Source organism: Trichococcus ilyis (genome assembly GCF_900109135.1).
Taxonomy (GTDB): domain Bacteria; phylum Bacillota; class Bacilli; order Lactobacillales; family Aerococcaceae; genus Trichococcus; species Trichococcus ilyis.
Map to the genome: position 1 here is coordinate 1 of NZ_FNYT01000003.1, position 57,483 is coordinate 57,483.

Below are 57,483 nucleotides of genomic sequence, written 5' to 3' on the forward strand. Positions count from 1 at the left end.
ATGCGGTATTAGCACCCGTTTCCGGATGTTATCCCCCTCTTATGGGCAGGTTACCCACGTGTTACTCACCCGTCCGCCACTATCTTCCCAGTGGAAGCAAGCTTCCATAGAAAAGACCGTTCGACTTGCATGTATTAGGCACGCCGCCAGCGTTCGTCCTGAGCCAGGATCAAACTCTCATGTAAAATGGGCTCTTGTACAGAAACCCGCATGAAAAGCTGAATAGCTCTTAATTTCTTGCTGACTTTATGTTTGCGATACTGCGTATCGCCTTCGTTTGCCTCGACCGAAATCGAAGCTCCCTGCACATTTGGTTCGTTCATTCTTTGTTCAGTTTTCAAAGGCCAATCGTTATCACTCGTTACGTGATAGCTTATTCATATTATCACGGCCGCCCACGCTTGTCAACAGTTTTTAGAAATAAATTTCAGACTGTCGCTTTGCTGAATCAGCAACTTTTATATGATAACACCGTTTCATCTTGCTGTCAACAACCAATCTTATCCTGATGTGGTCTTACAAAAGACAACCTCATAATACTAACATCATTCCCTTATCGTGTCAAACAAAATCCAAAACAAAACGCATCGGATTACCGAGGAACTCAACTTTACCACAAAAATGTAAGCCCTGTCAACAGCTGCACATCAATATCAATGGATAGTATGCCGTTTTTTGGGGGTCAGGTAATTTTCAATTTTTCTCATCAATAGGGTTGGGATTGCATCGGCAATACCCTCCACTTGGTTCGCTTCGCTCCGGTGAACAGGCTCTCGCCAAGGACTCAGTTGCGAATCGGGAGTTAGCCCACCTTGATGTTGATCATTTTATGAAGGAATCCGCTCAATCAGGTAAGCTCTTAGTTTTAGATTGCAAAAAAGCGGACAACGAATTGTCCGCTTTATCAGGTATTTGATGCTAGCTTATAGTCTTTCGTTCAATTCTTTAGCCAATTCTTCAAATCCAGGCTTGCCGAGAAGTGCAAACATATTTTTCTTGTACGCTTCTACACCTGGTTGGTCGAATGGGTTCACGCCATTCAAGTAACCAGAGATACCGACCGCGATTTCAAAGAAGTACACTAGGTAGCCTAAAGAATAAGCATCCATTTCAGGCATGGTGACCAGCAAGTTTGGCACGCCGCCATCCGTATGAGCCAATAATGTACCTTGGTAAGCTTTTGTGTTGACGAAATCAACATCTTTGCCTTCAAGGTAGCCTAAACCATCCAAGTCTTCAGGGCTTAATGGCAATTGGATTGTCTTACGAGGCTTCGCAACTTTGACGACTGTTTCGAAGATATTTCTTTGTCCGTCTTGGATCGATTGACCGATCGAGTGCAAATCTGTAGAGAAGTTCGCGCTGGTTGGGTAGATCCCCTTTTGGTCTTTCCCTTCCGATTCGCCGAACAATTGTTTCCACCACTCTGACAGATACTGCATTCCTGGCTCATAATTAGCCAAAATTTCAGTCACTTTGCCTTTACGGTAAAGAATGTTGCGGATTGCCGCATATTGGTAAGCTTCGTTTGTTGCCAAATCAGGATTCATGTATGCTTCACGGGCATCAGCAGCACCTTGCATCAACGCATCAATATCAGCTCCGCTGACAGCGATCGGAAGCAAGCCAACTGGTGTCAATACAGTGAAACGTCCGCCGACATCATCAGGAATTACGAAAGTTTCGTACCCTTCCATGTCTGCTTCATGCTTCGCTGCGCCTCTTGCTTTGTCCGTGGTAGAGTAAATGCGTTTCACCGCTTCTTCTTTACCGTATTTTTTGATCAACAATTCTTTGAAGACACGGAATGCGATCGCTGGCTCTGTTGTTGTGCCAGATTTCGAAATCATGTTCACTGAGAAGTCGCGATCCCCGATCACTTCAATCAGATCAGCTAAATAAGTTGAGCTGATGCTGTTGCCGGCAAAGAAAATTTGCGGTGTTTTGCGGTCTGCAGCAGTCTGAACATTGTAAAAGGTGTGGTTCAGGAAGTCGATCGCCGCACGGGCACCTAAATAAGATCCTCCGATACCGATAACAACCAAAACTTCCGAATCAGACTGGATTTTTTTCGCTGCCGCTTTGATGCGCGCAAATTCTTCTTTATCATAATCTTTCGGCAGATCGATCCAGCCAGTAAAATCGTTTCCTGGGCCAGTGCCTTCACGAAGCGCCGTGTCGGCTGCAGTTACTTGGGTTTGAAGATAGTCGAGCTCGTGTTGACCAAAAAATTTCAAAGCTTTAGAGTAATCAAATTGAATGTGTGACATTTAATATCCTCCTAATTTTTTATAAAATGATTACCGATGAGAAATAAGCCAGCTTAATGGTAAATGGGTACGCTGTCCAATTCCAGATCAGTAAGTATTTCCGAAATTTCCGAAGACTTTTTCCATGCAAGCTTCCCTGGTTCGTTCAATAAGCTGTCCAAATCGGAAGGTTTTTCTAATGCATCGAAAACAAATAAAGGCATATTTTTGCCATTTCCTCTTATGTTCGTCAAGTCAAGCAACCGCAATGACTCAGATTCAATGCCAACATGTGCCAGCAAGACTTCCATTATAGATCCTAAAGGGGATTTTCCGCTCTCGGATAGGTTTACACTAGGCAGGCTGTAGGTCCCATTTTCGGTTTTGACCAAAAAATAAGTCTCCTCGGCCTCATTAGTGACCATAATAGTCCCTGCTACTATGTTTTCTTTTGTCATCATGAATGTCCCCTTTCACTGGAAGTCGTATAGACAGGATTATTCCCCTATCGATTTCCTAACTTTCTCGTCTTCTTTGGCCTCTTCGATCCAGGTCGGCATCATTTCTTTCAAGGTCTCAAAACCAATCTGCGGTAAGTATCTTCTTTTTCTTTTCTTTCTTTTTGCCGGATAACAAGGTGTGGCCAATCGTTCCATAGCCCGGAGCGACAGGCTGATTTTCCCTGTGTACTCGTCGATATCTATGACTTTGGCTTCTACTTCATCATCGATTTGAATGAATTCATCCAGGTTGGTCACGTATCCATGCCTGCATTCGGATATATGGATCAAGCCTTGTGTATTCTTATCCAACGAAATAAACACGCCATAGGATTGGATACCTGTTACCTTGCCTTTAATTATGTCCCCGATTTTATATTCCATTTTCATCCATTGATCCCCTCACAGTACCAGATAATTATACCACGTGCCCAGATGAAAGGATAGAATTTCTGATGCAACTTTGACCAGATGCAAATCTCAGGCGGCATCATAATGAACACTACCTTGAAAACATCCCGGTAGTGTTAGGCGCGCTATAAACAAGATAGTTTAACTCGGGAAGAAAAAGGGGCATTTTTGATGCCCCTGCCATATTATTACAAGATGGTGATGCTTTCAATGACAACATCTTCAACCGGTTTGTCTTGAGCGCCTTTTTTCACGCCTTCGATTGCATAGACAGTGTCCATTCCCGCTTCCACTTGCCCGAAAACGGTATGTTTTTGGTCCAACCAAGGTGTACCGCCGTTTGCCGCATAGGCTTCGACGATTTCTTTAGGCCAGCCGCCAGCTTCCAATTGAGCAAGCATTGTCATAGGCACTTCTTTAGCCGTCACGATGAAAAATTGGCTTCCGTTTGTGTTCGGGCCGGCGTTTGCCATCGACAATGCGCCATTCAGATTGAATAGATTCATCGAGAATTCATCCTCAAATGATTCACCCCAGATACTTGAGCCGCCCATCCCCGTACCGGTCGGATCGCCGCCTTGGATCATGAAGTTATCGATGACACGATGGAAAATAATGCCGTCATAATAGCCGCTTTCAGCCAAACCCAGGAAATTTTCGACTGTCTTGGGCGCCAATTCCGGGAACAAACGGATTGTGATATCCCCTTTGTTCGTTTTCATAATGACTTTCTTCTCGTTGCCTGTTGCTTGTAATTGTGGAAATAAGCTCATTGTTCATCCTCCTTTTTTTAACATTTTACCACAAGATGCAAAAGATTAACCCCCCGTTTATCCAAAAATGAAAATTCAAACCGTTTTTTCTTTTTCATTAGGATGTATGCAGCGATTCATGTTATCATATTTGGAAAGTAGCTATATAAGTGAAGGATGAAAAAATAATGATGATCTTCGAGAATTTCCCTTTAATCTGCTCTCTGGCAGCTATCCTATTCACCCAAGCTTTAAAATATCCGATCGCAATTTTTTCGAAAGACAAGAAGACATCCTTGTCGATTGTTACGACTACAGGCGGGATGCCCAGTTCACACTCGGCTGCCGTCAGTTCCTTGATCACAGCGCTGATCCTGCAATACGGCATCGGGTCCGGTTATGTTGCCATCGCTACTACTTTCGGCGTCATCGTCATGTTCGACTCGATGGGCGTCCGTCGGCAAAGCGGCGAACAAGGCATCGTGCTTATCGATGCCATCAAAGAATTGAACCGTTTATCCCACAAATTCCCGAAGAACGAGACGGAACTGAAAGCAGAAGAGGACGATGAGAAAGTTTACCCGGAAGAAATGACCGTCAAAAAATATCTGGGGCATAAACCTCTAGAAGTATTCGTCGGACTGCTGACGGGCATCTTTGTGACATTCATCGTCAGACTGTTCTATGAGCAAATCTGATACCCCTCCGGGTGATGGATTCGCCCGGAACAGAAACAACGGAGGAAGAACATTGACAGATAAAGAAATATACGAAATCACTATCATCGGCGGCGGCCCTGTCGGCATGTTCACGGCGTTCTATGCCGGACTGCGCCAAGCAAAAGTCAAAATCATAGAAGCCTTACCACAACTCGGCGGCCAACCCGGCATGCTTTATGCAGAAAAAAACATATATGATATCGCGGGTTACCCCGCCATCTCCGGCGGCGATCTCGTTACAAAACTGAAGGAACAGATGGACCGCTTCGACACGAAGCTGGTGTTCGGCGAGGAAGCATTTGAACTCGAAAAAAATGCGGACGGCATCTTTGAAATTCAGACGACCAAGAATCGTCATTATTCAAAAGCGGTGATCATTTCTGCCGGAAACGGTGCCTTCAGGCCACGAAAACTCGAAATCGAGCACGCCGACAAGTATGAAAATACCAATCTCCACTACTTCGTGAACAATATCGAAAGTTTCCGCGACAAAACGGTCGCCATCTGCGGCGGCGGGGATTCGGCAGTAGACTGGGCTCTCACTTTGGAACCGATCGCCAAAAAGGTTTATCTGATCCATCGCCGCCCGCAGTTCCGCGCCCAAGAGCACAGCGTTCACCTGTTGCAGGAATCCACCGTCGAAATCATGACTCCGTTTGTTCCGGTCAGCGTCAACGGGAATGCCGAAATTTTGACCAGCGTCACGCTTCAGGAAGCCCGGAAAGAGAACACGCTTGAGTTGGAAGTCGATGACTTTTTGATCAATTACGGCTTTTCATCCTCCATCGGCGCCATGAAGAAATGGGGCTTCGAAGTCCAAGGAAATGCCATCTCCGTAAACTCGAAAATGGAGACTACCATCCCTGGCGTCTACGCGATCGGGGACATCGGAACATACGACGGAAAAGTCAAACTGATCGCCACCGGATTTGGCGAAGCACCGATTGCGGTCAACAATGCGATGGTCTACATCAATCCCGACACACGCGTGCAACCGATGCACAGCACAAGCTTGTTTTAATTATCCGAGAAAACAGTTGCCCTGCGCAGCTGTTTTCTTTTGTTTCCAAGAACCCTTCCTCTATAATGATAGTATCAAATACAAATCCAGGAGGCATCAATATGGTCAAACCAGACAGCGAGTTGCACGCACGAGCGGTGGCTCTGATGAAGGAACGCGGTGTGAGCGTCGAAGATATCGCCGACCTCGTTTTGCATCTGCAAAAATCTTACGTGGAAAATCTGACGATGCAGGAGTGCATCGAGAGCGTAACGGCCGTATTCCTGAAACGGGAAGTCCAGAATACGATCATCACCGGCATCGAATTGGACAAACTTGCCGAATCGGGGCACCTGTCCCAACCACTGGCGGACATCATCCTGAACGACGAAGGCCTCTACGGGATCGATGAAATCCTTGCCCTTTCCATCGTCAACGTCTACGGCTCCATCGGTTTCACGAACTATGGCTACATCGATAAAGTAAAACCTGGCATCCTGCAGAAACTGAATGACAAGACTGACTCGGAATGCCATACTTTCCTTGATGACATCGTCGGCGCCATCGCCGCTGCAGCCGCCAGCCGCATCGCCCATGACAACCCAAACAAAAGCGACATCATGAAATAGAGAGTGCGATGAATCCCGTTTAGGAATCGAGCATTAAGCGGAGATTTCTGGTATTCAGAACACGTTTAAAGAGAGTGAAAATCAAGCGCTGAGTCGGGAATCTGACTAAACGAATAGGGATGCCTCACGCAAAAGAGGCATCCCTTTATTTTATGCTTTTTTGACTTTCCTGCGGATCCAGAAATACAACGCCACCAGCAGCAGTTCGATCAGCACAAAGACCATTACGAAACAGTGCATGAAGAAATCCTGCGGCAACGCCAAAATGATCGGGTCTGTCCGGGCATCAAAGATCCAGGCGTCATTATTGAAGAACACGCTGTGGAATGTCACGAACAAACGATCGAAATTCATGAATATCACTGTCAAAGCCACTAACGGAGCGGTGATCATCAGTAGCACAGGAGTCAGCATGCGCCAATATCCCTGCTCGTTTTTGACCATCCGCAAAAATAATGCGGTCGCAACACCCGAGATTCCCAAAATGGCGTAATCCAGCAGAAACAGTCTTTTTACCTCATGAAAATGGAACAGTCCGCTCTCGGAGGCGGGAAAATCCGGCATCTTCAATTCTGCTATCCACGGCAAATTCAGATACTGCATCAGGATCCGATAATTGTCCAGGAGGATGTCTTTCGAAAATCCGGCCATTTGTTCGATGTTCAGGTAGCGGATATCAAAGCTGTAAAGCGGGGTGAAATTGATTGTGAGAGCGATACTTGCACTCAACACCAATAAGAAAATGGCAACATGCCCGAGAAAATATTTCAATTTCTGCGCCATTCTTACACTTCCCACTCGGACAGATCGTTGACGATGTATGTCGGTTGTTCAGGTTTCCCTTCGATGTCCGCAAGTTGGGAGAATCCGGTCAGGACCATCAGAGTGTCCACGCCGTAGTGGACGCCTGCCAATATATCCGTATTATAGTTATCCCCGACCATGACAACATCCTTTTTCTCGAGTTGCATCCGTTTGATCGCGCCGGCCATGATTGTGGGATATGGTTTTCCGATGATCAGCGGTTCTTTTTGCGTGCAGGCCTTCAGAAAAGCAGTCAATGCGCCTGCTCCCGGAATGAAGCCCCTTTCGGTAGGCAAGTTGGTATCCGGATTGGTCGCAACGAACTTGGCACCGTTCTGGATAGCCAAGCAAGCGGCTTCCAATTGCGGGTACGTCACATCGCGATCCAACGCCTGCAGGACAAAATCAGGATTTTCCTCAACCATTTCGAACCCTGCCGCTTGGACTTCCTGTTTCAAAGAAGCTTCTCCGACGACCATAACTTTTTGGCCGATGTTCAGTTCCTTCAGATAATCCAGCGCAGCCATCGCGCTTGTATAGATATGATCCTCAGTAACGTCAATCTGAAAGTTTCGCAACAGATTTTCCCTTACTTCCGCAGCAGTCTTGGTCGCATTGTTGGTAACGAACAGGAAGGGGATATTTTTATCCTGAAGTTCTTTGACGAAAACTTCAGCTGTCGGGATGCGCTCAGCACCTTTGTACACCGTTCCATCCAGATCGATTAAATAGCCTTTATACTTTTTGATGATGTTCTCCTCCTAGTCACTGCTCTATCTTTTTGATTTGGAAACTTTTCTTTTCCCCTTTGACAGGCTTTGTCGTCGTTGTTTTTGGTCTTTCTTTTTCCTGCGGATTTTTTGCATTTACGTCTTTGATCACAAACTCTTTTTTCCTGCCTGGATTCCTCGGCCGGTCAGCATTTCTGGCCTCTTTATTTTTGTTGGGCTGGGCCGGAATCGGCTGGGCAGCGGTTTGATTGACAGCGTCTGCCGCCCCTTCTCCCCTAGTGGCTTCACGGTTTTTGCGTTTGCGGTTGCGTTTGGTTTTGGTTATTTTTTCTTTTTCTGAACGCGTCTTTTCGATCACGAAATAGGCGCAGCCAAAGTTACAGTACTCATAGAGATAATCCTCCAGAAAACTGATTTTCTTGTCTTGGGCGACTTTGCTGTTGTTGTTTCGGTAAAAGCCCTTCAGGCGTAATTGGTCATAGCCCCAGTCCCCTACGATATAATCATACTTGCTCAGGATGGACGTATACCTTCCGGCCAATGCTTCAGCATCAAAGCCTTCCCGGTGGTCGATGCTCAATTCGTATTCTTGCGTCCCCACCAGAAGACGATTGTCGTCCAACAACTTGACGATTGCTTCGTCTTCGCTGCGTTCGCTTGTTTGCTGCTCACTTTCTTCCGAAAGATTTTCCAGCAAGGCGTCCACCTGCGTCTTCACTGTTTCATCCACCAATTCCTTTTTATCCATGGTAGCACCTCACTTTTCTCTTGTAATAGGAAATTTATCTTCCAGATGCAGCCCGAACACGTCCCTAAGGAAATACGGGAACAACAGACGGCTGCGGCCTTCGTTTTCGATTGTCGGGAAATAGGTGATGTAGCGGAAATGGTCCACCGTCACAAAGGTGATGTCCTCCTCATCGGAAAGCTCCTTGCCTTCCACCTTCACCTGCTTCGTTTCCGGATCGACTTCGAAACCGCGATAACACAGCTCGCCGAATATCCTTCCCCGGAAACCCATACCGGTTATTTCCTTCGTCATCAGTTCTTCGCGCTGCGATTCCATTTCCTCGATCATGACTTTGAAATCCCGTCCCGTCAAGGTACATTCCAGCAGGCGCATCGGATGCGGCAAAATCTGGTGCAGATGATTTTTGGTGATGGTCCCTTCCGGCAAATCTTTCAGAAACAGTCCGGAGTTCAGTATGCCGAATGGCGTACCGGCATATTCGGTCACAGCATCCAATCCCAGCAGCAACAAGTCGTTGGTGTGGCCTTCATCCGCTTTCAGCCGAACCGGGTTATCCGCGATGGGGATTGCAGACAGCAGTTCCTCTCCGCGTTGCTGCAGTTCCTCGACCTCTTCCCTATCACCAGGCTCTTCCGGAAGATTTTCTGCTTCGATCAATTCCGCTTTGCGATCCATAATCCGATCGGAATCATAGCTGACCGTGGCATGACCGATGTATTTTCCGAACTTGCCCGCCCCCAGCAATAAGGAGTCATCCACATGCTTGCCTTCCGGCAGTACATGATGGGTATGCGCTCCGATGATGACCGGGATCGAACGGTACATTTCGCCGATATGGATATCCTCGATGATGCCGACGTGCGACAGTAGGATGATCAAATCGACGGACGGCGCCACTTTCAACAAAATTTTCGGCAGGACTTCATCCGATTCTTTAGGGTTCCAACCGTTCGGGATATAGCTAAGGTAGAGCGGTGCCGTAAGCCCGATGATCCCGACCTTCAGACCGCTGGCCAGCTCTTTGACGAGATAAGGCTGCGCCCAAGTCGGCAGTTCATCCGTTTCCGGGTCATAGAGATTCGCCAATACAACCGGAAAATCAGCGTCATCATACAGCTCGTCCAGCTGCCGTTTGTCGTTGCCGATGCCTTCATTGTTGCCGATCGTCACCGCATCGAACGGAACCTGATTCAGAAGCTCGATGTTTGCCTTGCCGTTCGTCGCTTCCGTCAAAGGGTGCACCCGGTCACAGGCGTCGCCGATGTCGAAAAGCAACACTTCTTCCCCGTTTTTTTCATGGAAGGCTTTCTTCTCCAGCAAAAAGCGCCGGATTTTCGGCCAATTTTCGAAATGCGAATGCAGATCATTGATATGGTAAATGTGCAATTTTTTCATGATACGTGCTCCTTTTCCATCGACAAAGAGGAACGTGCATCATTCATCTTTCTCTTGTGTAATCTTTTCAACTTTGGCACGTGCTACTTTCATCAGGTCTTCCGGAGAGAGCTCGATTTGGGTTCCGCGCTTGCCGCCGGATACCAACACGCTCTTTTCATCAAGAATATGGTGGGACAAATAGGTAGGGAAAGCTTTTTTCATCCCGATCGGCGAGCAGCCACCTCGGATGTAACCGGTTGTCGCTTCCAGGTCCTTCAACGGAAGCATTTCGATCCGTTTATTGCCGCTGACTTTCGCGAAGGCCTTCAAATCGAGCTCATTTTGCGCCGGGATGACCCCGACGACGACGCCGGTCTTGTCGCCGACGGCCACGATGGTTTTATAGATGGCGCCGGCATCTTCGCTCATTTTCTCGAGGACGGACATCGCATCGAGATGATCCTCCGACCATTCGTATTCATGGACTTTATAGGCGCACTTTTGTTTGTCCAGCATGCGCATCGCATTTGTTTTGCTGATTTTCTTGTTTTTCACAGTCATCTTTCCTTTTTGTCTGATACTGCCTATTTTACCATATCTCTAAGGATTGCATCCTGGAAAAGTGACCGTTCCTGCAGAAAAAACGCAAAAAAGAGACTCCGAAGCGCGATGCTGCGGAAGTCCCTGTTTGGTTTGCGCTAGCTGATGGTCAATGCTCCATGTTTTCGGCATGGAGCCCTACCCGTTTGGCCAAATCGATGAACGTTTCTACTTCTTTATCTGAAAGGACGGAAAATATCTCCGCAATATACGCAGCATGCAATGGGAAAATCCGGTCCATCAATTTGCGCCCTTCTTCGGTAATGGCTGTAAAAATAACGCGGCGGTCGGTTGCACATGGGATGCGTTGCACCAGCCCTTTGCTCTCTAATTTATCGACAACGTACGTCAGACTGCTGCTGGCAAGCAAGACCTTCTTTCCGATGTTTTGGATGGGTTGCTCCCCTTTATGGTACAACAATTCCATCACGGCGAATTCGGAAAAATTCAAACCCTGCTTCATCATATCTTTCTTCAGTTTGTCCTGTACATGTTGGGATGATTTAAATAACACAGTAAGGGCCTTTAAAGTATCGCGATCTGTTGCAGACATCGTAACACCTCCCTTTAATATTTCGATTTCGAAAGAATAATATCACGAATAAAAAGGTTTGTCAAAATATACAAACGCTTTCTGTCAGCTGAATAAGCCCATCTGTACAAAACAAAAACCGTGCGGAGGGAATGCACTAATCCTCGCACACAGTTAAGCAAAAACATTATGAAAGCTGTTCATGCCAGTTAAAATACAAAACCATCACATAAACAATCAACGTCAACAACATGGCTACGGCAACATAATAGCCGTAGAGCACGACGTCGAGGAATACCAGTCCATTGGCCAGAAGCGGAGACAGGATGATACCCGCCAAAAAAATCAGTTCCGCCGCCAGCAAGAGCAGCACTTTGGCTTTCCTGAACCTGAATATCAGAAAATACGTTATGAAAATCAGAACGAAAAGAACTAAAACAAAGTAGTTATGCGAATAAAACCGGTAGCCGGATGTCGGATCCAGCGCGAACGTCTCATAGTTCGGAAGCAGTATCCAAGGCAGAATAAAACTGATCCCGAAAACAAGAAAGAGTAAACCTAAAATAACAAGAGACGTATTCTTCATAAACAGCTCCTCCTCAGCGATGAATCAGGATTCCCCTAATACACACAATCCGCCAAATGTACTATACTATCTGAATAGTATACCATGGACAATCTTCATGAAGAGCATGATAGTAACTATATGCAGCAAAAATAATCTGGATCTAATCAGATTTGAAGGAGACTACTTATTTGAAAAAATATCTATACATAGCACTGGGTTCATTGACGTTCGCCCTCGGGACCATCGGGATGTTCCTGCCTTTCCTGCCTACAACTGTCTTCTATCTGCTGACCGGTTTTTTCTGGCTCCACAGCTCGGAACGTCTGCACCGACAATTCACCGAGTCGGATAAATACAGGCAATACATCGTTGAGCCCTTGGTAAAGAAAAACATCACGAACGCGGGCATGATCCGGATGTTCGTGATGATGCTCTTTGTCTTTGCGATTCCTTTTGTGCTGACCGACAGCACAACGCTGCGCATCGTCCTGTTGATCATTTATTTGGCCCACCTGATCGGCTTGACTTGGCATCTGCGGTTCAAAAAATAACTGCGATCACGGCTTGCCTAAACTTCCGGATAATCGCTTATCCCTGCTGACCTCAAGATTTCTCTCCTCACGCGACAGATGCGCAATGACTTCCCTGATCAGCCGGGGCAGAACTTCGTAGGAGTATGGCTTATGGATCCTTTCCTTCCAAGTGTGCGCGCCTTTCCCATAGACCCCCAGATTGACCGCCGGGATCGAAAGCTCCTGGATGGCATCGGTAGGCAATGGATAAATACTTGCCATACCGGGAAAATTTTGGATCAATGTCAGGATTTCCGCCTTGCTTTCGCTCATCGACAGATAGCTGCTGTCGGAAAGGAAGGGGAAGAAGCGGCGTTTTTTGAACGTCTGGCCGTGCTCCGCCCTGATTTTTTCCATCGCGGCTGAAATCGCATGGTCAACCGGCGAATCCGGTTCGATGCCGTTATGCGGACAAAACGGCGGCGCCAGGAAGAGGATCACTTTGGCGGCATCATCCCCTGTCGCATGCTCCAATGCGTCGACCACCCTAAAGCCGAAAGCGCGCTTGTCCTCGCTGCCGTATGTCTCGAACGTGCTGGCGATGATTGCAGCCGTATCGACGCCCTTCTGCGAGCACTCCCGCAAATAATCTTCGAAAAGCAGGACGTTTACCTCATGCTCGATCGTACCGATCGGGACACCGACTCTGGCACGGTATTCAGCCAGCCGGGCATCCAGTTTTTCCGTCACTTGCCGGACGGCTTCCTCGGCTGCACCGCGCAATATCGACAGCACATCCGTAACGGAGCGTTCGTACAGGAAAGTGTTGAAGTAGAGATGCGCCACTTTAGCCGTTTGGACATTGTAGAAGTCTTTGCAGTCCCGCTGCTGCAGAGCGGATGACGGCAGCACCTCCTCATCATCGATCAGTTCGCACAAGTCGGGGTTTGTGTTGATCGCCAAATTGATGGCGCTGGACAGCAGCGTCGGGTCGATGCCCTGCAGCGTGCTGCCCACATGCGTTTCCCGACCTTTGATGTAAAAACAAGGGAGGATTTTCCCGGCAGCGCCCGTATACAGATAGCGTGTGTCGTCGCCTTCAAACAAAGGCGAAACAAAATCGGTGTTGACCGCAACGATGAATTCGTACCCTTTCCGCTTGAACGCCAACAGCTCCGGCAAAGCAGCGATGACGCCGGTGTGATCGTTCTCCTCAACCGGATTCCCCATCAACAACAGGTTGAATGGGAGTTCTTCCTGATGCAATGAATAGTGCAGCAGGTTTGCCAGATGCACGGCCATGCCGCTCTTCATGTCCAGCATACCGCGCCCGAATGCCCATTCGCCTGATAATGCGTCGCTTTGAACGTCAGCATCTGCTTCGTAATTCTCAAAAAAACGCAACAGGCGCTCCGGCGAAAAAGCATCTGCTTTCTGCTTTCCGAAATCCTCGACGCCGACCGTATCGATATGGGCATGCAGCAGGACGATTTCCTTCGAATCAGCTTTGGGAAGAAATGCAAACACATTGCTCCGATGCAAAGGATCATTCAGCAACGGCGTCTCCCAGACCAGATCGGGGTGCTCCTTGAAATAAGGGAAACTCGACAGGATCTCGGCGACGCGCCTGCTGATGTCCGCTTCGCCATGAGCGGAACTGTTGATGCTCGGGATCTGGACGAGTTCTTTTGCCAATGCTTCAATTTGCTGCGGTTGCGGCAGATTTTTGATTGTTTCGTACATATTGTTTCCCCCCTATGCATGCACTCTTTTCAGCGGGAAAGTCATGCAATGGATGCCTCCCCCTAATTTCAGCAACTCCGTCAACTCGATTTCATGGACGGTGAGTCCTTTCTTGCGCATCTTCTTATTGATGCCCCGGTTCCGGGCCAATGAAATCACTTCGCCACAGCCGATCGCCTGGACATTGTAGCCATGGCCGAAAATCGCATGTTCGTCATCGGTGATCAATTCGATTTCCATTTTCTTCAACAACGCTATGAAAGTTTCAGGCAAATCTGCATAGCCGATCGCAAGCTTGGGAGCTACCAAGTTGAAGCACATGTCCAAATGGAGGTAACGCGGATCCATTTCAACGGGATGCACATCATACCCTAATGGCTTCAAAATTCCTTTAATCTGTCCGAATCCCTCTGCGTTCGTCCGATCCAACATACCGATGGCAACCGTGCGTTCGTCCAAGAAGGCAAAATCCCCGCCCTCAAAGACGCCCGTTCCTGACACTTCCCCCAACAGCGGAACGCCCAGCTCGGCCATCTTCGCTTCGTAAGCTTCGGTTTCCGGCAAGCGGATATCATTTTTGAATTTCCCGAGGATATAGCCTTCGTTCACGCAGCCCCCAAAGTCCCGGGAAAACACAGCATGCGGAAGGATTTCATCCTTTTCCATCAGCTCGACGGAGATGCCCAAGCTTTCATATAATGAATGGAGTTCCTGGAATTCCTTTTGGATGCGGCTTTCATCTATCTGCTGCAGGTCCCATTGTTTTGAAATTTCGTTGATCTGTTTGGCCTGATGGATATGACTGGGTTTTGACAGCAAAACCATTTCAAGCCTGCCTGTTCCGTTCGCGACGTACATAAGCTCCCTCCGTTCAGTTGATGCATTTGCGGACCCGGATGAACGGCTATCGACCTTTGCCATCCAGCGTGGACCCTTGCTTTGCTCTTATCTGATTCAAAGTATAAGCAACATTTTCAGGGTCAGCCACTTGGTGTAAATTGCTGAAAACGATGCCTTCCCGTCCCTATAAGTGTTGCAGATGATTTTTGAATAGTTGCGGCTTTTCCCGGATATGTGACATTACCTGACAGGATTCGCGACTTCCTTACATACCTAACCTTTTTCCATAACATCAGGTTATACTGAATGGAAATTAACCTGACATGGAGGGATTGCGATGGGTTTGCCACAGCTACGGACGTTTTATTATTGCGCTACATATTTGAGTTTTTCAAAGACCGCCCAGCATTTCGGACTGAGCCAGCCGGCAATTACCAAACAGATCAAAAAATTGGAAGCGGATCTGGAGCAGGAGTTGTTCATCCGGGCCGGCAGGAAGCTGTTCCTGACAAGCGCCGGGGAAGCCTTGTTCGAGTATTCCTCCCAAATATTCAGCCTTTATGAGGAAGCGTTGGGAAAGATGCGGAACTTGTCCGAAGAAAAACTCCGGTTGCGGATTGTAGGGGATCTGAATTACATGAAGATGAACCTGTCGGATTTTTTTGCGAAAGCCTATGAGCGGTTCCCTGAGGTCGAAATCGAGATCGATACCGCTGAGAACGCCAAACTGATATTTTCAGGCGTGCGCGATAAGCAATACGACATCGGGATCCTGAGCGCCAACTACACAACGATCGGCATGCGTGACCGTCTGCTTCGGGAAGACACTGTTTGCCTCGTCGCCTCAACAGCATTGGCCAGCCGCATGATACAGGAACCCGATCTGCAGCCGCCTTTGCTTTTCTACAGATCAGAATCATCCTACAGCAGTTTCCTGCAGGAGTTCATGCACAGAAATGGCCTTTCCGACCAGAATCGGATGACCTTCAACAGCCTTGAGATGATCCGTCAAGCTTTGCTGAAGGACGCCGGTGTCGCCATCCTGTCGGAAGACGTCATCAAAGAAGACATTCTCTCCGGGCGGATCACCATCCTGGCGACGCCGGTCGAATCGTTGAAGATCAAGACGCGAGTGATCTATCGGTCGGACAATCCGATGCTGCGCAGTGTCGAGGCATGCATCAAGTTGATTATCGCTGAAACGGGCAAATCTTAGCATTTCAGCTCCTGATAACACAAAATGGACCAGCAAATCCTCCTTCCGGGGAATTGCTGGTCCATTTTTTATTTTTGTCACTCCGATAAATATTCAATCGCCTTGCGGTATTTTTCTGCCCGATCCCTGTCCTTTTTGGTGATCTTCTCCAAACGGCTCAAATCCGAATTGTGCTTCAGATCAGCCAGCTTCACGGTAGTGGCCAATCCGTTCTTTTTGACGTTTGCCAAATAATCACTATAGCTTTGGCCGGATTTTTTGGTCAATGCTTCCACAGCTTCGACAATGTTGTCAGGCAATCCCTTGGCCAGCAAATCGTTGGCTGTCACCTCCGTATCCTCGATGATATCATGCAGCAGCGCGACAACCTTCTGCTCATCCGTCGTCACCATCGCTGCCACTTGCTGCGGATGCAGGATATAATCAAGCCCGGCTTTGTCCTTCTGGCCGGCATGCGCCGCTTTCGCTATTTCAAACGCCAATTCCTCCAACATGGTTGCACCACCTCTCGTGTCCATTATAGCCGAATGCACCAAAAAACAAAAAAAGGATCAGCCTAAACTGATCCGAATACTTATTTGTATTTCAATTTCGCGATCAGAATGACCAAGGCCAAGCAAAAGGTGATGACGTTCGCGATGAACAGCGCCATATCCCCGATTGCATAACCATGGGCCATCCATAGGAAAATGCCTGTCACCGACATAAGGTACATCCCCAACGAAATGGCTTTCGTGTTCTTTGTCCTCAACACCTGAATCACTTGCGGCACGAATGCCAATGTAGTCAAAAATCCTGCGATTGTTCCGATCATTTTCTTTTCCCCCTGATATGTTTCATTTCATTCTGTAGAGCAGATAATCCAGACAGTCGATTGCCTTCTGATCCTCATGGATCTTATCCAATAAGCCGCTCCTGTGTTTCTTCAGCAGATCCATTTGTTTCGCCGATTCGTTCGTTTGACGGTATTGCAGAAAAGCAGCGATGGTTTCATCCGTGCAGCCTGCATCCTTCAGATTTGTGATCAACATCTCTTCCCTTATGTCCACTTGTCTCACTCCTCATGAATAGGATATCGCCTATCGGGAAGAATATCCAATACCTATATCAGATGCCTTGCTATACTTGAAAGGCATGGCACAAAACCTTAAAATGGAGTCAAAGGAGTTGGGATTATGGAATTTAGGGTACTGCAGTATTTTTTGACGATCGCAAGGGAAGAAAGCATATCGGGTGCCGCGGAATTTCTGCACATCACGCAACCGACACTTTCGCGGCAGCTGAAGGAACTGGAGGAGGAACTGGGCAAAGAGTTGATCATCCGCGGCAACCGCAAAATCACTTTGACCGAGGACGGCATGCTGCTCCGGAAACGGGCCGAAGAAATCATCCAGCTCGTGGAAAAGACTGAGGCGGAACTGAATGCGGACGACACCGAATTCAGCGGGGACATCTACGTGGGCGGTGCGGAATCCGAAGGGATGCGCCTCATCGCACGGGCGATCGCCAGAGCCCAGTCAGAGCATCCGCTGCTCAAATTCCATCTCTTCAGCGGCAATGCCGAGGATGTCAGCGACCGACTGGACAAGGGTTTGATCGATTTCGGGGTGCTGGTCGAGCCAACCAACATGAGCAAGTACGATTTCACCAAACTGCCGACAAAAAACGTCTGGGGCATCCTGATGAGGAAAGACAGCCCTCTGGCAACCCGGGAAAGCATCACTTCGAAAGATTTGCGGGGCAAAGCCTTGATCTGTTCGAACCAGTTGCTGGTAAAGAACGAACTCGCCGGTTGGTTGGGCGGCAATGAACGCAGCTTGAACATTGTCACGACCTACAACCTCCTCTACAACGCTTCCCTGCTCGTGGAAGAAGGCGAGCGGTACGCCCTCTGCCTGGACGGCATCATCGCTACCGGTGAAGACCGCGCCCTGTGCTTCCGTCCGTTGGAGCCGAAACTGGAAGCCGGCCTTCACTTTGTCTGGAAAAAGTATCAGGTGTTTTCGAAAGCCTCCGAATATTTCCTTGGATTGGTGCAGGAAGAGGCGCGAGCCCAAACTAGACAATGATGCATAGCGCAAACGAAGCATAACGCCGTCGCTCGGGTGTTATGCTTCGTTTGTTTGCCGCATTCATTTGAATTGCCGCTGCATGCGCTCATTTTTCCGTCTCTTTCGTGTGCGAGCGGATATTGGCGATGATCTGGAGAACGAACAAACCCAACAGAAATCCGCCCTGCACGTTCGAATGTCTCCACGCCAGCACGATGAAACCGTAATTCAGTGACCAATACAGCATCAGATAAGGCGTCAACAACTTCCAATTATCGCGGAAAGATACTTTCAGAACAAAATCATAGATGCCTTCCAGCGCAAGGAAAACCAGAAAGATACTCAGGAATATCGTGTATTGGACCGGTATCTGCTGCTGTTGCGCCAGGGCGATTAGTATGCCGGCAGGGACCGCCAGCGCCAAATAAACTTTCCCCGCTGCCGCTACTCGGGAGGCTTTGGCATATCTCACAAGCAAAAAAATGGTGGTCAAAAGCAGACTGTTCGCTGTTCCGAGTAAAAAATAACAAGTTTCGAACATGCATATCACGCCTCCCGGGCCGCCACCTCAAGGGGACTCTCCGCTTAACTGCGGAATTTCCCATGTTTCGGTTGCGCCTTTGCATTGTAAAAATAATATTTGGCGATTTCTGTGACGATTACGTACAGGGCCAAGATGAAGAACAGAGAAAACAGCAGCAACGGCTTGACGGGCTCGATACCCAAATATTGATGGAAAGGCAGATAGGGGATCAGCAAGGTGAAAATGCCAACCGCGATGGATGAATAAAGCAATAACGGGGCGGGTCTGCTCCTATAGAAGCGTTTCTGCGTCCGCATGACCAACAACACCAGCAATTCCGTCAGAACTGAAATAGTGAACCAGCTGCTCTGGAATATACCGTGTTTTGCATTGAATCCGAAGAACAGAACAGCAAAAGTCAGGTAATCAAAAATTGAACTGACCAAACCAAACACAATCATAAAATCACGGATGAAATGGATATCCCATCTGAGAGGTCTTGCCACAATTTCCTTGTCAACACTGTCGTTGGCGATGGTGATTGCAGGGAAATCGCTCAAAAAATTGATCAATAAAATTTGTTTAGGGAGCAACGGCAGGAACGGCAAAAACAAGGATGCCCCGGCCATGCTGAACATATTGCCAAAATTGGCACTGGTGGTGACCTGGATGTATTTCAGCGTATTCGCAAAGGTTGTCCGGCCTAGCTCAATACCGCGGCTCAACACCTTCAGACTTTTTTCGACCAGCACGAAATCGGCTGATTCCTTCGCCACATCAACAGCGTTTTCGACCGATAAGCTCACATCGGCGGCATGCAAGGCGGGTACGTCATTGATGCCGTCCCCCATATAGCCCACGACATGATTTTGCTTCTTCAGAGCCAAAATGATCCGTTCCTTCTGGTTGGGATCCACTTCGGCAAATACCGTAGTCGCTTCGATTTTGCTCCACAACGCTTCGTCGCTCAGACGCATGAGCTCGGATCCAGTCAGTACACCCGTGACTTCCAACCCCACAGCCTCAGCAGTGTGCAAGGCGATCAGCTTATTGTCGCCGGTGATGACCCGCAGGCTGACCCCCTGATTTTTGAGGTCCGTAATGGTGCGCGATACATCCTCTTTGGGATGGTCAAAAAGCAACAGGAAGCCCATCAAAATCATGTCCGCTTCATCCTCAACCGTATACTGTTGCTGCAAGGCCACCGTTTTTTTTGCGACGGCGATGATGCGGATCCCTTGACTGCTCCATTCTTCGTAATGCTGCTGGATGACTGATAAAGTCTGCTCATCCATTGCCTTTCCGCAGCCGGCGATTTCAACTTGCGTGCAGACGGCAAGGATGCTGTTCAGTCCCCCTTTCGCAATCATCAGGCACTGGTCGGTCTCCTGAACAATGATACTCAGTCGTTCTCGGTTGAAATCAAAAGGAATCTCCGCTTGCTTTTTGATGGCGCTGATATCCAGATCTTTGGCGGCGCTGATCGCATCATCCAGCGTATTCGCCATTCCGGTCTGGAGCTTGGCATTCAAATAAGCAAGCCAGAACACTTCATCGGATGGCTGTCCGTCAACACCAGCCGCTCCATCGAGACGGATGGTGCCTTCCGTCAAGGTGCCGGTCTTGTCGGTACAGAGAATGTCCATGCTGCCAAAGTTTTCGATCGCGGTCAAACGGCGGACGATGACTCCTTCCTTCGCCATGATGCGGGATCCTTTCGAGAGCGTGATGCTGATGATTGCAGGCAGCAGCTGCGGCGTAATCCCAACGGCTAGCGCAACCGAGAACAGCAGGGCTTCTATCGCCGGCCGGTTCATGATGACGTTGATGGCGAACACGATCAAGGTGAGAACAAGCATGATTTCAGTCAACAAATAACCGAAGCGCCGTACCCCGCGTTCGAAATCGGTTTCCGGCGGGCGCAAAGCCAGTTTGTCCGCTATTTGTCCGAATTCGGTACTTGCTCCCGTTTCCACAACCAACATCGTGGCGTTTCCGCTTTGTACGCTCGTTCCCGTGTAGACACAGTTGGTGCGCTCTTCCATGCTGGCATCTTCGTTGACCTTATCCGGCTTCTTTTCGGACGGCAAAGATTCCCCTGTCAGGATGGACTGATTGACGAATAAATTCTCACTTTCCAATATCAGCCCGTCCGCAACAATAAGGCTGCCGATGGATAACTTGATGATATCGCCCGGGACCACTTCTTTTGATGCAATCTCGATCGGCTTGCCCTCACGAAGGACGACGGATTTAGCCTGCACTTTTGCCCGGAGTTCCGCGATGACATTGCCCGCGGTGTATTCCTGGTAAAAGCTGAGTATCGCACTCACCAATATGATCCCCAAGATGATCATCGCATCGATCCATTCGCCTGTCGCTGCTGATATTCCCGTCGCGACGAGCAAAATAAGGATGATGGGACTTTTGAATTGGCTTAAGAATGCCAACAGCTGCGTGTCTTTTTTCTGTTTCCTGAGCGTGTTTTCGCCGTATTGTCGCAGCCGTGCTGCAGCTTCCGCTGCCGTCAGCCCATTTACATTGGAACGGACCGAACGCAACACCTCATCCTGCGGCAGACTCCAATATTCGATACTTCTTTTTTCTTGCATAAAACAGCCCTTCCTTCACACCACGATGGTTTCCTCAAGCGATCGCAAGTTGCGCATTCCATAAACAGTTTCCATTGACTTCATTATAACGCACTCACTGCTCCGGCACCCAACAGATACCCTCCAACACTTTTCCAGCAAATTAACGTCTTATTTTTGGGGAATCCTGCCAAGCAGTCACGGTGGGCATTAGGCTCCCAAAAGAATGAGTGCCCCGATCCGACACACACTGCGTATCGATCGGGGCACTCTTCCGTTGAATTTTTCAAATGATTGTGGTATCAAAGCTGATGCTGGCGGGATTGATCAGAGTATCGCCGACAGGGCAATGGGCCTCGACAAATTCCACAAAATGATTGATTTCCGCTTCGGTATTGTCGGCTTTGACACGGTAGATTGCATGGATGTCGGTGAACCCGATCTTTACATTCTCATCGCCCAAAAAACCGTCCGTGTTCAGGTTGCCGCTCACTTCGATCTCCAGTTCATGGAGTTTGATGCCGAGCTTCTCGGCAAACATCCGACCGGCGATGGCTTTGCAGCTGCCCAACCCGGCAAGCAGTGCCTCCACCGGACTCAGGCCGATGTCCGTGCCCCCGAATGCTTCCGGTTCATCCAGCACGATGGACTTGCCTCTGGCTTTGTTGATCACTTGGTAGTTTTCGTTCAGACTGGTGGATGTCACTTTGAATAGTTGATTTGGCATATCTGTTCCCTCTTTTCATTTTGTGTAGTAAAGAGAGAATACCACCATCCCGACTGTTTGGATAACACCGAAAAACGAACAGTTGTGATAGGCAAATACGATTACATATCAAATCTCTGGCAATTTTTGTTTCTTTTTGCCACTGAATCGGATATGATAGACACGGCAGGAACAGGCGTTCTTGCTTATTTTATTTTGGAAAGGATTTATCATGACCGGAAAAACACATGTAGTGATAGGGACTGCCGCCAGCTTGCTGGTTACGCAACCTTCCACGCTGAAAGAGCTCTTCATCTGTCTGGGCGCAGCGATCGTCGGCTCGGTCATCAGCGACATTGATGTCACCACTTCGGAATCCCATCAGACACTGGACTGGATACTTGGATTGATCCTGGCGGTATCGGTGCTGTTGGCCTTCGCTGAGTCGAGATGGTCGCTCGGGATCTTCTCCGCCATCCTGAATCACAGCTCCTACTCGCGGATCTTTTTCGGAGCCGTCATTTTTTTGGGAATCTGCATCTTCGGAAAGGAACAACCGCATCGGTCGTTTCTCCATTCCATACTCGGACTGGCCTCGCTGAGCATGGCTGTCTATATTCTTTCGCCGCTGTTGGTGGCCTCTTTCGCGGTTGCGATGGCGTCGCATATTGCGATCGACATACTGAACCACAAACGCGTGAAACTCTTTTATCCGCTGTCCGGCGGCATCCGCCTCGGATTGTGCAGCGCGAACGGCCTCGTGAACGGGTTGCTTTTCAAAATCGGCAGCCTGGTGGTCGTCATCGAAATCTTGTGGCTGCTCGGCAGAATGGGATCGGCCTTCTTTTCATAGCAAAAAGCGCAAGTATCTTGGCACATTATTGTTGCCGAGATACTTGTGCTTTTTTGGTTGTCCTGCCAGGAATGCCTTCCGTTTGGCTGTGCTCCGGTGAGCGTATGCTTGACCGGAGCGGCAGCCTTTTCTGATTCGCCCCACTCCGGGGAAGCGCGCTTAGCCGAAGTTTAGCGAGACTGGCCGCGCCGTTGTCCGGCGAGCGCAGCCTTCGCCGGATTTAAGGCACCGGCAGCTTCGCTTTCCTCCGGTGAACACTCCTCGCCAGCTGATCTCTCAACCCAGCGGATTCGAACCGTCCTTCATATAAAGCATCATCAGCTTATGGTTCAGCATCGGGTCTGTGTTGAAGCGCCCGCGCAGCGTGGTCGTGATGGTCTTCGCGCCCGGCTTTTGGATGCCGCGGGTGGTCATGCAGCCGTGTTCGCCTTGGATAAGGACAGCCACGTCCTCAGAATCGGTGATTTTCTGCAGGATTTCCGCTATGTCTGTGCCGATCCGCTCCTGCAGCTGCAGCCTGCGACTTGCCATGTCGGCTATCCTGGCTATTTTGCTCAAGCCGATGACTTTTTGTTTGGGCACATAAGCCACCGCCACCTTCATGTTGTACATCAAAGCCAGATGATGTTCGCAATGGCTGAAGATCTCAATATCCTTCATAAAAACCAGATCATTGCCGGCACTTCCCAACGCCAGGTCGTCCTCGAAAGTGGTGTTCAGCATTTCAGCGATTTCGTCATTCGTGTAGCACATCCCTTTGTAGACATCTTCATACATTCTGGCCACGCGTTTCGGAGTATCCTTGAGCCCCTCTCTTTCGGGATCATCACCCAGGGCAATCAAAATCCCCCTTATATGCTTTTCGATTGCTGCTATATCGATTGCCATGACCTAAACTCCTCTCTCGTTCGGATCCCAGATGACTTTATGGAGCTGCACCTGCATATTGACCCCATTCAGCTGATTGTCCTTCATGAAATCAACGATGGTTTCCAGCTCGATTTCCCCGAAGATCGGGCTGATGAAGACGGCGGTTTTTTCGGTCAGTTTGTACCGATCGATCATTTCCTTGGCCTTCTCCAAATCCGCCAGGCTCCCCGAAACAAATTTGACCGTGTCCTTCGCAGTCAGTTGCTCGAAATTATCCAATGCCATCATCCGCTCCATCCCGCTGTAAGGAAGCTTGTAGTCCATCGTGAAGCTCGGCGGATTTTCCAGATCGGAAAAGCGGCTCAACAAGACGCTGCCGTTCGTTTCGATTTCGACATAGAGCTGCGGATCCTGCGACAGCAGCTCCAGAAGTTCTCCGATATCCTGCTGCAGCAGCGGTTCTCCACCGGTCAGGGTGACGTTCGTGACTTGGGTATCCTTGATATAGGCATAGACTTCCTCGGGCGTCATCGGATCGAAAGCGACTTTTCGGTCGTTGGCCCAGGCGGTATCGCAATAACCGCAGTTCAGGTTGCACCCGGCGAACCGGATGAAGGTCGCCAATTGCCCGCACCTGCGGCCTTCGCCATTGATGCTGACAAATTTTTCGACTACTTGCAATGCCATCTATCTCACCCCGCTTTCTTCATAGGCGGCGCTGTTGGTAGGTGTTTCATAAACGGTCGCCCGCCTCACGTCATAGCCCAGATTCTTCATTGTCCGATAGAAATGGGCGGCGAAATTTTCGGCTGTCGGCCGGGCCGGGAATTCGATGACGTTGAATCCGTCTTCCTTGATGCACTGCAAGGTCAGTTCCCGCATGGTACCCTGCTCGATGATCAGCGCGTGGTCAAACCGGTCCACAACAGCCTTCAGATCCTTTTTCAGATCCCCGAAATCCACCACCATGCCGTCCAGTTGGCCGGAGTTGATCAATTCTTCCGCCTGCACCTCGATTTCGACCCTCCACCTGTGGCCGTGGATGTTTGCGCATTTGCCCTCGTATCCAGCAAGAAAATGCGCACTATCGAAACTGTGTTCTGTTTTTAAAATATACATTTGTGTATTTCTCCCCCTAAAGTTGTCCGCAGCGGGTGTCTCCTGTAAACCGGCATTGTTGCCGTTCTGCTGATCCGTCGTTCCAGAACTGGGCTTGTCTTTGATGGCTTCGAAATATGCAAATCATTAATATTTTTTGGCACAAAAAAAGGGCACAATATGCCCATCAACAATCGACCGCTTCAAAAACACAGCAGTCGGGTCCTAGTTTTGATTAGAGACAGGATGGTTACGAACTGTCTTATTCTGTTTTTTGATACCCATACAGACTACAACAGGAAAAATGGATAGTCAAGATGTCCCGGAATAAAAAAAAGAAGACACCGGCGCACATCCGTTCAGGGCAAAAAATGCCCCCTGGATGACGACCGACTATAGTTGGCCGTCATCCAGGGGGCATCGAATGCGGCGCTACTGCAACGCATATTCGGCAGCGAGTGTTTCCAAAATGTAATCCGTATATTCTTCAGTCGAGGCGTCCTCGCGGAAGCTGGTGATCTTGATCCGCCGCTCTGTCGATCCGCAGATATCGAGTGCCTTTTCCAAACGAGTCGCCTGTCCATTTTTGCCGATGTGGTTCAGCAGCATGCCGACCGCGCGCAGCAGGCTGCTCGGATCGGCATATTCGGCGCGGTTGTTCTCCACCAGGAATGGCGCTGATCCATGGATGGCTTCGAACACGGCGTAATCCGTGCCGATGTTGGCGGACCCGGCAGTCCCCAGGCCGCCCTGGTATTCGGCGGCGATATCCGTGATGATGTCGCCGTACAGGTTCGGCAAGACGAACACTTCCAGGCCTTTGTGGAATTCCGGATTTGTCAATCTGGCAGCGGTTACATCGACCAATCTTTCCTCCAGCCCGATGCCGGCATACTCCCGCGCGATCTCCTTGCAGGTGTTCAGGAAATTGCCGTCCGTGCGCTTGATGATGTTGGCCTTCGTGACGACCGTGACGTTGCGCTTGCCGTTGGTTTTGGCGTATTCAAAAGCGGCGCGGGCGATGCGTTCCGTGCAGGTGCGGCTCTCCACGACGAAGTCGATCGACAGATCCTCATCGATCTGCAGCCCGTCGCTCCCCAGCGCATATGGGCCTTCCGTGTTCTCGCGGAAGAAGGTCCAATCGATGCCCTTGTGCGCCATCTTGACCGGCCGGATGTTCGCGAACAAGTCCAGCTCCCTTCTCAAAATAGCATTCGCGCTCGTCAGGTTGATGCCGGCGTCGCTCGCTTTCGGCGTCGTCATCGGCCCTTTCAGGATGACCGGGCAGCACTTGATTTCGGCCATGACCGCTTCAGGCACGGATTCGCCCGTCGCAAGCCGGTTTTCCAGCGTCAACCCTTCAATGAACCGCAATTCGATTTCTTTTTTCACCAGCTCATCCTTCAGCAATTCGGAAAGGACCCGGATCGCCTGCGCCATGATGATCGGGCCGATGCCGTCGCCCGGCAGCACAGCGATGACCTTTGCCTCATCCGAATTTTTCGGCAGCGCTTTTGTTCCGTTCACCCTCGCCAAACGCTGCTGTTCCTTCCGGATCAGTTCGCCGAAGCGTTGCTTGTGCTGCTCATTCAAGTCCATCATCAGACCAACACTTCCTTTTTGTTGAAATTGATCAGGCAGCCCGCCAACAGGATCTGGATTTCATCGGCCGTCAAAGCTTCCATGCCGAGGTTGATCTTCTGCAGATCTTCATTGACCAAATAGGCTTCGAAGCGGTTGCTGCCCTCCTCCAAGGATTTGCGGACGCCGCGCAGCAGGATGTAATCGCCGTTCTTCAGTTCGATTTCGTCCGGGGTGATCAGCGGCAGGATCCCCCAGTTGATCAGGTTGGAACGGTAGCGTTTGGTCGCATATTCCTTGGCGATGTTGGCGTATCCGCCCAACACTTTCTGGCAGCTGGCGGCCTGTTCGCGGGCCGAACCGTCGCCCGGCTTGTTGGCATAGATGACGCTGCCGACGATCGCTTTGTCGTATTCGAAATCGGGGAAATGGTTCTGGATGGACCCGTAGACTGCCGCCAATCCTTCGTCCGTTTGTCTGACGTCATGCCCTGCCAAGCGTTCCAGCTCGACTTCCCGGATCGCCTTCGCCCGCGGAACATAGTGCGGGTCTTTCCGCGACAGGGTGAATTCGGAAAGCTTGATCGGGTTGGAACGGTAACTTGAAGTATCGCCGGAAGGGATCAGTTCATCCGTTGTCGTCACCGGGTCCTTCAGCACCGCGGTGACCTTCAGGAGCATGTCGTCCGTCAAGGCGTTGAATTCCGGCCATTCGGCGATGTTCGGGCCGATGCGCAACGGCAAGTCCTTCTGGATCTGGTCATGCGCCTGGAAGACGCGGTTTTCGTAGATTTCCTTGTTGAAGAAGTATTTCGGTATCGCTTTTTCTTCCTGGAGCAGTTCCGTTGCGGCGGTGATCAGCCCGTGGTTGACGGCACTGGCTGCAATCGAGCGCGCATCCATCAACGCGACGGAAGACAGTTGGCCGTCCTGCGGCTTCGAACCTTCGCGGTGGATGAAGTTCCGGGTCGTGTGGCGGATCGAAAGCGTATTGTTAGCCGGCGTGTCGCCGCCTCCGAAGCAAGGACCGCAGAATGCCGTCTTGAAGATGGCGCCCGCAGTCATCAAAGCTGAGGCGCTGCCGTTGTCCATCAGGCATTGGTAGACCGGCATGCTGGCTGGGTAAACGCTCAACGAGAATTCTTCGTTGCCGACCGACTTGCCGGACAGGATATTCGCTGCCGCGCAGATATTGTCGTAGGTGCCGCCCGCGCAGCCCGCGATGGAGCCCTGCTCGGCAAACAGGCGGCCGTTGCGGATTTTGTCCGTCAAGGTGAACGTCACATCCGATCCTTCCAGCAAAGCCTGTCCCCGCACTTCGGTTTCATGCAGGATGTCCTCCAGGTTTTCGTTCAGTTCCCGGATCGAGAAGACATTGCTCGGATGGAACGGCAACGCGATCATGCACTCCATCTGGTCCAGGTCGACCGTGATGAAGCGGTCGTAGTAGGCACCGTTCTCCGGCTTGAGCTCCTTGTAGTCATTGCCGCGGCAGTGCGTCGTCAGGTAGTCCTGGACTTGAGTGTCCGTCGCCCAGATCGAGGAAAGGCAGGTCGTCTCGGTCGTCATGACATCGATTCCGTTGCGGAACTCGACGCTCAGATTGGCGATCCCGGGTCCGATGAACTCCATCACACGGTTTTTGACGAAACCGTTCGCGAAAACCTTGCCGATGATGCTCAAAGCCACGTCCTGCGGCCCGACTCCCGGTTTCGGTTTTCCGGTCAAATGGACCCCGACGATTTCGGGGTAATGGGTGTCATAGGTCTTGTTCAGCAGCTGCTTGACCAGCTCGCCGCCGCCTTCGCCGATCGCCATCGTACCGAGCGCGCCGTAGCGGGTGTGGCTGTCGGAGCCCAAGATCATCTTGCCGCCGCCCGCCATCATTTCGCGCATGTACTGGTGGATGACCGCCACGTGCGGAGGCACGAACGTTCCGCCGTATTTCTTCGCAGCGGAAAGCCCGAAGAAATGGTCGTCCGCGTTGATCGTGCCGCCGACAGCGCAGAGGCTGTTGTGGCAGTTCGTCAGCACATACGGGATCGGGAATTTTTCGATCCCGGAAGCCTTCGCTGTCTGGATGATGCCCACGAAGGTGATATCGTGCGAAGCGATGCTGTCGAATTTCAGCTCCAGAATGCGGTCGTTGCCGGAATGATTATGCGCCTGCATAATTTTGTAGGCCATCGTTTTTTTCTTGCCGGCTTCCGGATCGAACCATGCATCGTTCTTCTTTTCGCTCTCCAGGTAAATCTGATCATCAAAATAATAGGCACCTTGCTCGTGTAACTGAATCATCCTTTTTCCTCCCATATCCTGTGTTTTTTTGCCATCATCAAACTCATTTCACCGTGTTGATCCTGCCGCCGACCTTGATTGCGTCAAGGTCCGCCTGCACCAATGGGGTATCGACGTAAAAGCTGCTGCCGCTGGTCCGGTTCCATACGCGGACCGGTTCGGCTTCCTTCAGGTCGCTTGTGTCGATTTCCAACAGGTCGCCTTGTTCGACCGCCGCGTAATCCTGTTCCGATCGAAACACGAGCGGCAGCAGGCCCCAGTTCACCATGTTCGCCAAATGCAGGCGTGCAAATCCGCGGGCAATGACCGCCTTCACGCCCAGATAGCGCGGCACGATCGCCGCCTGCTCGCGGCTGGAGCCTTGGCCGTAGTTCGTTCCGGCAACCAGGATGCCGCCATCCGACGCCTTTGCCCGTTCGCTGTAGCTCTCATCCACAACATTGAAGGAATGGCGCGAAATCTCGGGAATATTCGAACGGATCGGCAGATATATAGCCCCCGCCGGACAGATATGGTCGGTCGTGATGTTGTCCGGCAATTTCAGCAGCACCGGTTTGTTGAGTTGGTCCTCCAGCGGCGGCATTTTCGGGATCGGCTTGATGTTCGGCCCGTAATGGATTTCGTCCGTGCCTTCCAACTTCGGATAGTTGAACAAATTGCCTGGATCGATGAACTTGTCGGGCAGTTCGTAAGCAAAGTCGGGGATGTCCAATGCGCGCGGATCGGTGATCACGCCTGTCAGCGCCGAAGCGACCGCCGTTTCCGGAGCGCACAGATAAACGTGCGCGCTTTTCGTGCCGCTTCTGCCTTCGAAATTCCGGGGCGTCGTGCGCAAGGAGACGCCTTCCGTGCCCGGTGCAAAACCGCAGCCGTTGCATCCGCCGCAGATCGGCTCGAACATGCGGACACCCGCCGTCAAAATCTGATCGTACGCCCCTCTCCGGATGCTTTCGCGGATCACGGTCCTTGTTGAAGGATAGAAAGAAACGTCGACATCGGGCGACACAAAGCGGTCCTTCAGCGCATTGGCGATTGCCAGCACATCGCCCAAGGCTGTATTGGTGCAGCTTCCGAGCATGACCTGATCGATCTTTTTGCCGGCGACTTCCCGCACCGGCACGACCTTGTCCGGCTGCGAAGGCAATGCGATAAGCGGTTCCAATCGGGAAAGGTCGATCGTCATTTCCTCGTCGTAGACGGCGCCCGCATCCGCTTCGAGTGCAACCCATTGTTCCTCGCGTCCGTAGGCGGCCAACCATTTTCTGGTCTCGGCGTCGCTCGGAAAGACCGAAGTGGTCGCTCCCGTTTCGGCGCCCATGTTGGCGATGATGGAACGCTCCGCCACGTTCAGCGTGGCGACACCAGGGCCGCAGTATTCGAGCACCTTGCCGACGCCGCCCTTGACGGTCAGCCGCCGCAGCACTTCCAGAATGATGTTCTTGGCCGATACCAATTGCGGCAGTTTGCCGACCAGGTTCACTTTGACGATTCTCGGCATAGTGATGTAGAGCGGTTTGCCAGCCATGGCCATCGCGGCATCGAAGCCGCCGACTCCGATCGAAAACATCCCGATCCCGCCGGCCGCGACCGTATGCGAATCCCCGCCGATCAGCGTTTTTCCGGGCCGTCCGAAATGTTCCAGATGCAGCTGATGGCAGATGCCGCTGCCCGGTCTGGCGCAGATGACGCCCAGCCGCGAGGTGATTTCGCGCAGATAGCGATGGTCGTCGGCATTCTTGTAGTCGGCCTGGATCATGTTGTGATCGATGTACTGCACCGATACTTCGGTGTCGACTTTTTCGATCCCCATCGATTCCAACGCCAAAAAGGTCATGATGGCGTTCAGGTCATGGCCCAGCGTCTGATGGGCTTTGATGCCGATCCGGGAGCCGCGGACCAGATCGCCCTCCACGATCGAATTCAGCAGGATCTTTTCCGTTGCGGTCAAGTTTGGATATGGTTTGGCAAGCGACATTCTTGGTTCATCCTTTCCGGTTGGCTGTCTCTTCTGTTGTTCAGTGGTTTCATAATAAACTGTTTATGATATAATTAGAAATACAAATGTATCATGTCAGATATAACTATTGGTTATTACTGGAAGCAAAACAAAACACCTCCCGAGCGCAGGCAGTAGCAAGCGCGGAAGAGGCCCAAACCAAAAATGGAGGCGATAAGCCCATGGATCTGAAGGACATCGAGATGTTCCTCGTGCTTTATTCCGAAAAAAGCATCACCAAAGCTGCCGAAAAATTGTTCGTTTCCCAGCCGGCGCTGACGAAACGGATCAAAAAGCTCGAAGATTTTTTCCGGACGAACCTGATCGTCCGGAATTACAACGGCATCGCCTTCACTTACGAGGGCGAAAAGTTGGTTTCCTACTGCAAGGAAATCAGCACGACCTACCAGAACCTGCTGGAGGAAATGAAAGTCAGCAAAGAGGAATTCAGCGGTTCGCTTGCCATCGGCGCCGCCGCGATCTACGCCCACTACAAATTGCCGAAACTGGTCCACAGCTATCTCGATCAATTCCCGAAAGTCTCTTTGGACATCAAGACCGACCTCACCGCGCGCATCTTCCGCATGCTCGAGAACAACGAAATCGCCATCGGAATCCTCCGCGAAGGCTACGCTTGGGAGGACGAAAAGATCCTGCTGTCGAATGAGCCGCTCTGCATCGCTTACCACGAGAAAATCGAACTGTCTGAACTGCTGACCAAGAAATACATCCAGTACAAGACGGACCCGCATCTGCAATACCAGATCGACCATTGGTGGAACGAGCGCTTTTCCGACCGTCCCAAAATCGGCATCTCGACCAGCAGCGTCGACACCAGCATCGAGCTCGTGCGCGCCGGCCTGGGTTGGTCGATCCTGCCGTCCATCGCCTTGGACAACTTCGACGGCTACATCCAGGAACTTACCTGGCTGAGCGGCGTGCCCTTCACCCGCGCGACCTGGCTCTGCTACAAGAAGAACAGCCTGAATTCGCGGGCGGTAGCGAGTTTTGTGCAGTATGTTGAGGAGACGCTGCAGAATGAGGTTTGATTGCTTCCGCAACATATGCCTCAGTTGATGAAATTTTCGCTGACATTTCTGAGGAATAGAGTATATGCTCGATATGCAGCAAACAACCAAATTCAAAAAAGATATCAAGCGATTACAAAGAGCAATTATAAACTTGAAAAACTGAAATTGGTCATAAAGATGATTGTCGAAGAAGTTCCTTTACCTGAAGAAGAATATCGCGCGCATCTATTAGAACCAACAAAAGATTACCACAATTGTTGGGAATGCCAATTTTAATTCCAGCTTGTAAAAAATCCGTCATTCTGATCAGTCCGTTTCGAGTCGATTTTATCGAATATCAGACCAACATTCGGCAATTTTGTTTCTGTTTTTGGCGAAATTGTCGAATGCTGTCTTGCATTCGACAATTTGACTCCGGTGCAGGGTGAAATTGTCGCATGCATAAGTACTATTCAGCAATTCGCCCCACAAAATCAATCCTCGCTGCGAAAAAAACTCTCCCGCCAATCAAGGCGGAAGAGTTTTTTTGTCTTTTTTTGGTTACAGCTCGCTCCCGTTCGAAGCGATCACTGATTTGTACCAGTAGAACGAGTCTTTCTTGATCCGGTCGAAAGTGCCTTTGTCTGCACCATCCAGATCGACGTAGACGAAACCGTATCGTTTCTTCATTTCGTCCGTGCCCGCCGAAACGAGGTCGATGCAGCCCCATGGCATGTAGCCGATCAGACCAATGCCATCGGCCGTGACGGCATCGCGCATAGCCGAAATGTGGTCGCGCATATAAGCGATCCGGTAGTCGTCGTGGATTTCACCGTTCTCGATTGTGTCGACGTTGCCCATCCCGTTTTCGACGCACATCAATGGTTTTTGATAGCGATCATACAGTTCGTTCAGCACGAAACGGAGTCTCCTATCCGTCAAACTGCCCAACTTGGACAAACAAAGAGGCCGGGTTTAGTCCCAGCCTCATCCGTTTTGATGTACTTTAGTTGAATGACACCAGTTATATCCGGTTGTCTACCGCACTTGCGAAACAGCAAGGGACGCTCCAATTATTTTTCTGAAGAAATTAATAAGCGGGCCGGTCAAAAAAGCCGTAATGAATGTCCCTATCCCGACCTGAGCACCGAGGACAAATCCGACAGCGACACAGCAAATGTCCGTAACGATCCGAATCTCGCGGTAAGTCACTTTTGGTCCAATCTTGTCCACCAGAATCATCCCCAATGCATCATACGGAGCAATCCCCATCCCGGCGGTCATGTACACCGCTACACCGAAACAACACGCCAACAGTCCAATAGCGAGTGCCACAATCCGGACAGCGAGCGTATCCGGAAAAATTTGAAGCCAAACCAACACGTAATCGGAGAAATAACCGACAAAGAAAATGCCTAAAACCGTCCCCAAGTGAATCCAAAGCGGACTGTATATCAGCATAAGCAGCAAGATGACCAGATTCGCCAGCATCTGCACCGTTCCGAAATCCACCGACGTGATATGGCTGATGCCGATGTTCATCGTTACGAATGGATCCGTTCCCATTCCGCTGAAGCGCATCCAAGCAATCCCAAAGCTGATGATTGTTGTTCCCGTCAACGTAATTCCAGCCCGAAGTATGGTGTTAGAATTCAAACTCAACATAAGCAGTTCCCTCGTTCCCGTTTCCAAAAGCAGTTCCAGAACCTTTTTCATGTTTTTCGGCTACCCGTCTTGACAACTGCAGCAAGGCATCCCCTTTCAGGCGGTAGTACTTGCGGTAAACCATGAAACTCAAGACCACGAATACGATCGGAACCACACAAGTTAGCACTCGGATGCCCATTATGGCCGAGGCGGATTGGGAAACATTCGGGACATAGCCTACCAAAGACAAACCCACACCCGTCAACAAACCAGCTACCGCTTGGGCCGACTTCATCAAAAAAGTCTGAGCCGAGCAGATGATGCTTTCATTCCGTGTGCCCAACTTCATTTCTCCGTAATCGATGCAATCGGCTATCGAGACAGTCGTCACACCTAAAGACAACCCGGAACCGAATTTCAAAATCACTCCGGACGCCATTGCCACTACGACATTCGTCGGTGCTACAAACCCGGCGGTCAACAACAGCACCAACCCAACGACCGGCAGCGTGCAAGCCAGTGCGAATGTCTTTTCCCGACTTATTTTCTGGCTGATTTTCGGGAACAGCATCAATCCCAGCATTTCCGCAAAGATGGTGAAAAAGAACATTGAGAACAATCTTTCAGCACCCGTGACATACTTGAAATAGTAAATCATGAATCCGTTCATGATCTGCATCGACAGGTTGAAGGTCAGCAACAAACCGATGAAAGCCATCAACTGGTCATTCTTTTTGATCACTTCGATTGTCTTCTTGAGCGTAATTTTTGGCATCGCCTTTTGTTCCAATGTGGAAGCTTCGGGAACATTCAGCACCGTCACAGCGATTAGAACGATGAACAGGACCGCGATGAATCCAGCGATTTTTTGGAATCCCTGCAACTGGCTCCCGCTTCCGAGCCTATCCACTATCTGCAGACCGAATGTCCCGATCAACAGACCCGCAAGACTCGCAAAAATTCTCGGAATAACAGAAACCTTCTCACGCTCTTCCGGATCGCTCGTCAAGTTCGGCAACCAGGACCAATAAGGGACATCCATCACCGTATAGGTCATCCCGAACAGGATGTACATCACCGCAGCGTAGACATACAGCGCATTTCCGGACAAACCGAACGTAGAGAACATCAGCACAAAAATGACCGCGTTCAGGAGGGTGCCGATGACCAGCCAGATTCTGAATTTTCCATGCCTAGTCCGCGTATTGTCGATGATCATCCCCATCATCGGATCATTGATGGCGTCCCAAACGCGTGCGACAAAAAATAAAGCGCCCACAAATGCAGGTGTCAGATAGAGGACATCCGTATAATAATAAGCCAAAAAAGTGCCGACAAAACAGATGACTGCATCTTTGCCGAGTGCCCCCAACCCGAAGGCATATTTTTCTTTGAATGGAACTTTCATTTTGATAACCCCTTTCGTTATAGGTGCGCGCTTAACCTGTTCTTATTATAGGTTGATGAAAACGCATTCCGTAGCTTATAATGTTTACAAATACAGTCAAAATGTTAGGTGGTAGTCATGGAAACTTCTTTAGTCAAAACATACTTTTTCAAAAACCAAAAAGATTTGAAGATTCTTTTTTCCGGCAAAGCAATCTGCGGATCGCTGCACAGTTTCGGGCCGGCAGTCAGGCCCAATTACATCATCCATATCGTGACGGATGGCAAAGGCCGCTATCAGTTGGACAATGAGAGCTATGAAGTGTCCGCTGGCCAAGGCTTCATTATTCCGCCGGATACCAGGACTTTTTATCAAGCTGATAAAGAAGACCCTTGGAATTACTATTGGATCGGGTTCGAGGGGACTCTCGCCGAATTCTACTTGAACGCATTGGGTTGCAATGGTCATCATCCGGTATTCCAAGCCGAAAACGTCAGCCGCATCACCGAGATTATCGAAGAGTCCTTTTCCTGGGATCAGGAATCCCTTTTCGCTGAATTGATGCTCTCAGCTCGTCTGTATGAATTTTTGGCGTTGTTCAAACAAAACGCTGGAAGCTCCGGAGTCAAAGATCAGGCGCGGAATCCGCACATTCAGGAAGCGATTGCCTTCATCCGGAGCAATTATGCCACCCAAATGACCGTACAGAGCCTCGCGGAAGCATTATCCTTGAACCGCAGCTACCTTTCCAGCATTTTCAAACAGGAGATGGGGGTCACTTTGCAGCAATATTTGACGGATCATCGTTTGACGCGGGCGGCGGAGCTGTTGAGCCTGAACAACTTTACGATTGATGAGATCGCTGAATACAGCGGGTACCGGGATCCGCTGGTCTTTTCCAAAGCCTTCAAAAGGAAATTCTCCATCACCCCCACCGCTTACAGGAAAATGGAATATGAAAAACAAGAGCAATTCAACGAAAAAACGGCGCATCGCTTCTGACGATGCACCGTTTTTTCATTTTGCCTGAAATACGTAGATTTTCGAATCGAAGTCGCAGGACGGTTCCCTGCCATCGAGCACCTGACCGCAGGAGGTGTCGCTCGTCACCAATCCGATGTGCATCAGTTCGTCTCCGTAAAAAACTTTCCCGTTGGCAATATCGACGTATTCACCCACCGGATCCAATCCTTTTAAATGCAGCCTTCTGAAAGGCGCATTGATTTCGTTCAGAATCTTGTAGTGGCCGACCAACGCCGTCCGCTTGTCTTCGGAAACGACCATCCAAGCACAATAATTGCCGTCAAAAGGACTCAGCAGGCGATAGAAAGTGCCACTGTGGATGATTTTCCGGTATTTCTTGATGAACGTGATCTGTTCTTTGACGATTGCCCGTTCATTTTTGGACAGCCTGTTCAGATCCAGCTCATAACCGAACGAGCCGAATGCCGAAACATTCCCGCGTGTCTCTATTGGGGTATAGCGGTGAAGTTGCTCATTGGGCGAAGCTGAGACGTGCGCTCCCATCGCACTCAGCGGATAAACAAAAGAGGTGCCGTACTGGATCTTCAGTCTTTCGACTGCATCCGTATCGTCGCTGGTCCATCCCTGCGGAGAATAATAGATCATCCCCGGATCAAAGCGGCCTCCACCTGAAGCGCAGAATTCGAAAAGGATTTCCGGAAACTCAGAAGTCAAACGTTCATAGAGGTCATAGACCCCAAGCATGTACCGATGGAATACCTCTCCTTGTCTTTCGGCAGGCAGACTGGGTGAATAAGCTTCCGTGATGCAGCGGTTCATATCCCACTTCACGTAGGAAATTTTGGATTCGCGCAATATTTTGGAAATCATGGCGTAAATATGCTCGACTACTTCAGGGCGGGTAAAATCAAGGACATATTGATGTCGTCCGTGGGAATTCGGTCTGTCCGGGGTATGGATGATCCATTCCGGATGATCCCGGAAGAGCTTGCTGTCCGCATTCACCATTTCTGGTTCAAACCATAGACCGAAACGCAAGCCGATCGCTTCGATTTTTTCGGACAAGCCGTCGATGCCATCCGGCAATACATCCTTGTTGACAAACCAATCCCCCAACCCGGCCTGCTCATGGCGCCGGCCACCGAACCAGCCATCATCCAGCACGAATAGTTCCACCCCGTCTTCATAAGCCGTTTGGGCAAAATCCACCAACTTTTGTTCCGTGAAATCCATTCCGGTCGCTTCCCAGTTATTGATCAGGATCGGACGCTCCCTGTCGCGCCACTCCCCTCTTGCCAAGCGCTGACGATAAAGGCTGTGGAAGGTTTGACTCATGCCGTTCAAGCCATTTCCGCTGTATACCATCACAACTTCCGGCGCCTGGAAGCTTTGCCCCGGTTCGAGCAGCCAGCCAAAACCGAACGGATTGATTCCCATACTGATTCGCGCTACGTTGTAGGTGTCCACTTCCACTTGCGCCAAGAAATTGCCTGAGTACACGAAACTGAATCCCAAGACCTCTCCAGCCTGCTCAGTAGCATCCGGTCTTTTCAAAGCTATGAACGGATTCTGATAATGGCTGGAGGAGCCTCTTGCGCTTTCGACACTTTGGATGCCCGGTGTCAGCCGGCGGAAATAGGGATAGCGTTCCCGCCCCCAAGCGCCCGACAACTGCAACAGTTCATAATCCGCATCCGGCAAATCCAGACTCATGCTCAACAGTCGTTCCAGTTGTACTTTTTTCGTGCCGTAATTCCGAACATGCACCGATCTCGTCAGGGCAGGACGTTCCTCATAAAGCGTATAGCTCAAAACAGCTTCCAATCCCGACAAAGAATCCAACATTGTGATTTCCAATGTAGTCGCCTCTGCCGAAGATTCGACATAAGTGGCCGGCAAACCCGGGAGTTTTTTCTTGCCGGAATGGACAGCATAATCCTTCACCCGAAATCCGGATACTCGGCTTCCGTTATCGTGCAGGACACTGATTGCAGGATGACGGAAGTCTGTTGTTCCGTAGACCGGAAATTCCTGGCGCATGTGCTCTCTCGAAAAGGAATAGTCCGTTAGGCTGGCATACGCTGTATTCGGCCGATATTCCGATTCGATCAGATGGCTGAAATCAGTCCTGTCGGCTACCTTTCTGCCAAAATACAGATTCCCCAGACTTCCATCCTCCAAAACTTGCATGATATAACTGATCTCCTGGTTGGCCAGGTGAAATAATTTCCCCTCTTGATGAATATGAATCGGCATGGAACCGCCTCCTTTGTAATGTAATTGGATTGTAACCCCTTTTATGGATTCTGCAGATGCGTCCGCGTCTGTTTTATCAGTCAAAATGTTGGGAATCAGATCAGCTTGCTGCAAGCGCAACCTTTTCCATGCGCTTTCTTCAGCATGCATGTTAAAATAGAAGGGAAGTGGCACATGGAATGGTCCATATTGTGAAAAGGAGTGTTTTGATTATGATGCAAGCAAATAAGAATGCTTTCCCGAAGAATTTCCTGTGGGGCAGCGCTTCGGCGGCCTATCAAGTCGAAGGGGCCTGGGACGCGGACGGCAAAGGTCCGTCTATCTGGGATGAATTCGTCAAGGTTCCCGGCACTACCTACAAGAACACGAACGGTGACGTCGCGGTCGACCATTACCACCGCGTTGAGGAAGATGTACGGCTGATGGCGGAAATGGGCTTGAAGACCTATCGTTTCTCGATCGCCTGGGCACGGATTTTCCCGACTTCCATGGATGAAGTGAACCAAAAAGGGCTGGATTTCTACCATAAGCTGATCGACCTCTGCCTCGAAAACAACATCGAGCCGATGGTGACGATCTACCACTGGGATCTGCCGCTGTTCCTGCAGCAGAAATACCGCGGTTGGGAAAGTCGGGAAAGCATCGCCGACTTCAAGAAGTACGCGGTGACGCTGTTCGAAGCATACGGCAACAAAGTCAAATACTGGATCACGATCAACGAACAGAACATCTTCACGCGCATGGGCTGGCTGACGGCGCAGCATCCGCCAAAAATGACCGGTGAAGAAAAACTCTATTACCAAGTCAACCATAATGTCTTCCTGGCGCATGCCGAAGCCGTGCTCGCCTTCCAAGATCTGGTCCCGGGCGGCATGATCGGCGCCAGTTTCGCCCTGCACCCGAGCTACGCCATCGACTGCAAACCGGAAAACGTCATCGCCAAAATGGACTATGACGACCTGAAGAACTACTGGTGGATGGATGTCTATGCCTACGGACGCTATCCGAAAGCGGCCATGAAATATCTGCAGACCACAGGGGTTGCGCCGGAAATGAAGGAAGGCGATGCGGAACTGCTGGCGGAAGCGGCCAAGCACGTCGATTTCATGGGCGTCAACTATTACCGCAGCGAGACTGTCGAATACAATCCGTTGGACGGGGTCGACAGCAGCGGCGTGTTCAACACGACCGGCGAAAAAGGTTCGATGACCGTTCCTGGAGTTCCGGGATTGTTCAAGAACCCGCTGAACCCGAATCTGCCGACGACCGATTGGGACTGGACCATCGACCCGATCGGCATCCGCGCCGGCTGCCGCGACATCACCAGCCGCTACGACTTGCCGATCATCATTTCCGAAAACGGACTCGGCGCCTTCGACACGCTCGAGGAAGACGGCAGCATCCATGATCCTTACCGCATCGCCTATCTTGCGGAGCACCTCAAGGAAATCAAACTGGCGATCGAAGAAGGTTCGGAAGTGCTGGCCTACTGCACTTGGTCGTTCACCGATCTGCTCAGCTGGCTGAACGGTTACCAAAAACGCTACGGCTTCGTGTACGTTGACCAATACGAAGAAGCCGTCGAACCATCGCTGAATCGCTACAAGAAAGACAGCTACTACTGGTACAAAGATGTCATCGCCAGCAACGGGGAAGCGTTGTTCGACGAAGCCTGATGAAAGCATGAATGTGAAAACAAACTCCGGGAGGACCATAGTAATTTGGTCCTCCCGGGGTTTTTGTACTTTTGCTTTTTTTTGCTGACGGGTGCGGAAATGCCCCGCCAAACAGTATTTGGCGGGGAAACTCAGTCACTCTGAAGATAAAATAACGCCTCGGCTGCCCCGATCTCCACAGAACGGTAACATCCATCGGGAGCCTTTTCCAGCCACCGCGCCACATCACGCAGCAATGAGCCATAATAATACCAAATTGACCCCATTTACAATGAAAGCTCTATATCAGAAATTTTATTTGAAATCCGCTCTTACAAAACCAGTCAAAATTTGGTATAATATGTATACAACGTGTAGTTATGACAAACGTAAGTCCTGTTGTCATGTTCTGCGCGCTTTTTTGTTGCTTTTGGAACAGATATGGAGGAAAAAATGTACAAAGTAAATGATTTGATAGTGTATGGAAACGAAGGGGTCTGCCGAATCGAAGCGATCGAAGTTATGAATGTCACTGCTGTCGCAAATGATCGTCTCTATTATGTTTTGAAGCCACTCTATCGGAACGGGACGGTATACACGCCCGTTGATACGAAAGTATTTATGCGTCCCGTAATTTCGGCCCATGACGCCCAGGAAATAATCGAACAGATTCCGACCATCGAAACAGATATCCTATACAGCAGCGCGAATCTGCTTTCCGAACATTATGATAAAGCCATGGAACGACATGATTGCAAATACCTGATCCAAGTGATCAAAACGGTCTACCTGAAGAACCAAATCGCGGCCACAAAAAATAAAAAGGTCTCCGAAACCGACAGGCGCTACATGAAAAAAGCTGAAGAAATGCTTTACGGCGAATTCGCGGTCGTGTTGGAGATGCAAAAAAATGAAGTGAAAGCTTACGTCAAAGAAAAAGTAACTGAAATTGAATTAAGCTTAATCAAATAAAATATTATTTTAAATGAAAAACAGAAATCCACATTAGTCCGGATTTCTGTTTTTTTGTGTTGTGCCTTTCACTGCTCGGGCTCGGCTCAACTGCGTTCCTATTCCACCTGTCTTTCCCAGAAACGGACCGTTTCGTCGACCCAGCCTTCCGCCTTCGTGCCGGTTCCCAATCCGAAACCGTGCCCCAGACCGGCAATCAGCCTGAATGAAACAGGTATGCCCAGCCCTTCCATTTTCTGCGACCTTCTGCGCACGATGTCGGGATCGGCAATATAGTCCTGTTCGCCGACGATGCTGAAAGTGGGCGCATCGTTTTCCGAATAACCCGCGTGCCCGGTGTAGGCCATGATCACTGCGCGCGGTCTGATGTCCGATTTCCCGCCGTACGCCTTAACACCATTGGCGCTGATGTTGGCGACGACACGAGCACCGGCTGAACTGCCCCAAAGTGAGTATCCCTGTCGGCCGACATCCAACTCTTCCGCATGTGCTTCGATGAAATCGATGGCAGCTGCCATGTCCTCCGTGGCCTTCCGGTTCCCCAGACGGTAGCGGAGCACGAAAGCATGGTAGCCATGGTCGGCGATTTTCATCGCATACGGGAATCCTTCATGCACCGATCCGACGTAAGCAAAACCGCCTCCGGATGCTATCACGGCAAATGGCGCACAAGCTTTTCCGGGGAAATGGAACAAACCGTTTTGTCTTTTTTCTGGATCGGCCGCTTTATCCACTTCCGAATAGAAATCATAGAAAAGCGTCGCTCCGCTGTTCGCTACATCGATCATCCGGTTGAGCGCAAGCACGACCGTATCCACATCCACATGGCTGTGATAAGGCAACAAACCGGCGATCCGCGCGAGTGGCATGTTGAGATCCATCCGGTCGTTCCAAGGCAACAACAGTCGGCCGAACCCCCGGAAGGCTGGATGGTCGATCAGCGCGCCGATCGTATCGCTTTTGGTCAAGTGCGTTGTCTTTTTCATCATTTTATGATCACCCTTTCCGGGTACGTTCATTTTTGCGGGCAGCTGGGTTAGGTCAAACTACAGGGCTTACCGGTGAGCTGGTGATTTCTGCTGGGGTCCCGCTGAATAGTCGGATATATGCTTGAGATCCGACTATTTTTGGCATGAACGCAGCAAAATTGTCGGATGTTTTCTGGCATTCGACAACTTCGGCATAATCCCCGGTCAATTTGTCGGATATTTGGCCGTCATCCGACAATTTCCACCGTATTTCCACGGTGACGGTTATTCAAAAAAGTGCGAAACGATAACTTGACCGGTCTGACCCGCCGCCATCATCGTTCCGCACGCTTGCTGCCTGTTACACTGCTCTTAAGAAATGCTCGTTACACGTTCATTTTTCTTTCCGCCATCCATTTGATCATGTTCGGATCGGAATGGGAGAAGAATTGGCTTGCGCCGTCGTCCAGAGTCGCAATCTGCGCTTTGTCGTCGTCCGTCAAAGCGAAGTCGAACACATCCAAGTTTTCGGCCATGCGTTCCGGTTTGGTCGATTTGGCAAGCACCACGATATCCTGTTCCACCAGCCAGCGGGTGATGACCTGCGCCACTGATTTGTTGTATTTTTTGCCGATGGTGACCAGCACGGCGTTGTTGAAGATGTCGTTTTTGCCTTCAGCGAATGGCACCCAGGCTTCCGGCATTATGCCTTCAGCTTTCAACGCTTCGATAGCCTTGACTTGTTGGTGGAATGGGTTGATTTCGATCTGGTCCATCTGCGGTACGACTTTGTTGAAGGTCGCCAAATCCACCGCACGGTCAACGGCAAAGTTGGAAACGCCGATTGCACGGATTTTGCCTTCTTCCTGCAATTCCTCCATCGCCCGCCAAGCCCCATAGACGTCACTGTAAGGTTGGTGAATCAAGAGCATGTCCACATAATCCAATCCCAGACGTTTGCGCGAGCGCTCGAATGAGGCTTTCACGCCATCGTAAGAAACATTTTCCACCCACACTTTGGTCGTCACAAAAAGCTCTTCACGCGGCACGCCGGAATTCGCGATGCCGCGTCCGACTGCTTCTTCGTTCATGTAGGACTGCGCCGTATCGATGTGGCGGTAGCCCGCTTTGATCGCTGCGATGACGGATTGTTCCGCTTCAACCGGATCGGTAATCTGGAATGTGCCAAAACCCAGTACCGGAATCTCGACACCATTGTTCAATTTCACTGTTTGCATATTATTTCCTCCAAATGGGTTATTTACTACAATGCTTACTTTAAACTATGGAGTATGCTCCATAGCAAGCGTTATTGTTTAATTTTAAAATGTTTCATCGTCCAGAGTTCATCCATGTCATCATCGTTCATTTCGCCGGCGTTGATTTTTGCGACATGATCGTCAAACGTTTGGATTTTGTACTCCAGCAAATCCCGCGCCCGCATCGTCTCTTCCAGTTTCGCGTTGATTTCCGTCAACTGGTCCTGCAGAATCTGTTTTTGCGCATCCCGCACATCATTCTTCGATTGCGCCAAGGTCGCGAATTCAATCAGCGACTCGATCGACAACCCGGCTTTGCGCAGACTTTTCGCCAGGAAAATCCAGTTGAGGTCCCGTTTTTCGAATATGCGGTAGCCGTTTTTGTCGCGCGTTATCGGCGGGATCACACCCACCCGTTCATAATATCTGATCGTATCGATCGGTAGGTCAAATAGCTGCGATACTTCTTTGCTGTTCATCTTGGGTCACTTCTCTCTGTGCTTAGTCTATGCAATCATTATAAACCATGGAGTGGACTCAAGGGCAAGCGTTCACACAAAGGAAAGCAGTCGGCAGAATTGTAAACCCAAACACCCAAATAGGTTTTGTCCGGTTGTTCTTGAAATTTCCGACGAGCAGTCCCTTCTCCGGAGCTGGCAAGCGCACTATGTTGCCAACTCCTCCCAGTAATCGTTCATCGGAGCACAGCATCCGTTCCCGCACCCATCTCCGGCCAGCATATGCCCACAGGAGGAAAGACTATTAGCGGGAACCGCAAATCCGGTAAGAAGGTCGTTCGCCGGAGGAAAGTGCCAGATCCGACAAAGCCCCTCTTCATCGGAGGAGCATATTGCAGATGGTGCACTATGGTGAAGAAGCTAAACAACTATGTCAAAAACACAAAAAACTCTCATGAAGCTTGCAATGTGGATTGCAAACTTCATGGGAGCTTCCTAGTGTATTGGGATTGATTTTTAGCTATTCACTGCCAGTTCCTCATCCGCATTCAGCAACAGTTGGTACAGCGCCCCCAACAGATTCGCATCGTTCCGGAAGCGGCAGGTGTCGATTTCGACTTCCGTCAGCGTCGCTTCCAGGAAAGGCAGCTCCGAGCGGATGGCGCGGTATTGCTTGCGGATTTCGTTGGTCACAATCGGTTGGGCGCTGATGCCTCCGCCGATGACGATCTTGTCCAAGTCGAGGATGGCTTGGATGTTGCAGATCATATAGGCTATTTCCCGCGCGAAAGCTTCGAAAATCGGATAGACGCTCGGATCTTTTTGGTTGATCGCCTCGAATGCGGCCGCACCATCCTTCGTATCCTCCGTGCCCAATTCCAGGTTCACCATTTTGACCAGCCCGACCGCGGAGCCCGTTTTGCCGTACATATCGTCAAAACTCGGCGTAGCCGACTGTTTCATCATGAAACTCAATTCTCCTGCCTGGAAATGCTTGCCCTGATAAAGCTTGCCTTCGAGGATCAGCCCACCGCCGATACCAGTGCCGAGCACCAATGCCAGTCCGTTTTCGATGCCCTTCAGATTGCCGAGCCACAATTCGGACAAGGCTGCCGCTTTGCCGTCATTGATGACGGAGACGGGGACCTGAAACTTCGGTTGGAATTCTTCCACGAAAGAAACGCCATCCAGGAAAGGCAGCGCGCCCCCGAAGGAAATCACGCCTGTATCCGTATTCACTTTACCCGGGCAGCAAAAAGCGATGCCGCGGATCGTATCCTGGACCGCTGCGATTTCTTCTTCAAGAACCGCAAGGAATTCCGCTGATTCATGCGGCGTGCGCACTTGTTTTTTGGACTGGATCTGGCCGGAATGGTCGATCACTGCCAGTTTGATGTTCGTGCCGCCGATGTCGATGCTTAAATAGTTTTTCTTCATAATCAGTCCCGCCTTCGCTCATTGTTGGTTTGTTTCCGCTCTGGAAAAACAAAAATCAGGGCTCGGCGAAAAATCCGCTTCACCCTGAGTGCTTTTATTGTTTTGCTTTGCGTTTGTCTAAGTCACTAATAATACTATCATATTCTTTGTCCAATTTATAGAGATAGATAAAAATAATTGAAACCGCAGTCAATGCCAATGGAATATAGATGTAGACCGCGTTGACGGCAGCAATTTCGGGGCTGGTATGTACCGCCGAGAAGAAGTCTCCCGCCGGAGGAAAACATCCCAAAAGATGTTCACCTCCAACCACGGCGGCTTCGCTGGAGATGAGCATCTGACCGCGCTATTCTTCTCCGGTGAGGCTTCTTCCAACCGGATCTGACGTTCTCCTCCGGTAAGGAGCATTTCCGCCGGAGAAGAACATCCCAAATGATGATCACCTCCGACCTCAGCGGCTTCGCCGAAGTACAGCCGCCTGCAATGTATCCGCCTCCGGCCAACAGTCGCTCGTCGGAGATGAGTTCCCAAGCGCACCTTTCTTCTCCGGTGGCTCTTCGAATCATAGCAAACACAAAAAAGGCCAGGATTTCTCCTGGCCCCACATGTATGCTTTTGTGCTCTTACGCGTTGTCCGCGATGAATTGAACCAATTCTTCTGTATCTTCCCAGCCCAGGCATGGGTCGGTGATGGATTGGCCGAAGACGGTGCCGTCGTCTTCTTGACGGCCGCCCACCAGGTAGCTCTCGATCATGAAGCCGCGCGCCATTCTCTTGATGTCCGCGTTCCATGAACGGTTGAACATCGTTTCTTTGACGATGCGGATCTGTTCCATGTGTTGTTTGCCCGAGTTGTCGTGATTCGTGTCGATGACGATGAACGGATTTTTGTAGTCCCCGCTCTCGTATGCCTTGACCACTTTGACAAGGTCTTCGTAGTGGTAGTTCGGGATATTGTCGCCGTACTCGTTCAAGCCGCCGCGCAATACGACATGCGCCAACGGGTTGGAGCTGGACTGCACTTCGACGCCGTTATGGATGAATTTTTGCTTTTGTTGGGCAGCGTACACGGAATTGAACATCACTTTCAGGTTGCCGCTGGTCGGGTTTTTCATGCCGGCCGGGTGGTCGATTCCGCTGGCTACGAAACGGTGCTGTTGGTCCTCAACGGAACGCGCGCCGATTGCATGGTAGCTGACAAGATCATCGACAAAATCCAGATTTTCCGGGTACAGCATTTCGTCAGCTGTCGTCAGGCCTGTTTCCGTGATGACGCGGTTGTGCAGGCTGCGCACAGCAGCGATTCCTTGGATCAGGTTGCTCTTGCCGGTAGGATCTTGCTTGTGCAGCAAACCTTTGTAGCCGTCGCCGGTCGTACGCGGTTTGTTTGTGTAGATGCGGGGAACCATGAACACTTTGTCTTTGACTTTTTCCTGCAGTTTCGCCAAACGACGCACGTATTCCATTACCGCTTCTTCATCATGGGCGGAACAAGGTCCGATGATCAACAGGATGCGGTCGTCCTTGCCTTCGATGATGTCGTGCAACTCCTTGTCGCGGGCTGCCTTCATCGCTGTTTGCTCAGGCGTCAGTTTGGATAATTCTTTGACTAATTCGAAATCGATTTTTTCACTCAATGCTTTGAAACTCATAGTAATCCCTCCATTTTCTTCAACAAAAAAAGCTTCGTCCATTCCAATTTTCATTGGAAAGGACGAAGCCGTATAGACTCGTGTTACCACCTTTGTTCGCAGACCACTCGCGCAAGCCTACCTCGATAGGTACATTATAATACCCTAGCGAAATAACGAACGCTATCACCCGTCGCAGCCTACTTGATTCAGTGCGAAGTTCAAAGATGAATTCGGCTATCTCGCATGTGTGCCTCGCATCGACCGGCACCTTTCTGGTCAGCTAAATAACTTACTACTTCTTATCATCACTTTTTATATTGTTTCTCAGAATATACTCATTTTTCACGGAAATGTCAAATGATTTTTTGAAAAAAGTGAATGATAGGGTTTTCTTATTCAATTAGTCTAAATCTTTTGCGATTTCGTCTTTGACAGTCACGCCTTCCGCTTCCAAACGAGCGATCGTTTCAGCGAATTGCGGCAAGTGTTTTTTGTGCGCTATGAACAATTCATCCATGATGCGTTTTGCAGTGTTGCCTGAACGGATCAATGGGTTGATCGTGAATGCTTGCAAGGCTGTGCCGTAGTCGCCTGTTACAGCAGCTTCGATCGTCAACAATTCCATAGCTTTCATCACTTGCAACCAGCCTTTTTCAGCGGTCGGCAATTCACCGAAAGCAACGTTGCGAGCGCCTTGTGCGCCTACGTAAGCAGTGACTTCGACTACGCAGTCAGCCGGCAGGTCGGGAACAGCGCCGTCATTTTTAGTTGAAACGACGATTTGCGTGTCTTTGTTGCCGTAGATGGCAGCGATCGTTTCGCAGGCAGCATCCGAGTAGTACGCTCCGCCACGTTTTTGCAATTGCTCAGGTTTATAGTTCAAGTTCGGATCTTTGTATAATTCGAACAATTCAGCTTCAGTCTGCTTCACTTGTTGTGCACGTGTGCCTTCGCCGTTGAACTCTTCCAGACCGTGTTCCAGCATTTCTTCTTCACGGTAGTAGTAACGGTGGTATCCGCAAGGGATCATGCCCATTTGTTCCAATTGTTCTCTGTAGAACGGGATGTCATGGATGTTTTTCGGCAGGCCAGCATCTTTGTCGAACATCGCATCGATCACTTTGTAAGTAACGTCGTTGCCTTTGTCGTCAGCGACTTTATGCCAGTGGAAGTGGTTCAACCCGGCAAATTTGTAGATCAAGTCTTCTTTTTCAACGCCTAAAGCTTTCGGCTCAGTCATTGTCGCCATAACCGGAACGTTACACAAGCCCATTACTCTTTCCCATTTGCCGTAGCGTACGACTGCTTCTGTTACCATGCCGCTCGGATTTGTGAAGTTGACCAACCAAGCATTCGGGCACAATTCTTTCATGTCTTCAACGATCTGCAATACGATCGGAATAGTACGGAAAGCTTTGAACATACCGCCGGCACCGTTTGTTTCTTGACCCAGCATGCCATAAGAGAACGGGATGCGCTCATCTTTGATACGTGCGTTCAGCAAGCCGACGCGGAATTGTGTCGTTACGAAATCAGCATCTTTCAACGCTTCTCTGCGGTCCAATGTCAAATGGATTTTCACGTCATACGGGGATGCATCCCACATACGTTGCGCCATCGCGCCGACGATTTCCAATTTTTCTTTCCCTGCTTCGATATCCACCAACCAGATTTCACGGATAGGCAGTTCGTCGTAACGTTTGATGAATCCTTCCATTAATTCAGGTGTGTAGCTGCTTCCTCCGCCGATAGTTACAATCTTAACGCCTTTTGTCATTTATATCTTCCTCCTCGTTTCGTTTACAAGGTTATTATCCATCATGTAAATACCGATAACAAGGGTTCTGGATACACTTCAAAACCTTTTTACAAAATTCGCGCAAAATCCGCCTAAATATTCGAATCTTTTTCGCTTTTTGGCCTTTTTTGAGCGAAATATCGTTTACATAACATTTACATTAATCTATAATTTTTGTAAATGGAATAGCAATGATTACTGGCAGTTTTGAACCGCTATACATAGAAGAGAAGGAGCTGTGCCACCTATGCTGATACGCGAAAAAATGGAAACCATCAAGTTTTCCCCGGCTGAAAAGGAAGTCGTGGACTACCTGCTGCGTTATCCGGAAGTGCTGGACGAAAAGACGATGCAGGAAATCGCAGCCGAAACCTATACCCAACCCTCCACCCTGATCCGCATCGCCAAAAAATTGGGCTTTGACGGATGGGTGGAATGCAAAAAAGCCTACCAGGAAGAGCACGACTATCTGACCCGCAATTTCGTCGACATCGATGCCAATCTGCCATTCAAAGCGAACGACTCGATCATGACAATCAGCAAAAAGATGGCCTCGCTCGGACAATCTACAATCGAGGATACGCTCTCGCTCATCCACCATGACTCGCTGCAGCAAGCCAAACAGATGCTGTTGAAGGCAAAACATATCCAAATCTTTGCCACCAACGCCAATATGCTTATCCCGCAGGACTTTGCCCTGAAGATGAATCGGATCAAGCATCACACTGCCGTCTCCACCATCAAAGGCGAGGACGTCTACACAGCCTACACCTGTCCCGAAGGCACCTGCGCCATCCTGATTTCCTATACCGGCGAAAGCAATGCGATGAAACAGATCGCAAACATATTGAAATCTGAGGGCATCCCTACGATCGGAATTACCAGCATCGGTGATAATTACCTTTCGCGTGCGGTGGACTGCTACCTGCCGATCACGACGCGCGAAAAACTCTATTCAAAAATCGGCAACTTCACGGTCAACCTTTCCGTCATTTACCTGCTGGACGTCCTGTATTCGATCGTATTTGCCGAAAAATACGAGGAAAACCTGGCTCACATGATTCGCATCGGCAAAATAGCCGACAAACGCAAAACCAGTTCGGATATCATGCAGGAGGATACAGGCGGAGGAAAGACACCGCACTGACGAAAATTGCCGGAGAACTGATAACGAGTCCGTTTGCAGTATAATGACTTTGCGATATGAAATTTAATCAGTGTAAACAGTATAAAAGCCGCTCCCACTGCGACGAATGGGAGCGGCTTTTATTTTGAATACGCAATTGATTGTAGGAATTGTCCAATGCCTCCTTGACATGAAGTCCACTCCAGGGCATATACTGGACTGAACTGAAACTGGAGGAAAACTATGGAAAAAATACTCTATCTAATGCGTCACGGTGAAACGGAATTCAATGTGCGGAAAAAGATCCAAGGTTGGTGCGATTCCCCGCTTATAGAAATCGGAATCCAACAGGCAAAAATAGCCGGAACTTACTTTTCAAATAATCAGATCGAAATCGACCATGCCTATTCTTCCACATCGGAACGCGCTTCGGATACCCTCGAGATCGTGACCGACAACCAGATGCCTTACCAACGTCTGAAGGGCCTGAAAGAATGGAATTTTGGCGCGTTTGAAGGGGAAAGTGAACACCTGAACCCGCCTATCCCCTACGGCGATTTTTTTGCAAAATTCGGCGGCGAAAGCGAAGAACAAATGAGGGAACGCCTCGCGACCACCCTAAAAACGATCATGGACACTGCTGATCATAAAAGCGTTTTGGCAGTTTCGCACGGCGCAGCCTGCAGAGGCTTTATGCGAAAGTGGGCTCAAAATCAACAAGTCGATCAAAAGTCCCGTTTGAAGAATTGCTGCATCCTGAAATTCATCTACAAAGAGGACGAGTTTCATTTGGTCGACATCATCAACCATGATTTCAGTAACATTCAATAAGAAGTTGGCTCAATTCAATCTATACAAATACAATAAAGAGGCTGATTCAGAACCAGAACAGGATTTTCTGGCTTTGAATCAGCCTCTTCTTATATGGAATTTGAATTTATATTCAGAGATACCCCGCCAAAATTCATTTGGCGGGCTAAAATGTCCGTGGACAACACGAGATTCCCCTCCAAAACCCATTTGGCGGGGCAAAATGTCTGTGGACAACACGAGATTCCCCTCCAAAACCCATTTGGCGGGGCAAATCCACTGTCAAACCGCAAAGAAGGGGCTGCCTCATCTGAGATAGCCCCTCCATTTCAATATTCACCTAATCATCTGACCAAATTCAAAGAAAGTTCCATCATCTTTTCCAATGGACGGAGAGCCTGCTGCATCAATTCTTCATCCATCATGATTTCCGGTGTCATGGTATCCATCGCATCATACAATTTCTGCAAGGTGTTCCGTTTCATGCTGCGGCATGTCTGGGTACGCGTCGGCACCAGGAATTCCTTACCCGGAGCTGCCTTCCTCATCTGGTGCAAAATGCCCACTTCGGTACAGACGATATATCCAGGCGCATCATTCTTCTTCACTTCATCCAACAACACCTTAGTGCTGCCGACTACATCGCCGAGCGCAACAACTTCCGCCTGCGCCTCCGGATGCACCAGCACCTTGTAATCCGGATTGGCCGCGATCATCTCCTGGACAGCCGCAACGCGGATCTTGTGGTGCACGCAGCAAAAGCCGTCGTGCAGAATGACATTTTTCTCCGGCACCTGGCTCTTGATGTACGATCCAAGATTGATATCCGGAATGAAATAGATGTTCTTCTGCGGCAGGCTGCGCACGATCTCCAGACAGTTGGAAGACGTCACACAGACATCGCTGTGCGCCTTTGTTTCCGCCGTCGTATTCACATACGCGACAACCGCCAAATCATCGTACTGGGCCTTGACACGCTCGATTTCATCGATCGTTATCATATCAGCCATCGGACAACCGGCATTGATGTCCGGCATGATGATCTGCTTTCCTGGGCTCAAAATCTTCGCGCTCTCCCCCATGAAGTTTACCCCGCAGAAACAGATTGTCTGCTGCGGCGTAGTCTGCGCCAATTTCGCCAACTGATAGCTATCGCCAATGTGGTCTGCCACGTCCTGAATCTCGTCTTGAACGTAAAAATGCGCCAGAACGACGATATCCTTCTCCTGCTTCAACCTCTGTATACCCGCGACTAATTCCGCATCGCTCATCTGTGCGTTCATCTTCCCCATCAATATCCTAACCTCCACGGCTTAATTTCCCTTTGTCTTGACACCTGTAAACTCACTAAAGATTATCATGCTGAACAAAACCTGTCAATGCTCCCTTTCCATCAAGTAAAGCCCACCATTATTCCTAGCCGCACCAAAAAAAACAGCCGGAAAACGTCAATGACGTCTCCAGCTGTTTTCATTTCAGTATTCTAATCCCCTAAGTGCTCCACTGCAGGAGCTCACTTAGTTTCTGTCTGCATCTCATCAGTACCAATTGGTCGCTTTGGGCTACTCGCGAAACAACAATTGTTTGATCAGCTGCAGAGCTTTCCGCTGACCGGTAACTATTGGTTCGAATCACAGCCGTACAGGCTTTCCATTTTTTCGGTCATTTCATCCGTCAGTACGTTGCTTACAAAAGCACCGTAGTAGTTTTTCTTCATTTCCATTTCCACTCTAAGATGTTCACATTCTTGTAGGGTCATATCGTTCATATTTGTATATTTTTTCAAATTGGGTTCCTCCTTGTTAACAAAACTTATGTAATGGGCCGATAGCCGCTGGGCAACCACAAGGCAATTGACTGATGAGATGTACTTACTTTATACAATGAAGTGGACGCTAAGTCAATAATACTGCTCAGCCAATATTGTTCAAAAAACCGCTTTTTTGTCTATATAATGCAAAAAACAGGAAGGCAGCCCTACACCTGATAGGATTGTCTTCCTGTTGTATTCGTTGTTCTTTTTGTGTATTTCCGAGCAAACTTAGCCTATTCCAGTTCCGCATCGACCACAAAGGACTCAGTCGATGATTTCCAAGATTTCATCCAAGGACTGTCTTTTCTTCGGCGTGATCGGTTCATTGCGGTAGCCCAACCCGAGCATATAGGAAACACCGAACTCGTTCAGGTCGACCAGACCTTTTTCCGACAAGTATTTCTCAACATTGGCTTTGTTGAAGCCTTCGATCGGACAGCTATCGATTCCCAACAGAGCTGCGGTAGTCATCATATTTGCCATCGCGATGTAGGTCTGCTTGGAGGCCCAATCGTACAAAGTGCGTTCATCCGTCAATTGCTGATTGTTCTTTTGAAAATTGTCGAAATACTGGCTGCGCGGCGAGTCAATAGCAAATTCCGCGCCGAGCACGTCCTCCACAATGTGTCTGACATGATCACTTTCGATTGTCACATTTTTTCGTGCCAGCGCGATGACGAAATGGCTGGCGCCATTCAGGCTGTTGACTGCTCCTGCAGCGATCCCCTTCAATCCTTCTTTGATTTCCACATTGTTCACCAACAGGAACTTCCATGGTTCATAGCCAAAGGAGCTCGGCGATAAACGAGCCGATTCAATGATTGTTTCCCAATCTTCCTCGGCAATTTTTTTCGTCGGATCGAAGGATTTTGTGGCGTAACGGTTTTGGAACGCTTCGATGATTTGTGCTCTTAATTCAGGTGTCGACATAACTGGATCTCCTCACTTTACATGCTTAAATTGGCAAAAATTGTATATGCCTAATATACTACTTTTTTATGGCAGATACAGCAAGGGATGCACATTCAAACAATTCACCCATCCCATATCTGACAGTACTTTCTAGGTCAATCGTAACACACGCAGTCCATTCTTCAGTCATCTCCGATGAAGGACCCGTCGACGGAGATTGATTTCTTGTTTCATTACTATTCTCCGGTGAAAGCTCGCTCGCCGGAGATGCCGGTGTTTGAAAGACTATTTCTTCCGGCGAAGCGCCCCTTACCGGAGTTCGGCTCTTCCATCAAGCACTGAACTGTTACTGATTCCCCAGCGGCGAACGTGCAATTCCCATATCGATCTGCGTTTGCTTCGTAATTTCATTTTTGATGTAAAAAATCGGATTTTCCGCAAAAACGTTGTGAATCTTGTCTTCGATTCCGGCGTTTTTTGTTTTGTCCGCGCGGTCGTGCAGCAAATCCAGGAAATACAATTCAACCTCTTTCGGATACAGATTTCCCGCCATAGAGGACAAACGGGTCGCGCCCAACCCTATCTTCTGGTCGAGATCGATTTCCCCACCAGCGTAGACATAGATTTTTTTACCGGCCGCGGAAATCAATTCGGGTATCCGCTCGCTATCGCCAGCTTCCTTGATGCCAATGATGTTCGGCAGCTTGATCAATTCAGCAAAAGTATCCAGCTCCAAGTTGAAACCCATGCGCCGCGGATTATTATATAAAATGATGGGCTTATCGATGACTTTCGCGATAGCTTCCACATATAGTTTTGCCTCTTTCTGTGAAGGCAAGATATAAGGCGGGAAACCCAACAGTATGCCGCTGATTTTCGGACTCGCGTTGACTTTTTCAGCCAGCAGCAGAGCTTCTTTTTGCCTGATGCTGGCCACTCCGAAAATCACCTCGAGGTCATCCGGTATGGAATTGTCCGCATCCAGGCTTTCCAGCAGCTGCAGTTTCTCAGCCAGCGACAGGCTGTGCTGCTCCCCAGTCGATCCGCATGCCAGAACGGATTTCACGCCCTGCCCGTATAGATGCATGATATGCTGCAGCGTCGCTACCGTATTCAGATCCTCGGTATCGTAAAATGCGGTCGGGACCGCAATATGGAAATCATTCGTTAAATCGTACATGCGCATCTTCCCTTCAATGTTGATATGAAAACCATTATATCACTTTCTTCTCATACGCTTCATCCATTACAGACACCTCAATGATGTAATAAATAAAAAAAGAGACAAAACAACTGCAACTTTGTCCCTAAAGAATTTATCTGTCATGAAATTCATTTTTCATTTGATGGTTTACTGGAGTTCTGAAGTGTTTTGAACAACGTATTGAACTGCCCCTTGAAGGACATGGCTTGATCGAAAATATCTTCGCCGTCATTCAACATTTTGACGGTTACCCAACCTAAAGACTCTGTGATGGTACTGGCAACGGCACCGTTAATTGCGGCTCCTGCAACAGTGCCTACAGCGGGTACCAATTTCAGGATATTTCCGACTGCACCTCTGCCCAAACCAACAACAATCAATTCCCTGGATAGACTTTTCCCAAGACTTTCGGACCATGATTGACCAAATATCTTGTGCAGACGAGACATCATTGTTAATTGAACAGGAACCAGCAAGAAAGCATCTGAAAAAGGGATTGGTGAACAGCCGATTATGGCTGCTGTCAAAGAAGCGGCATGAACAGTCTTATGACATTTTTTACGTTTTTCTTCATCAACGCCTTCCAAAAACTCGTCGAAGATACCGTCAAATTGAGCTTTACTCTTAGCCAGTATTTTTTCAGCTTGCTCTTTTGATTTGTCGTATGCGTTAAGGACACTTTCAGATGTTTTTTGCGGTAATTTTTTTAACACTTCAGAGAAGAATGATTCAAATTCTTTTTCTTCTTGCTTCAGATCACTATCTGAAAATTCTGTTTCAACTTGTACTTCCGCTACCTCCCCTTTTTTCAGATTCCCTATTCCCCCGGTAATCGCCTTTTTCCTGAACATTTTTTTCATGATAATCCCACCTTTTTAGTTAGTTAATCATTATAGGGCATGCAAATCTTGCGGATAGGTGATTACTCTCTTTCTATCCTAATCATACACCAGAGAGTAAGAATGCCCAAGGAAAGGAAAACCCCACCCGAAATTGGCTCGCATTGTTTAGCGGCTCATTTTCGGGCGGGGTTTTAGATGTCTGCTTCATTTCTTGAGATACAATTCATCATGATCCGGAATTACGGTAAACTTTAATCAGAAATGTGTTTCATCAATGTCCAGAGCATCCAAGGCCGCGCTGATGTCCTGCAGTTCTTGCTGGCTCAATTCAACATCAGCTCCGCCCAGATTCTCCTCCAGACGATGCATTTTCGTTGTTCCGGGAATCGGGACGATCCATGGTTTCTGCGCGAGTTCCCAAGCCAAAACGATTTGCGCGCTCGTAGCGTCCTTGCTGTCGGCGATTTCCTTCAGCAAATCCAGCAACGCTTGATTTTTTTGCATCACTTCAGGGCTGAATCTGCCCATTTTGCTCCGGAAATCCCCTTCAGCATATTTCGTGTTCGCATCATATTTTCCGCTCAGAAAACCATTTCCGAGGGGTGAATAAGCGACAAAACCGATACCCAGTTCTTCGCATACCTTGAAGATTTCTTTCTCCGGCTCTCTGAAAACCATCGAGTACTGATTTTCGATACAGGTTACCGGGCAGACTGCGTGGGCTCTTCTTAAGTAATCCAAGGGCGCATTCGACAAGCCCCAATGTTTGATCTTCCCTTCAGCCATCAATTCCTTCATCACGCCGGCCACCGCTTCCGGTTCAACCTCCGGATCGACGCGGTGCTGGTAATACAGGTCGATATAGTCAACGCCCAATCGCGCCAATGAGCCTTCGATTTGTTCCCTGATGGAATCCGGCTTGCTGTTCAGCAGATTCTCAAGTTTGCCATCTACCATCTTCTGGCCGTAGATGCCGAATTTGGTGGCGATGATGACGTCTTCGCGGTTGTAGATTTCCAAAGCTTTGCCCAACAATACTTCGTTCGCCTCACCATAGACTACTGCGGTATCAAAGAAATTGCAGCCCAGTTCGACAGCGCGCCGGATCAGCTTGATCATTTCTTCTCTGTCGGCCGGAGCTCCGTAGGCGTGGTCCATCCCCATGCAGCCAAGCCCGATTGCCGATACTTCCAATCCTCTTCCCAATACTCTTGTTTTCATTTCCGAGTCCCCCTTCGTTCTGTTACAACTTAAGTATAGTACAAAAGAGACTATTAAGAAGTCTCTCCTGGCTCACGAGTTGCAACCCAAAGGTTAGGACTGAATCCCATACATCTGACTGATGATCTGCAAAAATTCTTTGACATCTTTGGACGGATTGTTCGAATGCAGGATCCCCATCGGAATCGTATGATTCCAGCTGATCGGAATGATCTTCAGCAATGGATGGACATTTCCCCATTCGTTCACGCCGATCAGAACCGCGTTGTCGTTTTCACATTTATTGAAGACATTCACATCGAAAAATGAAAAATCTTCAATCTGGATTCTCGGATAGTGTTCCTCCAGGTCATCCCTGACTTCATCAAAGGCGCTCATGTAGCCGCGTTTGATGAGCATGACCTTTTCACCGAAGAGGTCTTCTACCGCTATTTCATCATTTGACGCCAAGCGATGATGGAGCGGGACCGCCGCACAAAGGGGTGTGTCATACAATTTCAATGCCGAACATCGCCGCTCGCTCAGTATGTTGTCGCTGTAGATGCCGGCGACCAAGTCGATGTTCCTGCCGAAATGGTTCATGATTTCCCGCGCGTTCTCCGGCGTGTTCTCAAATGAGACCAGCTCGAATTTCAGATCCGGATTGTGTTGCCGGATCTGCGGCCACAGACTGACCAGAAATTGGACAGGCGTCGTCAACGAGGTCCCGATCCGCAGGACATGTTTGGGTTCGGCCACCATCTTTTCCGCTCTCGCTACGGAATCTTTGGCATACTGGATGAGATATTTCGCATCCCGGTACATCGATTCGCCCGCCGGTGTCAATTGGACGCCCCGATGCGTCCTGACAAACAGATCGAACCCGAGACTGTTTTCCAGCAGATTGATTTGCTTCATGACAGCATTAGGCGATACATACAGTTGCTCTGAAGCTTTGTTGAAACTGCCGGAATCGGCCACGATGATGAATGTTGCCAGTTGGTGATTGTACATAGTTGTAGCCTCCAAAACATTTCCGCTCAGCACATCCGGAGCGCGAAGTCTTCTGGTTACTATTTTACCAAACTATCATGCGGATCAGGAATTTAATTGTTTCGGCTATCGGAAAGCGGCGGGCCGATTCCATTGGATTGCCGGATGTACCGGATATATTCAGCAATCCGATGCGGATTTATGCACAAATTGTCGAATGCCCTCAAACATTCGGCTATTTGACTTGGCCGCAACACAAAATAGTCGAATGCCACATCAGCATTCGACTATTTCAGCAACATTTATAAGTCAATGCTTGAATATCTCAATCTCCGAGAGTGCATTCCTCAAATTAATCGCATCCCATGGCATATGTTCGGCTTTGCCCAGTCCGACAAAATCGACTTTTTCGGAAATGTCCTTGAAGATCCGGATGACTTGGGCGAACCTCCGCCCAACACATTTACAAGGATCATTGCGTGAACTCTTTCGATATCCTTAGGCGTCGAGACGTCCGGGTGCGAATCCAACCATAGGATACCCAATTTGCCGGAATATGTCCCGTTCAGGGCATAGCGCAGTCCTTTCGGATCGATTTGCCATCCCACGCAGAAGCCT

General features: G+C 49.5%; 55 protein-coding genes, 1 rRNA gene, 2 pseudogenes and 1 other annotated feature (1 of these 59 only partly in view). Of the genes and pseudogenes, 13 read left to right on the plus strand and 45 right to left on the minus strand.

What is annotated here, in order from left to right:
* From BMX58_RS02065 to BMX58_RS02085, 5 genes are all read right to left on the minus strand, one after another.
* A 16S ribosomal RNA gene (locus BMX58_RS02065) occupies positions 1-185 on the minus strand; the annotation flags it as partial.
* A gap of 738 nt (positions 186-923) precedes the next feature.
* The gene (locus BMX58_RS02070) at positions 924-2,270 is read right to left on the minus strand and encodes a glucose-6-phosphate isomerase (RefSeq protein WP_068621932.1); all 1,347 of its coding nucleotides are present in this window, start codon (positions 2,268-2,270) and stop codon (positions 924-926) included.
* 53 nt (positions 2,271-2,323) lie between these two features.
* Positions 2,324-2,710: a hypothetical protein gene (locus tag BMX58_RS02075; protein WP_068621933.1), complete on the minus strand. Its 387-nt coding sequence runs from the start codon at positions 2,708-2,710 to the stop codon at positions 2,324-2,326.
* A gap of 36 nt (positions 2,711-2,746) precedes the next feature.
* Positions 2,747-3,133 (minus strand): CvfD/Ygs/GSP13 family RNA-binding post-transcriptional regulator, encoded by a 387-nt coding sequence (locus tag BMX58_RS02080; RefSeq protein ID WP_068622209.1) that lies wholly within the window; start codon positions 3,131-3,133, stop codon positions 2,747-2,749.
* Positions 3,134-3,348: 215 nt separating this feature from the next.
* A complete protein-coding gene (locus BMX58_RS02085) occupies positions 3,349-3,933 on the minus strand; it encodes a peptidylprolyl isomerase (protein ID WP_068621935.1) in 585 nt (194 codons plus the stop codon).
* Between the two features lie 167 nt (positions 3,934-4,100).
* Here BMX58_RS02085 and BMX58_RS02090 point away from each other — a divergent pair, with 167 nt between their 5' ends.
* The 3 genes from BMX58_RS02090 (at position 4,101) to BMX58_RS02100 (ending at position 6,260) form a co-directional block, all read left to right on the plus strand.
* Positions 4,101-4,610 (plus strand): divergent PAP2 family protein, encoded by a 510-nt coding sequence (locus BMX58_RS02090; RefSeq protein ID WP_068621939.1) that lies wholly within the window; start codon positions 4,101-4,103, stop codon positions 4,608-4,610.
* A 52-nt stretch (positions 4,611-4,662) separates the two neighbouring features.
* Positions 4,663-5,652: an NAD(P)/FAD-dependent oxidoreductase gene (locus tag BMX58_RS02095; protein ID WP_068621941.1), complete on the plus strand. Its 990-nt coding sequence runs from the start codon at positions 4,663-4,665 to the stop codon at positions 5,650-5,652.
* Between the two features lie 101 nt (positions 5,653-5,753).
* Complete coding sequence (locus tag BMX58_RS02100; protein ID WP_068621943.1) at positions 5,754-6,260, plus strand: phosphatidylglycerophosphatase A family protein; 507 nt, start codon at positions 5,754-5,756, stop codon at positions 6,258-6,260.
* 150 nt (positions 6,261-6,410) lie between these two features.
* Here the strand turns inward: BMX58_RS02100 and BMX58_RS02105 are convergent, their stop codons facing one another.
* From BMX58_RS02105 to BMX58_RS02135, 7 genes are all read right to left on the minus strand, one after another.
* A complete protein-coding gene (locus BMX58_RS02105; RefSeq protein ID WP_068621945.1) occupies positions 6,411-7,043 on the minus strand; it encodes a TIGR01906 family membrane protein in 633 nt (210 codons plus the stop codon).
* Between the two features lie 2 nt (positions 7,044-7,045).
* Positions 7,046-7,816 (minus strand): TIGR01457 family HAD-type hydrolase, encoded by a 771-nt coding sequence (locus BMX58_RS02110; RefSeq protein WP_068621947.1) that lies wholly within the window; start codon positions 7,814-7,816, stop codon positions 7,046-7,048.
* Between the two features lie 13 nt (positions 7,817-7,829).
* Positions 7,830-8,543 (minus strand): YutD family protein, encoded by a 714-nt coding sequence (locus BMX58_RS02115; protein WP_068621952.1) that lies wholly within the window; start codon positions 8,541-8,543, stop codon positions 7,830-7,832.
* 9 nt (positions 8,544-8,552) lie between these two features.
* The gene (locus BMX58_RS02120) at positions 8,553-9,941 is read right to left on the minus strand and encodes a bifunctional metallophosphatase/5'-nucleotidase (protein ID WP_068621954.1); all 1,389 of its coding nucleotides are present in this window, start codon (positions 9,939-9,941) and stop codon (positions 8,553-8,555) included.
* Positions 9,942-9,980: 39 nt separating this feature from the next.
* Positions 9,981-10,484, minus strand: coding sequence for a Cys-tRNA(Pro) deacylase (gene ybaK / locus BMX58_RS02125; protein ID WP_093088770.1), 504 nt, complete (start codon positions 10,482-10,484; stop codon positions 9,981-9,983).
* Between the two features lie 148 nt (positions 10,485-10,632).
* Entirely contained in the window at positions 10,633-11,076 is a 444-nt protein-coding gene (locus BMX58_RS02130; protein WP_068621955.1) for a MarR family winged helix-turn-helix transcriptional regulator, read from the minus strand.
* A 166-nt stretch (positions 11,077-11,242) separates the two neighbouring features.
* A complete protein-coding gene (locus BMX58_RS02135) occupies positions 11,243-11,641 on the minus strand; it encodes a hypothetical protein (protein WP_068621957.1) in 399 nt (132 codons plus the stop codon).
* A 170-nt stretch (positions 11,642-11,811) separates the two neighbouring features.
* Between BMX58_RS02135 and BMX58_RS02140 the strand changes: the two genes are divergently transcribed.
* A complete protein-coding gene (locus BMX58_RS02140) occupies positions 11,812-12,174 on the plus strand; it encodes a YbaN family protein (RefSeq protein WP_068621959.1) in 363 nt (120 codons plus the stop codon).
* 6 nt (positions 12,175-12,180) lie between these two features.
* Here the strand turns inward: BMX58_RS02140 and BMX58_RS02145 are convergent, their stop codons facing one another.
* Positions 12,181-13,878 (minus strand): peptidase M20, encoded by a 1,698-nt coding sequence (locus BMX58_RS02145; RefSeq protein WP_068621961.1) that lies wholly within the window; start codon positions 13,876-13,878, stop codon positions 12,181-12,183.
* 12 nt (positions 13,879-13,890) lie between these two features.
* Positions 13,891-14,736, minus strand: coding sequence for a dimethylarginine dimethylaminohydrolase family protein (locus BMX58_RS02150; protein ID WP_068621963.1), 846 nt, complete (start codon positions 14,734-14,736; stop codon positions 13,891-13,893).
* 319 nt (positions 14,737-15,055) lie between these two features.
* Here BMX58_RS02150 and BMX58_RS02155 point away from each other — a divergent pair, with 319 nt between their 5' ends.
* Entirely contained in the window at positions 15,056-15,934 is an 879-nt protein-coding gene (locus BMX58_RS02155) for a LysR family transcriptional regulator (protein WP_068621964.1), read from the plus strand.
* A 77-nt stretch (positions 15,935-16,011) separates the two neighbouring features.
* On the opposite strand, the gene BMX58_RS02160 is transcribed toward BMX58_RS02155, so the two are convergent.
* The 3 genes from BMX58_RS02160 to BMX58_RS02170 all read right to left on the minus strand — a co-directional run bounded on the left by BMX58_RS02160 (position 16,012) and on the right by BMX58_RS02170 (position 16,983).
* A complete protein-coding gene (locus BMX58_RS02160) occupies positions 16,012-16,428 on the minus strand; it encodes an HD domain-containing protein (RefSeq protein ID WP_068621965.1) in 417 nt (138 codons plus the stop codon).
* Positions 16,429-16,508: 80 nt separating this feature from the next.
* Positions 16,509-16,748 carry a SemiSWEET family sugar transporter gene (locus BMX58_RS02165; protein ID WP_068621970.1) on the minus strand — a complete coding sequence of 80 codons (240 nt, stop codon included), beginning with the start codon at positions 16,746-16,748 and terminating at the stop codon, positions 16,509-16,511.
* A gap of 22 nt (positions 16,749-16,770) precedes the next feature.
* Positions 16,771-16,983 (minus strand): MerR family transcriptional regulator, encoded by a 213-nt coding sequence (locus BMX58_RS02170; RefSeq protein ID WP_204243755.1) that lies wholly within the window; start codon positions 16,981-16,983, stop codon positions 16,771-16,773.
* A 126-nt stretch (positions 16,984-17,109) separates the two neighbouring features.
* On the opposite strand from BMX58_RS02170, the gene BMX58_RS02175 reads away from it, so the two are divergent.
* Positions 17,110-18,003 (plus strand): LysR family transcriptional regulator, encoded by an 894-nt coding sequence (locus tag BMX58_RS02175; protein WP_068621972.1) that lies wholly within the window; start codon positions 17,110-17,112, stop codon positions 18,001-18,003.
* An 88-nt stretch (positions 18,004-18,091) separates the two neighbouring features.
* Here BMX58_RS02175 and BMX58_RS02180 read toward each other — a convergent pair whose 3' ends face one another.
* The 3 genes from BMX58_RS02180 to BMX58_RS02190 form a co-directional block, all read right to left on the minus strand.
* Complete coding sequence (locus BMX58_RS02180) at positions 18,092-18,526, minus strand: hypothetical protein (RefSeq protein ID WP_068621973.1); 435 nt, start codon at positions 18,524-18,526, stop codon at positions 18,092-18,094.
* A gap of 44 nt (positions 18,527-18,570) precedes the next feature.
* Positions 18,571-21,120 (minus strand): magnesium-translocating P-type ATPase, encoded by a 2,550-nt coding sequence (gene mgtA, locus BMX58_RS02185; protein WP_068621977.1) that lies wholly within the window; start codon positions 21,118-21,120, stop codon positions 18,571-18,573.
* 265 nt (positions 21,121-21,385) lie between these two features.
* Complete coding sequence (locus tag BMX58_RS02190; protein ID WP_068621979.1) at positions 21,386-21,826, minus strand: OsmC family protein; 441 nt, start codon at positions 21,824-21,826, stop codon at positions 21,386-21,388.
* A gap of 211 nt (positions 21,827-22,037) precedes the next feature.
* On the opposite strand from BMX58_RS02190, the gene BMX58_RS02195 reads away from it, so the two are divergent.
* Positions 22,038-22,658 carry a metal-dependent hydrolase gene (locus tag BMX58_RS02195; RefSeq protein WP_068621981.1) on the plus strand — a complete coding sequence of 207 codons (621 nt, stop codon included), beginning with the start codon at positions 22,038-22,040 and terminating at the stop codon, positions 22,656-22,658.
* A 276-nt stretch (positions 22,659-22,934) separates the two neighbouring features.
* Here BMX58_RS02195 and folE read toward each other — a convergent pair whose 3' ends face one another.
* The 6 genes from folE to BMX58_RS02225 form a co-directional block, all read right to left on the minus strand.
* Positions 22,935-23,546 carry a GTP cyclohydrolase I FolE gene (gene folE / locus BMX58_RS02200; protein ID WP_068621984.1) on the minus strand — a complete coding sequence of 204 codons (612 nt, stop codon included), beginning with the start codon at positions 23,544-23,546 and terminating at the stop codon, positions 22,935-22,937.
* A gap of 3 nt (positions 23,547-23,549) precedes the next feature.
* A complete protein-coding gene (gene queE, locus BMX58_RS02205; RefSeq protein ID WP_068621986.1) occupies positions 23,550-24,215 on the minus strand; it encodes a putative 7-carboxy-7-deazaguanine synthase QueE in 666 nt (221 codons plus the stop codon).
* Complete coding sequence (gene queD / locus BMX58_RS02210) at positions 24,216-24,647, minus strand: 6-carboxytetrahydropterin synthase QueD (protein WP_068621988.1); 432 nt, start codon at positions 24,645-24,647, stop codon at positions 24,216-24,218.
* Positions 24,648-25,058: 411 nt separating this feature from the next.
* Positions 25,059-26,228 (minus strand): isocitrate/isopropylmalate family dehydrogenase, encoded by a 1,170-nt coding sequence (locus BMX58_RS02215; protein WP_239420528.1) that lies wholly within the window; start codon positions 26,226-26,228, stop codon positions 25,059-25,061.
* On the minus strand, positions 26,228-28,504 hold the full coding sequence (locus tag BMX58_RS02220; RefSeq protein ID WP_068621990.1) for a hydratase: 2,277 nt from the start codon (positions 28,502-28,504) through the stop codon (positions 26,228-26,230). Before BMX58_RS02220 ends, BMX58_RS02215 begins: the two co-directional genes overlap by 1 nt.
* A gap of 43 nt (positions 28,505-28,547) precedes the next feature.
* Entirely contained in the window at positions 28,548-30,479 is a 1,932-nt protein-coding gene (locus BMX58_RS02225; protein ID WP_068621992.1) for an aconitate hydratase, read from the minus strand.
* Positions 30,480-30,682: 203 nt separating this feature from the next.
* Between BMX58_RS02225 and BMX58_RS02230 the strand changes: the two genes are divergently transcribed.
* Complete coding sequence (locus BMX58_RS02230) at positions 30,683-31,549, plus strand: LysR family transcriptional regulator (protein ID WP_068621994.1); 867 nt, start codon at positions 30,683-30,685, stop codon at positions 31,547-31,549.
* A gap of 522 nt (positions 31,550-32,071) precedes the next feature.
* Here the strand turns inward: BMX58_RS02230 and BMX58_RS02240 are convergent.
* The 3 genes and pseudogenes from BMX58_RS02240 to melB form a co-directional block, all read right to left on the minus strand.
* Positions 32,072-32,437 (minus strand): annotated as a pseudogene (locus BMX58_RS02240) (family 1 glycosylhydrolase); the annotation flags it as partial.
* A gap of 111 nt (positions 32,438-32,548) precedes the next feature.
* A complete protein-coding gene (locus BMX58_RS02245) occupies positions 32,549-33,226 on the minus strand; it encodes a YczE/YyaS/YitT family protein (protein ID WP_338061248.1) in 678 nt (225 codons plus the stop codon).
* The gene (gene melB / locus BMX58_RS02250; protein ID WP_084253814.1) at positions 33,156-34,565 is read right to left on the minus strand and encodes a melibiose:sodium transporter MelB; all 1,410 of its coding nucleotides are present in this window, start codon (positions 34,563-34,565) and stop codon (positions 33,156-33,158) included. The genes BMX58_RS02245 and melB overlap by 71 nt, the downstream gene beginning before the upstream one ends.
* A 117-nt stretch (positions 34,566-34,682) precedes the next feature.
* Between melB and BMX58_RS02255 the strand changes: the two genes are divergently transcribed.
* A complete protein-coding gene (locus BMX58_RS02255; protein WP_068621999.1) occupies positions 34,683-35,546 on the plus strand; it encodes an AraC family transcriptional regulator in 864 nt (287 codons plus the stop codon).
* A 15-nt stretch (positions 35,547-35,561) separates the two neighbouring features.
* On the opposite strand, the gene BMX58_RS02260 is transcribed toward BMX58_RS02255, so the two are convergent.
* Positions 35,562-37,784, minus strand: a complete 2,223-nt coding sequence (locus BMX58_RS02260) for an alpha-galactosidase (RefSeq protein ID WP_068622000.1) — start codon at positions 37,782-37,784, stop codon at positions 35,562-35,564.
* A gap of 212 nt (positions 37,785-37,996) precedes the next feature.
* On the opposite strand from BMX58_RS02260, the gene BMX58_RS02265 reads away from it, so the two are divergent.
* Both BMX58_RS02265 and BMX58_RS02270 read left to right on the plus strand, forming a co-directional pair.
* Complete coding sequence (locus BMX58_RS02265; RefSeq protein WP_068622005.1) at positions 37,997-39,460, plus strand: glycoside hydrolase family 1 protein; 1,464 nt, start codon at positions 37,997-37,999, stop codon at positions 39,458-39,460.
* Positions 39,461-39,892: 432 nt separating this feature from the next.
* A complete protein-coding gene (locus BMX58_RS02270; protein WP_068622006.1) occupies positions 39,893-40,411 on the plus strand; it encodes a CarD family transcriptional regulator in 519 nt (172 codons plus the stop codon).
* Between the two features lie 98 nt (positions 40,412-40,509).
* Here BMX58_RS02270 and BMX58_RS02275 read toward each other — a convergent pair whose 3' ends face one another.
* The 7 genes from BMX58_RS02275 to BMX58_RS02305 form a co-directional block, all read right to left on the minus strand.
* Entirely contained in the window at positions 40,510-41,400 is an 891-nt protein-coding gene (locus BMX58_RS02275) for an alpha/beta hydrolase (protein WP_204243756.1), read from the minus strand.
* 365 nt (positions 41,401-41,765) lie between these two features.
* Entirely contained in the window at positions 41,766-42,617 is an 852-nt protein-coding gene (locus tag BMX58_RS02280; RefSeq protein ID WP_068622009.1) for an aldo/keto reductase, read from the minus strand.
* A gap of 71 nt (positions 42,618-42,688) precedes the next feature.
* A complete protein-coding gene (locus tag BMX58_RS02285) occupies positions 42,689-43,117 on the minus strand; it encodes a MerR family transcriptional regulator (protein ID WP_068622011.1) in 429 nt (142 codons plus the stop codon).
* Positions 43,118-43,612: 495 nt separating this feature from the next.
* Complete coding sequence (locus BMX58_RS02290) at positions 43,613-44,533, minus strand: ROK family protein (protein ID WP_068622012.1); 921 nt, start codon at positions 44,531-44,533, stop codon at positions 43,613-43,615.
* Between the two features lie 94 nt (positions 44,534-44,627).
* Positions 44,628-44,870, minus strand: coding sequence for a hypothetical protein (locus BMX58_RS02295; protein WP_068622014.1), 243 nt, complete (start codon positions 44,868-44,870; stop codon positions 44,628-44,630).
* Between the two features lie 286 nt (positions 44,871-45,156).
* The gene (locus BMX58_RS02300) at positions 45,157-46,185 is read right to left on the minus strand and encodes a 3-deoxy-7-phosphoheptulonate synthase (protein ID WP_068622015.1); all 1,029 of its coding nucleotides are present in this window, start codon (positions 46,183-46,185) and stop codon (positions 45,157-45,159) included.
* A gap of 55 nt (positions 46,186-46,240) precedes the next feature.
* Positions 46,241-46,482: a binding site (T-box leader), on the minus strand.
* Positions 46,483-46,567: 85 nt separating this feature from the next.
* A complete protein-coding gene (locus tag BMX58_RS02305; protein ID WP_068622016.1) occupies positions 46,568-47,944 on the minus strand; it encodes a 6-phospho-beta-glucosidase in 1,377 nt (458 codons plus the stop codon).
* A gap of 268 nt (positions 47,945-48,212) precedes the next feature.
* On the opposite strand from BMX58_RS02305, the gene BMX58_RS02310 reads away from it, so the two are divergent.
* Both BMX58_RS02310 and BMX58_RS02315 read left to right on the plus strand, forming a co-directional pair.
* Positions 48,213-49,112 (plus strand): MurR/RpiR family transcriptional regulator, encoded by a 900-nt coding sequence (locus tag BMX58_RS02310; protein WP_068622017.1) that lies wholly within the window; start codon positions 48,213-48,215, stop codon positions 49,110-49,112.
* Between the two features lie 222 nt (positions 49,113-49,334).
* The gene (locus BMX58_RS02315; protein ID WP_068622018.1) at positions 49,335-49,922 is read left to right on the plus strand and encodes a histidine phosphatase family protein; all 588 of its coding nucleotides are present in this window, start codon (positions 49,335-49,337) and stop codon (positions 49,920-49,922) included.
* A 323-nt stretch (positions 49,923-50,245) separates the two neighbouring features.
* Here BMX58_RS02315 and nadA read toward each other — a convergent pair whose 3' ends face one another.
* From nadA to BMX58_RS14880, 8 genes and pseudogenes are all read right to left on the minus strand, one after another.
* Positions 50,246-51,193 (minus strand): quinolinate synthase NadA, encoded by a 948-nt coding sequence (nadA, locus tag BMX58_RS02325; protein ID WP_239420531.1) that lies wholly within the window; start codon positions 51,191-51,193, stop codon positions 50,246-50,248.
* Positions 51,194-51,519: 326 nt separating this feature from the next.
* Positions 51,520-51,687, minus strand: a complete 168-nt coding sequence (locus tag BMX58_RS14620; RefSeq protein ID WP_157077221.1) for a hypothetical protein — start codon at positions 51,685-51,687, stop codon at positions 51,520-51,522.
* Between the two features lie 291 nt (positions 51,688-51,978).
* A complete protein-coding gene (locus BMX58_RS02330; RefSeq protein WP_068622021.1) occupies positions 51,979-52,644 on the minus strand; it encodes an NAD(P)H-dependent oxidoreductase in 666 nt (221 codons plus the stop codon).
* Between the two features lie 328 nt (positions 52,645-52,972).
* Positions 52,973-53,806, minus strand: coding sequence for a dihydrodipicolinate synthase family protein (locus tag BMX58_RS02335; RefSeq protein ID WP_068622023.1), 834 nt, complete (start codon positions 53,804-53,806; stop codon positions 52,973-52,975).
* 152 nt (positions 53,807-53,958) lie between these two features.
* The gene (locus BMX58_RS02340) at positions 53,959-54,690 is read right to left on the minus strand and encodes a YcjF family protein (protein ID WP_068622026.1); all 732 of its coding nucleotides are present in this window, start codon (positions 54,688-54,690) and stop codon (positions 53,959-53,961) included.
* Positions 54,691-54,927: 237 nt separating this feature from the next.
* Positions 54,928-55,893 carry an aldo/keto reductase gene (locus tag BMX58_RS02345; RefSeq protein ID WP_068622028.1) on the minus strand — a complete coding sequence of 322 codons (966 nt, stop codon included), beginning with the start codon at positions 55,891-55,893 and terminating at the stop codon, positions 54,928-54,930.
* A 93-nt stretch (positions 55,894-55,986) separates the two neighbouring features.
* Complete coding sequence (locus BMX58_RS02350) at positions 55,987-56,886, minus strand: LysR family transcriptional regulator (protein ID WP_068622029.1); 900 nt, start codon at positions 56,884-56,886, stop codon at positions 55,987-55,989.
* A 544-nt stretch (positions 56,887-57,430) separates the two neighbouring features.
* Positions 57,431-57,483 (minus strand): annotated as a pseudogene (locus BMX58_RS14880) (family 1 glycosylhydrolase) (it continues 376 nt past the right edge of the window).

What these genes read in the sequence shown, in the direction of transcription:
- BMX58_RS02070 (WP_068621932.1), bottom strand. Translation starts at nt 2,270, where the DNA reads ATGTCACACATTCAATTTGATTACTCTAAAGCTTTGAAATTTTTTGGT.
- BMX58_RS02075 (WP_068621933.1), bottom strand. Translation starts at nt 2,710, where the DNA reads ATGATGACAAAAGAAAACATAGTAGCAGGGACTATTATGGTCACTAAT.
- BMX58_RS02080 (WP_068622209.1), bottom strand. Translation starts at nt 3,133, where the DNA reads ATGGAATATAAAATCGGGGACATAATTAAAGGCAAGGTAACAGGTATC.
- BMX58_RS02085 (WP_068621935.1), bottom strand. Translation starts at nt 3,933, where the DNA reads ATGAGCTTATTTCCACAATTACAAGCAACAGGCAACGAGAAGAAAGTC.
- BMX58_RS02090 (WP_068621939.1), top strand. Translation starts at nt 4,101, where the DNA reads ATGATGATCTTCGAGAATTTCCCTTTAATCTGCTCTCTGGCAGCTATC.
- BMX58_RS02100 (WP_068621943.1), top strand. Translation starts at nt 5,754, where the DNA reads ATGGTCAAACCAGACAGCGAGTTGCACGCACGAGCGGTGGCTCTGATG.
- BMX58_RS02105 (WP_068621945.1), bottom strand. Translation starts at nt 7,043, where the DNA reads ATGGCGCAGAAATTGAAATATTTTCTCGGGCATGTTGCCATTTTCTTA.
- BMX58_RS02115 (WP_068621952.1), bottom strand. Translation starts at nt 8,543, where the DNA reads ATGGATAAAAAGGAATTGGTGGATGAAACAGTGAAGACGCAGGTGGAC.
- BMX58_RS02120 (WP_068621954.1), bottom strand. Translation starts at nt 9,941, where the DNA reads ATGAAAAAATTGCACATTTACCATATCAATGATCTGCATTCGCATTTC.
- ybaK (WP_093088770.1), bottom strand. Translation starts at nt 10,484, where the DNA reads ATGACTGTGAAAAACAAGAAAATCAGCAAAACAAATGCGATGCGCATG.
- BMX58_RS02130 (WP_068621955.1), bottom strand. Translation starts at nt 11,076, where the DNA reads ATGTCTGCAACAGATCGCGATACTTTAAAGGCCCTTACTGTGTTATTT.
- BMX58_RS02135 (WP_068621957.1), bottom strand. Translation starts at nt 11,641, where the DNA reads ATGAAGAATACGTCTCTTGTTATTTTAGGTTTACTCTTTCTTGTTTTC.
- BMX58_RS02145 (WP_068621961.1), bottom strand. Translation starts at nt 13,878, where the DNA reads ATGTACGAAACAATCAAAAATCTGCCGCAACCGCAGCAAATTGAAGCA.
- BMX58_RS02150 (WP_068621963.1), bottom strand. Translation starts at nt 14,736, where the DNA reads ATGTACGTCGCGAACGGAACAGGCAGGCTTGAAATGGTTTTGCTGTCA.
- BMX58_RS02155 (WP_068621964.1), top strand. Translation starts at nt 15,056, where the DNA reads ATGGGTTTGCCACAGCTACGGACGTTTTATTATTGCGCTACATATTTG.
- BMX58_RS02160 (WP_068621965.1), bottom strand. Translation starts at nt 16,428, where the DNA reads ATGTTGGAGGAATTGGCGTTTGAAATAGCGAAAGCGGCGCATGCCGGC.
- BMX58_RS02165 (WP_068621970.1), bottom strand. Translation starts at nt 16,748, where the DNA reads ATGATCGGAACAATCGCAGGATTTTTGACTACATTGGCATTCGTGCCG.
- BMX58_RS02175 (WP_068621972.1), top strand. Translation starts at nt 17,110, where the DNA reads ATGGAATTTAGGGTACTGCAGTATTTTTTGACGATCGCAAGGGAAGAA.
- BMX58_RS02180 (WP_068621973.1), bottom strand. Translation starts at nt 18,526, where the DNA reads ATGTTCGAAACTTGTTATTTTTTACTCGGAACAGCGAACAGTCTGCTT.
- mgtA (WP_068621977.1), bottom strand. Translation starts at nt 21,120, where the DNA reads ATGCAAGAAAAAAGAAGTATCGAATATTGGAGTCTGCCGCAGGATGAG.
- BMX58_RS02190 (WP_068621979.1), bottom strand. Translation starts at nt 21,826, where the DNA reads ATGCCAAATCAACTATTCAAAGTGACATCCACCAGTCTGAACGAAAAC.
- BMX58_RS02195 (WP_068621981.1), top strand. Translation starts at nt 22,038, where the DNA reads ATGACCGGAAAAACACATGTAGTGATAGGGACTGCCGCCAGCTTGCTG.
- folE (WP_068621984.1), bottom strand. Translation starts at nt 23,546, where the DNA reads ATGGCAATCGATATAGCAGCAATCGAAAAGCATATAAGGGGGATTTTG.
- queE (WP_068621986.1), bottom strand. Translation starts at nt 24,215, where the DNA reads ATGGCATTGCAAGTAGTCGAAAAATTTGTCAGCATCAATGGCGAAGGC.
- queD (WP_068621988.1), bottom strand. Translation starts at nt 24,647, where the DNA reads ATGTATATTTTAAAAACAGAACACAGTTTCGATAGTGCGCATTTTCTT.
- BMX58_RS02215 (WP_239420528.1), bottom strand. Translation starts at nt 26,228, where the DNA reads ATGATGGACTTGAATGAGCAGCACAAGCAACGCTTCGGCGAACTGATC.
- BMX58_RS02220 (WP_068621990.1), bottom strand. Translation starts at nt 28,504, where the DNA reads ATGATTCAGTTACACGAGCAAGGTGCCTATTATTTTGATGATCAGATT.
- BMX58_RS02225 (WP_068621992.1), bottom strand. Translation starts at nt 30,479, where the DNA reads ATGTCGCTTGCCAAACCATATCCAAACTTGACCGCAACGGAAAAGATC.
- BMX58_RS02230 (WP_068621994.1), top strand. Translation starts at nt 30,683, where the DNA reads ATGGATCTGAAGGACATCGAGATGTTCCTCGTGCTTTATTCCGAAAAA.
- BMX58_RS02245 (WP_338061248.1), bottom strand. Translation starts at nt 33,226, where the DNA reads ATGAAAAAGGTTCTGGAACTGCTTTTGGAAACGGGAACGAGGGAACTG.
- melB (WP_084253814.1), bottom strand. Translation starts at nt 34,565, where the DNA reads ATGAAAGTTCCATTCAAAGAAAAATATGCCTTCGGGTTGGGGGCACTC.
- BMX58_RS02255 (WP_068621999.1), top strand. Translation starts at nt 34,683, where the DNA reads ATGGAAACTTCTTTAGTCAAAACATACTTTTTCAAAAACCAAAAAGAT.
- BMX58_RS02260 (WP_068622000.1), bottom strand. Translation starts at nt 37,784, where the DNA reads ATGCCGATTCATATTCATCAAGAGGGGAAATTATTTCACCTGGCCAAC.
- BMX58_RS02265 (WP_068622005.1), top strand. Translation starts at nt 37,997, where the DNA reads ATGATGCAAGCAAATAAGAATGCTTTCCCGAAGAATTTCCTGTGGGGC.
- BMX58_RS02270 (WP_068622006.1), top strand. Translation starts at nt 39,893, where the DNA reads ATGTACAAAGTAAATGATTTGATAGTGTATGGAAACGAAGGGGTCTGC.
- BMX58_RS02275 (WP_204243756.1), bottom strand. Translation starts at nt 41,400, where the DNA reads ATGATGAAAAAGACAACGCACTTGACCAAAAGCGATACGATCGGCGCG.
- BMX58_RS02280 (WP_068622009.1), bottom strand. Translation starts at nt 42,617, where the DNA reads ATGCAAACAGTGAAATTGAACAATGGTGTCGAGATTCCGGTACTGGGT.
- BMX58_RS02285 (WP_068622011.1), bottom strand. Translation starts at nt 43,117, where the DNA reads ATGAACAGCAAAGAAGTATCGCAGCTATTTGACCTACCGATCGATACG.
- BMX58_RS02290 (WP_068622012.1), bottom strand. Translation starts at nt 44,533, where the DNA reads ATGAAGAAAAACTATTTAAGCATCGACATCGGCGGCACGAACATCAAA.
- BMX58_RS02295 (WP_068622014.1), bottom strand. Translation starts at nt 44,870, where the DNA reads ATGCTCATCTCCAGCGAAGCCGCCGTGGTTGGAGGTGAACATCTTTTG.
- BMX58_RS02300 (WP_068622015.1), bottom strand. Translation starts at nt 46,185, where the DNA reads ATGAGTTTCAAAGCATTGAGTGAAAAAATCGATTTCGAATTAGTCAAA.
- BMX58_RS02305 (WP_068622016.1), bottom strand. Translation starts at nt 47,944, where the DNA reads ATGACAAAAGGCGTTAAGATTGTAACTATCGGCGGAGGAAGCAGCTAC.
- BMX58_RS02310 (WP_068622017.1), top strand. Translation starts at nt 48,213, where the DNA reads ATGCTGATACGCGAAAAAATGGAAACCATCAAGTTTTCCCCGGCTGAA.
- BMX58_RS02315 (WP_068622018.1), top strand. Translation starts at nt 49,335, where the DNA reads ATGGAAAAAATACTCTATCTAATGCGTCACGGTGAAACGGAATTCAAT.
- nadA (WP_239420531.1), bottom strand. Translation starts at nt 51,193, where the DNA reads ATGGGGAAGATGAACGCACAGATGAGCGATGCGGAATTAGTCGCGGGT.
- BMX58_RS02330 (WP_068622021.1), bottom strand. Translation starts at nt 52,644, where the DNA reads ATGTCGACACCTGAATTAAGAGCACAAATCATCGAAGCGTTCCAAAAC.
- BMX58_RS02335 (WP_068622023.1), bottom strand. Translation starts at nt 53,806, where the DNA reads ATGTACGATTTAACGAATGATTTCCATATTGCGGTCCCGACCGCATTT.
- BMX58_RS02340 (WP_068622026.1), bottom strand. Translation starts at nt 54,690, where the DNA reads ATGAAAAAAATGTTCAGGAAAAAGGCGATTACCGGGGGAATAGGGAAT.
- BMX58_RS02345 (WP_068622028.1), bottom strand. Translation starts at nt 55,893, where the DNA reads ATGAAAACAAGAGTATTGGGAAGAGGATTGGAAGTATCGGCAATCGGG.
- BMX58_RS02350 (WP_068622029.1), bottom strand. Translation starts at nt 56,886, where the DNA reads ATGTACAATCACCAACTGGCAACATTCATCATCGTGGCCGATTCCGGC.